At 37.9% G+C, this 56,474-nt stretch carries 68 protein-coding genes (2 of these 68 running past the window's edge); 40 read left to right on the top strand and 28 right to left on the bottom strand.

Going from position 1 to position 56,474, the window contains the following annotated elements:
* A protein-coding gene (locus EHQ16_RS03330; protein WP_135636367.1) for an FAD-binding dehydrogenase crosses the window boundary here: on the bottom strand, positions 1-781 show its beginning. It extends 845 nt beyond the left edge of the window; only the first 781 of its 1,626 coding nucleotides appear in the window; it begins with the start codon at positions 779-781; its stop codon lies off the left edge, out of view.
* A gap of 714 nt (positions 782-1,495) precedes the next feature.
* Between EHQ16_RS03330 and EHQ16_RS03325 the strand changes: the two genes are divergently transcribed.
* Positions 1,496-4,000 carry a methyl-accepting chemotaxis protein gene (locus EHQ16_RS03325; RefSeq protein ID WP_135636369.1) on the top strand — a complete coding sequence of 835 codons (2,505 nt, stop codon included), beginning with the start codon at positions 1,496-1,498 and terminating at the stop codon, positions 3,998-4,000.
* 215 nt (positions 4,001-4,215) lie between these two features.
* Here the strand turns inward: EHQ16_RS03325 and EHQ16_RS03320 are convergent, their stop codons facing one another.
* The 24 genes from EHQ16_RS03320 to EHQ16_RS03205 all read right to left on the bottom strand — a co-directional run bounded on the left by EHQ16_RS03320 (position 4,216) and on the right by EHQ16_RS03205 (position 22,433).
* The gene (locus EHQ16_RS03320) at positions 4,216-5,166 is read right to left on the bottom strand and encodes a hypothetical protein (protein WP_135636371.1); all 951 of its coding nucleotides are present in this window, start codon (positions 5,164-5,166) and stop codon (positions 4,216-4,218) included.
* A 9-nt stretch (positions 5,167-5,175) separates the two neighbouring features.
* Complete coding sequence (locus EHQ16_RS03315) at positions 5,176-5,847, bottom strand: hypothetical protein (RefSeq protein WP_135636373.1); 672 nt, start codon at positions 5,845-5,847, stop codon at positions 5,176-5,178.
* Positions 5,847-6,983: a baseplate J/gp47 family protein gene (locus EHQ16_RS03310; protein WP_135636375.1), complete on the bottom strand. Its 1,137-nt coding sequence runs from the start codon at positions 6,981-6,983 to the stop codon at positions 5,847-5,849. The genes EHQ16_RS03315 and EHQ16_RS03310 overlap by 1 nt, the downstream gene beginning before the upstream one ends.
* Before the next feature lie 17 nt (positions 6,984-7,000).
* Positions 7,001-7,306: a hypothetical protein gene (locus EHQ16_RS03305; RefSeq protein ID WP_135636377.1), complete on the bottom strand. Its 306-nt coding sequence runs from the start codon at positions 7,304-7,306 to the stop codon at positions 7,001-7,003.
* A 109-nt stretch (positions 7,307-7,415) separates the two neighbouring features.
* Positions 7,416-8,693, bottom strand: a complete 1,278-nt coding sequence (locus EHQ16_RS03300; RefSeq protein WP_135636379.1) for a hypothetical protein — start codon at positions 8,691-8,693, stop codon at positions 7,416-7,418.
* Positions 8,690-9,043, bottom strand: coding sequence for an LIC10183 family protein (locus EHQ16_RS03295; RefSeq protein WP_244241906.1), 354 nt, complete (start codon positions 9,041-9,043; stop codon positions 8,690-8,692). The genes EHQ16_RS03300 and EHQ16_RS03295 overlap by 4 nt, the downstream gene beginning before the upstream one ends.
* 82 nt (positions 9,044-9,125) lie before the next feature.
* On the bottom strand, positions 9,126-9,734 hold the full coding sequence (locus EHQ16_RS03290; protein ID WP_135636381.1) for a hypothetical protein: 609 nt from the start codon (positions 9,732-9,734) through the stop codon (positions 9,126-9,128).
* Complete coding sequence (locus EHQ16_RS03285) at positions 9,731-10,693, bottom strand: late control protein (protein WP_135636383.1); 963 nt, start codon at positions 10,691-10,693, stop codon at positions 9,731-9,733. Before EHQ16_RS03285 ends, EHQ16_RS03290 begins: the two co-directional genes overlap by 4 nt.
* Positions 10,693-11,100, bottom strand: a complete 408-nt coding sequence (locus tag EHQ16_RS03280) for a LysM peptidoglycan-binding domain-containing protein (RefSeq protein ID WP_135636385.1) — start codon at positions 11,098-11,100, stop codon at positions 10,693-10,695. Before EHQ16_RS03280 ends, EHQ16_RS03285 begins: the two co-directional genes overlap by 1 nt.
* Positions 11,097-11,546 carry a DUF6046 domain-containing protein gene (locus tag EHQ16_RS03275; protein WP_135636387.1) on the bottom strand — a complete coding sequence of 150 codons (450 nt, stop codon included), beginning with the start codon at positions 11,544-11,546 and terminating at the stop codon, positions 11,097-11,099. Before EHQ16_RS03275 ends, EHQ16_RS03280 begins: the two co-directional genes overlap by 4 nt.
* An 8-nt stretch (positions 11,547-11,554) precedes the next feature.
* The gene (locus EHQ16_RS03270; protein WP_135636389.1) at positions 11,555-14,104 is read right to left on the bottom strand and encodes a phage tail tape measure protein; all 2,550 of its coding nucleotides are present in this window, start codon (positions 14,102-14,104) and stop codon (positions 11,555-11,557) included.
* A gap of 260 nt (positions 14,105-14,364) precedes the next feature.
* Positions 14,365-14,493 (bottom strand): hypothetical protein, encoded by a 129-nt coding sequence (locus EHQ16_RS19625; RefSeq protein ID WP_279632360.1) that lies wholly within the window; start codon positions 14,491-14,493, stop codon positions 14,365-14,367.
* Positions 14,494-14,570: 77 nt separating this feature from the next.
* On the bottom strand, positions 14,571-14,990 hold the full coding sequence (locus EHQ16_RS03260; protein ID WP_135636393.1) for an LIC_10177 family protein: 420 nt from the start codon (positions 14,988-14,990) through the stop codon (positions 14,571-14,573).
* Between the two features lie 18 nt (positions 14,991-15,008).
* Complete coding sequence (locus EHQ16_RS03255) at positions 15,009-15,446, bottom strand: hypothetical protein (RefSeq protein WP_135636395.1); 438 nt, start codon at positions 15,444-15,446, stop codon at positions 15,009-15,011.
* A 16-nt stretch (positions 15,447-15,462) separates the two neighbouring features.
* The gene (locus EHQ16_RS03250; RefSeq protein ID WP_135636397.1) at positions 15,463-16,968 is read right to left on the bottom strand and encodes a DUF2586 family protein; all 1,506 of its coding nucleotides are present in this window, start codon (positions 16,966-16,968) and stop codon (positions 15,463-15,465) included.
* A gap of 1 nt (position 16,969) precedes the next feature.
* Positions 16,970-17,386 carry a hypothetical protein gene (locus tag EHQ16_RS03245; RefSeq protein WP_135636398.1) on the bottom strand — a complete coding sequence of 139 codons (417 nt, stop codon included), beginning with the start codon at positions 17,384-17,386 and terminating at the stop codon, positions 16,970-16,972.
* Positions 17,386-17,991 (bottom strand): LIC10173 family protein, encoded by a 606-nt coding sequence (locus EHQ16_RS03240; protein WP_135636399.1) that lies wholly within the window; start codon positions 17,989-17,991, stop codon positions 17,386-17,388. The genes EHQ16_RS03245 and EHQ16_RS03240 overlap by 1 nt, the downstream gene beginning before the upstream one ends.
* Positions 17,988-18,419 (bottom strand): phage virion morphogenesis protein, encoded by a 432-nt coding sequence (locus EHQ16_RS03235; RefSeq protein ID WP_135636400.1) that lies wholly within the window; start codon positions 18,417-18,419, stop codon positions 17,988-17,990. The genes EHQ16_RS03240 and EHQ16_RS03235 overlap by 4 nt, the downstream gene beginning before the upstream one ends.
* Positions 18,416-18,835, bottom strand: a complete 420-nt coding sequence (locus EHQ16_RS03230) for a hypothetical protein (RefSeq protein ID WP_135636401.1) — start codon at positions 18,833-18,835, stop codon at positions 18,416-18,418. Before EHQ16_RS03230 ends, EHQ16_RS03235 begins: the two co-directional genes overlap by 4 nt.
* Positions 18,836-18,840: 5 nt before the next feature.
* A complete protein-coding gene (locus EHQ16_RS03225) occupies positions 18,841-19,260 on the bottom strand; it encodes a hypothetical protein (RefSeq protein ID WP_135636403.1) in 420 nt (139 codons plus the stop codon).
* 21 nt (positions 19,261-19,281) lie between these two features.
* Positions 19,282-19,623: a hypothetical protein gene (locus tag EHQ16_RS03220; protein ID WP_135636405.1), complete on the bottom strand. Its 342-nt coding sequence runs from the start codon at positions 19,621-19,623 to the stop codon at positions 19,282-19,284.
* A 65-nt stretch (positions 19,624-19,688) separates the two neighbouring features.
* Positions 19,689-20,768 carry a hypothetical protein gene (locus EHQ16_RS03215; protein ID WP_135636407.1) on the bottom strand — a complete coding sequence of 360 codons (1,080 nt, stop codon included), beginning with the start codon at positions 20,766-20,768 and terminating at the stop codon, positions 19,689-19,691.
* A gap of 10 nt (positions 20,769-20,778) precedes the next feature.
* The gene (locus EHQ16_RS03210; RefSeq protein ID WP_135636409.1) at positions 20,779-21,150 is read right to left on the bottom strand and encodes a hypothetical protein; all 372 of its coding nucleotides are present in this window, start codon (positions 21,148-21,150) and stop codon (positions 20,779-20,781) included.
* Positions 21,150-22,433 (bottom strand): hypothetical protein, encoded by a 1,284-nt coding sequence (locus tag EHQ16_RS03205; RefSeq protein WP_135636411.1) that lies wholly within the window; start codon positions 22,431-22,433, stop codon positions 21,150-21,152. Before EHQ16_RS03205 ends, EHQ16_RS03210 begins: the two co-directional genes overlap by 1 nt.
* Positions 22,434-22,883: 450 nt before the next feature.
* On the opposite strand from EHQ16_RS03205, the gene EHQ16_RS03195 reads away from it, so the two are divergent.
* Positions 22,884-23,321, top strand: coding sequence for a hypothetical protein (locus EHQ16_RS03195; RefSeq protein WP_135636415.1), 438 nt, complete (start codon positions 22,884-22,886; stop codon positions 23,319-23,321).
* Here the strand turns inward: EHQ16_RS03195 and EHQ16_RS03190 are convergent.
* From EHQ16_RS03190 to EHQ16_RS03180, 3 genes are all read right to left on the bottom strand, one after another.
* The gene (locus EHQ16_RS03190; RefSeq protein WP_135636417.1) at positions 23,272-23,700 is read right to left on the bottom strand and encodes a Rossmann-fold NAD(P)-binding domain-containing protein; all 429 of its coding nucleotides are present in this window, start codon (positions 23,698-23,700) and stop codon (positions 23,272-23,274) included. The genes EHQ16_RS03195 and EHQ16_RS03190 overlap by 50 nt on opposite strands.
* 278 nt (positions 23,701-23,978) lie before the next feature.
* Positions 23,979-24,242, bottom strand: a complete 264-nt coding sequence (locus EHQ16_RS03185; RefSeq protein ID WP_135636419.1) for a hypothetical protein — start codon at positions 24,240-24,242, stop codon at positions 23,979-23,981.
* Between the two features lie 1,013 nt (positions 24,243-25,255).
* On the bottom strand, positions 25,256-25,681 hold the full coding sequence (locus EHQ16_RS03180; RefSeq protein WP_135636421.1) for a helix-turn-helix domain-containing protein: 426 nt from the start codon (positions 25,679-25,681) through the stop codon (positions 25,256-25,258).
* Positions 25,682-26,071: 390 nt separating this feature from the next.
* On the opposite strand from EHQ16_RS03180, the gene EHQ16_RS03170 reads away from it, so the two are divergent.
* The 38 genes from EHQ16_RS03170 to EHQ16_RS02990 all read left to right on the top strand — a co-directional run.
* On the top strand, positions 26,072-26,302 hold the full coding sequence (locus EHQ16_RS03170) for a helix-turn-helix domain-containing protein (RefSeq protein WP_135636423.1): 231 nt from the start codon (positions 26,072-26,074) through the stop codon (positions 26,300-26,302).
* Complete coding sequence (locus EHQ16_RS03165) at positions 26,299-26,715, top strand: hypothetical protein (RefSeq protein ID WP_135636425.1); 417 nt, start codon at positions 26,299-26,301, stop codon at positions 26,713-26,715. The genes EHQ16_RS03170 and EHQ16_RS03165 overlap by 4 nt, the downstream gene beginning before the upstream one ends.
* A complete protein-coding gene (locus EHQ16_RS03160; protein WP_135638819.1) occupies positions 26,712-26,966 on the top strand; it encodes a hypothetical protein in 255 nt (84 codons plus the stop codon). The genes EHQ16_RS03165 and EHQ16_RS03160 overlap by 4 nt, the downstream gene beginning before the upstream one ends.
* Positions 26,963-27,181: a hypothetical protein gene (locus tag EHQ16_RS03155; protein WP_135636426.1), complete on the top strand. Its 219-nt coding sequence runs from the start codon at positions 26,963-26,965 to the stop codon at positions 27,179-27,181. Before EHQ16_RS03160 ends, EHQ16_RS03155 begins: the two co-directional genes overlap by 4 nt.
* A gap of 1 nt (position 27,182) precedes the next feature.
* The gene (locus EHQ16_RS03150) at positions 27,183-27,713 is read left to right on the top strand and encodes a hypothetical protein (protein WP_135636428.1); all 531 of its coding nucleotides are present in this window, start codon (positions 27,183-27,185) and stop codon (positions 27,711-27,713) included.
* Positions 27,710-27,958, top strand: a complete 249-nt coding sequence (locus tag EHQ16_RS03145) for a hypothetical protein (RefSeq protein WP_135636429.1) — start codon at positions 27,710-27,712, stop codon at positions 27,956-27,958. The genes EHQ16_RS03150 and EHQ16_RS03145 overlap by 4 nt, the downstream gene beginning before the upstream one ends.
* Positions 27,955-28,227: a hypothetical protein gene (locus tag EHQ16_RS03140; RefSeq protein ID WP_167482627.1), complete on the top strand. Its 273-nt coding sequence runs from the start codon at positions 27,955-27,957 to the stop codon at positions 28,225-28,227. Before EHQ16_RS03145 ends, EHQ16_RS03140 begins: the two co-directional genes overlap by 4 nt.
* Before the next feature lie 90 nt (positions 28,228-28,317).
* Positions 28,318-28,575 (top strand): hypothetical protein, encoded by a 258-nt coding sequence (locus EHQ16_RS03135; RefSeq protein WP_135636432.1) that lies wholly within the window; start codon positions 28,318-28,320, stop codon positions 28,573-28,575.
* Positions 28,535-29,536: a hypothetical protein gene (locus EHQ16_RS03130; protein WP_135636434.1), complete on the top strand. Its 1,002-nt coding sequence runs from the start codon at positions 28,535-28,537 to the stop codon at positions 29,534-29,536. Before EHQ16_RS03135 ends, EHQ16_RS03130 begins: the two co-directional genes overlap by 41 nt.
* Complete coding sequence (locus tag EHQ16_RS03125; protein ID WP_135636436.1) at positions 29,533-31,371, top strand: transposase; 1,839 nt, start codon at positions 29,533-29,535, stop codon at positions 31,369-31,371. Before EHQ16_RS03130 ends, EHQ16_RS03125 begins: the two co-directional genes overlap by 4 nt.
* Positions 31,368-32,378, top strand: a complete 1,011-nt coding sequence (locus EHQ16_RS03120) for an ATP-binding protein (protein ID WP_135636438.1) — start codon at positions 31,368-31,370, stop codon at positions 32,376-32,378. The genes EHQ16_RS03125 and EHQ16_RS03120 overlap by 4 nt, the downstream gene beginning before the upstream one ends.
* 29 nt (positions 32,379-32,407) lie before the next feature.
* Positions 32,408-32,548, top strand: a complete 141-nt coding sequence (locus EHQ16_RS19450; RefSeq protein WP_167482626.1) for a hypothetical protein — start codon at positions 32,408-32,410, stop codon at positions 32,546-32,548.
* Positions 32,538-33,140 (top strand): host-nuclease inhibitor Gam family protein, encoded by a 603-nt coding sequence (locus EHQ16_RS03115; protein WP_135636440.1) that lies wholly within the window; start codon positions 32,538-32,540, stop codon positions 33,138-33,140. Before EHQ16_RS19450 ends, EHQ16_RS03115 begins: the two co-directional genes overlap by 11 nt.
* 73 nt (positions 33,141-33,213) lie before the next feature.
* Complete coding sequence (locus tag EHQ16_RS03110; protein WP_135637310.1) at positions 33,214-33,804, top strand: hypothetical protein; 591 nt, start codon at positions 33,214-33,216, stop codon at positions 33,802-33,804.
* Positions 33,794-35,488, top strand: a complete 1,695-nt coding sequence (locus tag EHQ16_RS03105; protein ID WP_135636442.1) for a phage terminase large subunit family protein — start codon at positions 33,794-33,796, stop codon at positions 35,486-35,488. The genes EHQ16_RS03110 and EHQ16_RS03105 overlap by 11 nt, the downstream gene beginning before the upstream one ends.
* Positions 35,488-37,782, top strand: coding sequence for a hypothetical protein (locus tag EHQ16_RS03100; RefSeq protein ID WP_135636444.1), 2,295 nt, complete (start codon positions 35,488-35,490; stop codon positions 37,780-37,782). Before EHQ16_RS03105 ends, EHQ16_RS03100 begins: the two co-directional genes overlap by 1 nt.
* Entirely contained in the window at positions 37,779-38,387 is a 609-nt protein-coding gene (locus tag EHQ16_RS03095; RefSeq protein WP_135636446.1) for a class I SAM-dependent methyltransferase, read from the top strand. Before EHQ16_RS03100 ends, EHQ16_RS03095 begins: the two co-directional genes overlap by 4 nt.
* Complete coding sequence (locus EHQ16_RS03090; RefSeq protein WP_135636448.1) at positions 38,384-38,626, top strand: hypothetical protein; 243 nt, start codon at positions 38,384-38,386, stop codon at positions 38,624-38,626. The genes EHQ16_RS03095 and EHQ16_RS03090 overlap by 4 nt, the downstream gene beginning before the upstream one ends.
* A gap of 1 nt (position 38,627) precedes the next feature.
* Positions 38,628-38,948, top strand: a complete 321-nt coding sequence (locus tag EHQ16_RS03085; RefSeq protein WP_135636449.1) for a MazG-like family protein — start codon at positions 38,628-38,630, stop codon at positions 38,946-38,948.
* Positions 38,949-38,999: 51 nt separating this feature from the next.
* Positions 39,000-39,833: a DNA-methyltransferase gene (locus tag EHQ16_RS03080; protein WP_135636451.1), complete on the top strand. Its 834-nt coding sequence runs from the start codon at positions 39,000-39,002 to the stop codon at positions 39,831-39,833.
* Positions 39,821-40,075, top strand: a complete 255-nt coding sequence (locus EHQ16_RS19550; protein WP_135636453.1) for a hypothetical protein — start codon at positions 39,821-39,823, stop codon at positions 40,073-40,075. The genes EHQ16_RS03080 and EHQ16_RS19550 overlap by 13 nt, the downstream gene beginning before the upstream one ends.
* A gap of 59 nt (positions 40,076-40,134) precedes the next feature.
* Positions 40,135-40,842, top strand: a complete 708-nt coding sequence (locus EHQ16_RS03070; RefSeq protein WP_135636454.1) for a hypothetical protein — start codon at positions 40,135-40,137, stop codon at positions 40,840-40,842.
* On the top strand, positions 40,835-41,473 hold the full coding sequence (locus tag EHQ16_RS03065) for a hypothetical protein (protein WP_135636456.1): 639 nt from the start codon (positions 40,835-40,837) through the stop codon (positions 41,471-41,473). The genes EHQ16_RS03070 and EHQ16_RS03065 overlap by 8 nt, the downstream gene beginning before the upstream one ends.
* Positions 41,470-42,636, top strand: a complete 1,167-nt coding sequence (locus tag EHQ16_RS03060) for a patatin-like phospholipase family protein (RefSeq protein WP_135636458.1) — start codon at positions 41,470-41,472, stop codon at positions 42,634-42,636. The genes EHQ16_RS03065 and EHQ16_RS03060 overlap by 4 nt, the downstream gene beginning before the upstream one ends.
* Positions 42,629-42,901: a hypothetical protein gene (locus EHQ16_RS03055; protein ID WP_244241905.1), complete on the top strand. Its 273-nt coding sequence runs from the start codon at positions 42,629-42,631 to the stop codon at positions 42,899-42,901. The genes EHQ16_RS03060 and EHQ16_RS03055 overlap by 8 nt, the downstream gene beginning before the upstream one ends.
* A gap of 202 nt (positions 42,902-43,103) precedes the next feature.
* Entirely contained in the window at positions 43,104-43,970 is an 867-nt protein-coding gene (locus EHQ16_RS03050; protein WP_135636459.1) for a hypothetical protein, read from the top strand.
* 43 nt (positions 43,971-44,013) lie between these two features.
* On the top strand, positions 44,014-46,452 hold the full coding sequence (locus EHQ16_RS03045) for an LA_1737 family protein (protein ID WP_167482625.1): 2,439 nt from the start codon (positions 44,014-44,016) through the stop codon (positions 46,450-46,452).
* A gap of 3 nt (positions 46,453-46,455) precedes the next feature.
* Complete coding sequence (locus EHQ16_RS03040; protein WP_135636461.1) at positions 46,456-46,998, top strand: NADPH-dependent FMN reductase; 543 nt, start codon at positions 46,456-46,458, stop codon at positions 46,996-46,998.
* 176 nt (positions 46,999-47,174) lie between these two features.
* A complete protein-coding gene (locus EHQ16_RS03035) occupies positions 47,175-48,164 on the top strand; it encodes a DUF1554 domain-containing protein (protein ID WP_135636463.1) in 990 nt (329 codons plus the stop codon).
* Positions 48,165-48,222: 58 nt separating this feature from the next.
* Positions 48,223-49,275 (top strand): DUF1554 domain-containing protein, encoded by a 1,053-nt coding sequence (locus tag EHQ16_RS03030; RefSeq protein ID WP_135636465.1) that lies wholly within the window; start codon positions 48,223-48,225, stop codon positions 49,273-49,275.
* A gap of 77 nt (positions 49,276-49,352) precedes the next feature.
* Positions 49,353-49,949, top strand: a complete 597-nt coding sequence (locus EHQ16_RS03025) for an NAD(P)H-dependent oxidoreductase (protein ID WP_135636467.1) — start codon at positions 49,353-49,355, stop codon at positions 49,947-49,949.
* 8 nt (positions 49,950-49,957) lie between these two features.
* On the top strand, positions 49,958-50,500 hold the full coding sequence (locus EHQ16_RS03020; protein WP_135636469.1) for a PadR family transcriptional regulator: 543 nt from the start codon (positions 49,958-49,960) through the stop codon (positions 50,498-50,500).
* Positions 50,501-50,711: 211 nt separating this feature from the next.
* Complete coding sequence (locus EHQ16_RS03015; RefSeq protein WP_425269929.1) at positions 50,712-52,778, top strand: ABC transporter substrate-binding protein; 2,067 nt, start codon at positions 50,712-50,714, stop codon at positions 52,776-52,778.
* A gap of 98 nt (positions 52,779-52,876) precedes the next feature.
* The gene (locus EHQ16_RS03010; RefSeq protein ID WP_135638816.1) at positions 52,877-53,998 is read left to right on the top strand and encodes a DNA alkylation repair protein; all 1,122 of its coding nucleotides are present in this window, start codon (positions 52,877-52,879) and stop codon (positions 53,996-53,998) included.
* On the top strand, positions 53,991-54,605 hold the full coding sequence (locus EHQ16_RS03005; protein WP_135636475.1) for a hypothetical protein: 615 nt from the start codon (positions 53,991-53,993) through the stop codon (positions 54,603-54,605). The genes EHQ16_RS03010 and EHQ16_RS03005 overlap by 8 nt, the downstream gene beginning before the upstream one ends.
* Positions 54,595-55,131, top strand: a complete 537-nt coding sequence (locus EHQ16_RS03000; protein WP_409035671.1) for a hypothetical protein — start codon at positions 54,595-54,597, stop codon at positions 55,129-55,131. Before EHQ16_RS03005 ends, EHQ16_RS03000 begins: the two co-directional genes overlap by 11 nt.
* Entirely contained in the window at positions 55,128-56,042 is a 915-nt protein-coding gene (locus EHQ16_RS02995) for a CE1 family esterase (protein WP_135636477.1), read from the top strand. Before EHQ16_RS03000 ends, EHQ16_RS02995 begins: the two co-directional genes overlap by 4 nt.
* Positions 56,039-56,474 carry the 5' portion of an SDR family oxidoreductase gene (locus tag EHQ16_RS02990; protein ID WP_135636479.1) on the top strand. Its footprint extends 275 nt past the window's final position, so only the first 436 of its 711 coding nucleotides appear in the window; the start codon lies at positions 56,039-56,041; its stop codon lies off the right edge, out of view. Before EHQ16_RS02995 ends, EHQ16_RS02990 begins: the two co-directional genes overlap by 4 nt.

Genomic DNA, 56,474 nt, shown 5'->3' with positions numbered 1-56,474 from the left:
TATCCAAATGTGTGAGGTTTCCGCCATGTTTCTTTACGGCATCGTGAACTAAACCATCGGCAAAAGGGTGAGATCCATTCAACATTTCTTTTGGTGCTTCACCCCAAGGTTTGTGCCAGTGTTCACGAACCTTATTTAGGCATCCTGTAATCCCACCAGTTGCTACCATCACATGATCTGCATAAAACGTTAGATCTTTCTTTCCCGTTTTTTCTTGTTCGGCGATACAACCTACAATCCTACCGTTTTCTTTGATTAAATCTGTAACTTTGTGTTCGAATAAATAAGTTAGTTTTGCACTGTGGCGATGTTTCTTTAATAATTCTTCAAAACGTTCCACCAAACGGTGGCCAGTTCCCCAAAGAACATGATAACGAGGAACTGAGTTGCCTCTTTTATATTCTCCTCTTTCAACCCAATTGACCACTGGAAAAAAATGTAAATCAAGGCTTCCAAGCCAATGGTACACTTGTCCAAGACTTTCATGGACATATTGTTCCGCCCATTGTTTTGGAAAAACATCCTCCGAACCGAAGTTTGCAAAAGAAAACCAATCATCCAATGCAATTGTGGGAGTATCTTTGATTCCCAAACGTTTTTGTAATGGGGTGCCAACAAGGGCCATACCACCAAATGATAGTTTCGCGAGACCACCTAAATGTTCCTCGGTATCTCTTTCTAAAATTAAAACAGATTTTCCTTGGTTAAGGCATTCATATGCTGCTACCAAACCTGCGATTCCTGCTCCGATTATAATGACATCGTTTCTTTTTACGACCACTACAGATCCTCCTTCTCCTTGTTTTGAATCATTTTAAAAATGATTGTTCGTGTTTATTGAATGAATCTAAAATTTAAAGAACTCAGTGACACATTGAAAACACAATGTACACGGTATTATTTTAAAATAAACAAACGCGACTCAAATTTTTTAAAATTGAGAGAATTCAAATATTAGAATCAATATAACAACTAACATTGTTTATATAAATTTGTAATTATTATAAGAATAGTTCCAGATTGTTTCTTTTTTGAGTTATAATTTAACATTCATTAAATTATTTTTATATTATTGTGTGTTCCGATTGTGGGAATTTTTCAAAAATAAAAATATTTTGCCAATCATTGTTAATTGAATTTATGATAGATTCCCGGAATCACTTCTTTAAGAAATATTTTACTAACGGAAGTTTGCCGACCAACGGCAGGGGAAATAAACTTCTGGTAGTTGGTGGGAAAATTAAATCTCTCGGGTTTGGATTATTGCATTTTTGGTATAAAAATTCAGGAAAAATGAATGAATATAAGAAAAAAGTTTCTTGTTAGTCGGAGGTAGGTTGAAAGAAAAAATCTCTTTTTTTTCTCGGTCATAGAAAAAAGAATTTCCAACGTCCCTGAGATAAGAGTAAATATTCGATTGTTTTAACACATTTTCATATTCGTAAGTTCTCTTTTTATTTCTTTTTAGATTTAATATTTGGTTTGGAGCATCGGTATGAGTTCTCAGGTTAGAATCCCACAAAACACCACTTTATCCATTAAAACAGACCTAATCGGTAATATTGTCTCCGTTAACGATGATTTGGTTCAATTGTGCGAGTTTGAAAGGAGTGAATTGTTGGGTCATTCTATTAAAAAAATACAACATTCAGAAACTCCTGAATCAATCCGTCGAAATATTCATAAAACCCTTGGTGCCAATGAACCTTGGAATGGTTTTTTAAAGAACCAGACAAAATCAGGAAATTATTTTTGGGCAAATACAACCATCACTCCTTATTACGACACCGAAGGGAATACTTTGGGTTATATGTATGTCATCCGAACTGCAGCGGAAAACCAAATCAAAGAAGCTGAGTTGTTTTATTTACATCCAAACAAGTTAGAGTCTAGTTTTAGTTTGAACCCAAAAAAGATAATTTATAAATTTAAAATTAAAACCAAACTATTGTTTGTGTTTGGGCTGATGGCCATTCTTATGTTGGTTTTAGGAGGTAATTTAGTTTTAATCAAAAAAGAGGAATATGAAGGTGCGTTGAATCGGCTAAAAGGAGCAGAATATAATTTAAGTCTTGCGAAGTTGATGCGCCTCACAGCAAAACATCGAGGATTTATGGCTCGTTTTTTGAATGGGGATTCATCAGCCAAAGAAGAAGCTGTAAAAATTGAAAACGAACTAGATATTGTTTTTTTAGCATTTGTAAACTTAAATGAAACAGAAGGAAATCATTTCCAAGTTTATAAAGAATCAAAGGAAATTTATAAAAACTGGAACCAGTTAAAAGAAACCAATTCCGGTTTAACTGCCAAAGAAAGTTATCTAGAACATGTTCGTTTGATTAAGGCGATGTTAAATGTAAATAATACTGTAGGAGAATCATCGGGATTATTTTTAGATCCAGACAAAGATACTTATTTTATGATTGATGTATCTTTAACAAAATTACCTTATTTAGCCGAAAAACTGGGTCAACTTCGAGGGACTGGACTTGCTCATATAGTGAAAGGAGCAAAAGCAGAACCATCAGAAAAAAAATTAATCCAAGAAATTATAGGGGCAGTTTCGAGTCATTTTGAATCTATTTCTGTAAGTATGACCTCTGTCAGTAAATTCAATCCAGATAGTAAAATCATTGTTGAAACTTATAAAAAAGCCGAAGGTGAGTTTCCTTCCTTACATGAGCTGATTCAAAATAGGGTGATCAACGAAAAAATTCCAACGTTGAAACCTATAGAGTATTATGGTGTTACAACCAATTTGATTGATCAGATTTTTAATGTAAATGAACTCATTTCGAAACAACTGTCGGAGAAATTTACGGAAAGAGCTGATTTTGCAAAAAAATATGCAATCACGATTTTCATTATTACTTCGGTTGTGTTAGTTTTTTTTATTGTCCTCCAATATTTAATCATTCAAAGCATAATGTCTGTGATACGAAATAGCACTAATATCATTAGCCAAATTGTAAGAGGATCAGGAGAACTAAAAGAAAATTTGGATTATGGAATTCATGACGAAATAGGTGGATTACTAAAATGGATGGGTGTTTTTATTTTAAATATTACTGAAATTGTTTTTATCCTAAGACAAGTTTCTGGTGAATTGTCTAATAAATCAAAAGATGCGGCAACTTTAGTTAGGAATTATTCTGCAACAACCCAAGACCAAGCCGCTTCCACAGAACAAACTTCGGCAGCTACAGAAGAGTTAGCAGCATCAGTAGAAAATGTTTTTTTAAATATCTCTACACAAGCTGAGCACTTAAAGGAAATTGAAAAAGTTACTTCTGATTTCAAAACCGCAATGGCGGAAGTTGCAAATGCAATGTTTGGAATGACAAATCTTACAGAAGAATTTTATAAACAGGCCAATGATGGAATGTTAACCACAAAAAACACAGCTGATTCCATTCATATAGTCAATCAAAAGGCAGAACTCATTGATGAAGTTGTCAATATCATTAATGAGATATCAGAACGAACCAACTTACTTGCACTCAATGCAGCGATTGAAGCGGCAAGGGCAGGGGATCTTGGTAGAGGATTTGCTGTTGTTGCCCAAGAGATAGGAAAACTAGCAGAACAAACTGCTCATAACACAAGGAACATCCAATCCTTAACAACTGATACCAAAAATGCGATCAAAACAAGTGTTGGACTTATGATGAATACGGAAGATAGTTTCAGAGAGTTACTCGACAATATCTCAAAAATTCAAGAAACCGCGAAACTCGTTAGTTCTGCTCAAGACAAACAAACTGCCGATACCAATCGTATTGTAGAATCGGTTCATAAAATTAATGAAAATTCCCTTCATATTCTAAATGCAGCATCACAAGAAAAAATAGCGGTTGAGGAAATTTCTAAATCGATAGAAACCATTGCTACTGGAACACAAGTGATTGCTGATAATTCATTGGTTCTTTTGGAGACAGCCAAAGACATTGAAGTTACGGGAGAACATTTACAAACCGTTGTGGAAACTTATAAATATTAGAATCAGAGAATCTCAAAATAGGGGATCTATTTTTTTTCTGATCTATTTACTTTCTTTTTGAATGATGAAACAAAAAGTTGATTGTTTCTTCCTGTAACATTCTTTTTTGTATTCATTAAATCACTAAATGAAATGTCTATTGTGTCCGCGAGCATTACCGGGGGTCCCGATGAGCGCTAAAATCGTTACTCAACAACTCCACTGGCACTGTTAAACTATATTACTTGGCTCCTCCATACTCCGCCACTCTTCACAGCAATTCCAGATAGACTGCCTCCAACCGGAGGTATTCCCCCGATTACATGACCATGGATAGAGTAAGTATTCCCAAAGGAAATTCCTGCTGAAATTTTATACAAAACAATAGTTCCATCAACATCAGGTATATGCGTAAAATTTGTACTATCTACCCATTCATCAATGACAAACGCAGACTGGCTAGTTGGATGTGTATGCATTTTAGGGGCGTAGAGATTTGGTAAATTATTTGTAATGAATTGGTTGATAGCGGTAATAGAGGAAGTCAGAGATTCTACCTCTGTTTCTAACTTTGCCATCAAAACGTTTAATGCATTGGTTATAGAAATTCTAGCTCCACCGACAAACGATGCTATAAGATCATCTAAAGATCCAATTTTAATGTTAGGAGCAAGTAATCCATTAAAGATTGAATTAGGACTTAACTTGTCTGCATTCATTCTTCTCCAATTCCGTAGATCAGAAAGAATTGTAACCGTTCCAGAAATATTTCGAATTTCTGCCAAAAGTATATCGTTAGGTTCAGCACTTCCTAGAAAGAGAATTTCGAAAGAATTGTTTCTATAATTTATCGCGTAACCTGTAGAGTCAAAATTTCCGGATGAAGTTTCTTGAAATCTGTGCCGAGCAACAACCACTGAATCAGCCTCTGGTCTAGATATTTGTAAATTATTAATATTTGAAAACTGGATTCTTCGACCTTCACCGTCATAGCCAATTAAAGAAGATATATTAACTGATCCTGGAGTTGTTCCCGGAGTCACAGCTCCACCAACAAAAACATTACCTGAAAAAATATCTGTGAATCGATTGATTAACTCAGAAGCAAATGAAGAATGTTCAAATAAAAAATCCGTTTGATAAATAGGTTTTCCATTCCACGGCCACTCAATTCCACTTAACTTCATATTACCTCCTTAATAAACTAACCAATAACGTTGCAGACCTAAAACGCCGTCTGATAACTTATCGCCCTTATAAATTTCACCATCGCTTAATTCTACCGTTGAAAGATCGTCAAGTTCTTCCCAGACTTCATAGTAATTCCCACCAATAGTAGTCTTATTTAACATATTTATAACATTGCGTCTTGTTATACGATCAATTGCTGGTATGTAATAGCGGACAGAATAGAAAAAATAATCCCGTGACGCACAAATACTGCCAATAAGACCGCCCATTACGAAAAGGGAATCTATAACCTTTTCTGCTTTGATATCAGATATGTTTTTTCCTGTGATAGTGCTAATTAATGATCGTTTAACTGAAATAGAAGCTGCTTGCTGTTTGTAACTATGCTCAAACAAGATTCTTAGTTTATAATCAATGTCATTTTCATTAATTTCTCTGTTTCTTTTTATCTCGTAACGATTTCCCCACCAATCGACTCCTTTGCCAGAAGAAGTTGAAAATCTTATTTGATTGTATAGCCAGTTTAGTCTTGTTAGTCGCTCTTGTAAAGCCATGCAAAATGAAAACAGAACGGAATACCATTTTATCGAGCCATGTCGATCTTTAGATTCTCTAATTGAGCGTCTTTGGTTTCTCCAAACAAAATGGTCAAAATTGAATGTGAAACGATCACTCATTAGTAGACACCCAAAATAACGTCAAAGTTAGGGCCTTTGAACGCGATTTGACCTGAACCAACAATAATATCAATATCATTATCTACGTCACAGAATACAGCGTCAGGAAATTGTAAAAGAAGCGATTTGAATGCATTAACTATAAATGATTGCTCATCCTTTAGTTGAGCAAAGAAAGTGTCTACGATTGCTTGTATAGCTGCATTAGTCGGAATTGATTCCGCAGTGGCGAAATATAACATAAACGATTTGTTGATTGGAATTCCATCGGCATTTTCAGAAACTACGTGAGCTGCTCCTCCTGGATTCATTGCTTCACTATTAAAGTGTTCCGAAATTTGGGTAAGTTGGGCCGAAGAAAGTGTGGAACCATCAGGCCCCATCAGCAATAATTTGATAACGCCTGGAATTCCCAGCGCTTTACTAGATTTAAAAACAACTTTTTCAACAAAAGTAAATTTGAGAGCTTCTAGGATATACCAATCAACAGTCCATTTTTGTGAAGTTGAACCAATTTGAATTTGTCTTAATCGTTCTCGAGCCGTTGGCAGCCGTTCTCTATCGCGACCACCGGAATAAGGAATTGTATCTGGATTATATACAACGTCGATTTCGGGAATATAATCGACATGTTCTGTAATTGAATTAGGTGTTACGTTACCTTCAAGTCCAGATGTAATACATTCACAGATCAATTCAATGGTGTATTTTCCGTTTGAATCAGCAGGAACCAACGCTGGCAATAAACCTTCCTGCAATGTTTGGAAACGCATTTTCCTGTCGGTTGTTGCGACAACGTAACCTGCAGGAATCGGGACTTTATAAACCGGCTGCACTGATGAGCCGATACGAATTCTATGTTTGGCGGTTGTAGCTTCTTTCCATTCATCACCTAAATCTGCTAGTGATAAATGAACATCTTCCTCTTCCATAGTAGAAGGATGTAGAGCATTTTGGAAGGCGATTAAGTTCTTGTCTATGAAAAGGAAAATTGCATTTCCTATGGCCCGTAAGATTGTACCAGTTTTCGATAACGGAGATTTTAAATCGTGACCCTTGAAAAGTTGATTTTCATCATTTTCAACGAACCTAATGACCTCTCTTTGAACATTTTCTTTTGTAGTATGAATTATCATTTATTTTATGCTCACACTTATGAATAACGTGGTGTTCCAACCAAATTCCGTTTGATGCCAGCAGTAATATCTGCTTGGAGTGCGTTCCATTCTGCAATTGTTTTGTATCCAGTATTGCCACTTGGATTCCAATTGATTGATTCAGGTATCCATCGTCGCCCCCACTGATTGCTGCCTGGGTAAGTGACGATGGTAACAAACATCTGATGTGATGCCAGCCAGGCTGCGTTTCCATCATAAATTTCAAATGGAGACAAAGCTCTGATGGTGAAGAAGAGCATACTTCCATCGTATCCCAGTATTTCGTAGTGTGATCCTACCACTGGAACAAAATATTCATATTGCGCTGGAATAACATCTTTACTTTCATATGAAACGTTTTCGTATCCGACTACGCTTTGTGAGGTGAGTAATAGGCTGGCTAACACCGTTCTACCAACCTTTTTTCCAAGAACCAATAAAATCAGTTTCGTCTTTATATACAGTGAGGAGGCTTCTTTTGTTGGCTCCAAGATCAGGAGTTTCTAAAGACGGAATTATGATGTTGGATGGTAATGTTACAGTTCTACCGCCAGTTGCATCTTGCTTTAAACGAATTAAATAAACGTTTCCCTCTGAACCACCAGAGATTTCAGAAAAAGTGACATTCCCTGTTAAGGTTGCTTTAAATGTTCGTTTTGCATTCAAGGATATGGCGGCAACTGAACCAGAAATATTTCCTAAATCATGAATGATATTATTCCATTGATCCTTTTCAGCATCAGATACAAATCTACGTGAAGTCGTTTCATTCACTTCAGCTGCAGGAATATTTCCTGAATTTCTTTTTCCACCCAAAGCTGTATCAACTTCAGATTTTGTGTATGTATCCGATTTATTTGCTTTATCCACATTTAACCGAAACACAGTTCCTGCAGAAGCCGGTTTGTTCGCTATCTCGGAATCAGTGTCGTTCACGATATCAGAAACGTTAACTTTTCCTGTCGCGTATGTTGCGAGATCCACTGCATTTTCTTTAATAAGATTAACAATTTCTTGTAAAGTATCAAGATCCACATCATCAGAAGAAAGAATTTCATTTATGGTATGAATCTGATCTGCCAATTGTTTTACTGAATAAGCCGATGCCGCTTTGTTAGTTGCTGTTGAAGTATGACTGGTTAGAATGTCTAAGACAGTCAATTGTAAAGCATCAATTACACTGCCGAGGCCAATCTGTTCTTTTGTAACAGAGTGCGGATTGCTAATATTGCTCTTATGATCGTTCAGCTGGCCAACAATTTCAGCGTCGTTTAAAATTCTTGCCGTTGCCTCGTTATTGATTACTGCCATCAAATTGTTAGAGAGATGTAAGTCGTCGTTTTCCCTTATTGATGCTTCTTCTGAAATAGCTTGAGTAAATAAGTTTTGGAGAGCCGTTGAAAGGTTTGTGATTAGTGCATTTGTGAAAGTAGCGATCTTTACACTGGACCATGTTGTGTTTGCAGATTGAAGTTCATCTTGAATTAACAATCTAATGTTTTGTAAAATTTCTTCCTCGATAGTTTCATTTTCGTAACCACCTGGGAACATACCAAAAACTTGACAATAGATAAAGATAAGAAGTTTTTCTGCGAGGTTTTCTCTGGCCCAAAACCTTGCTCGATCTTTCAGTCCTTCTACTTCATGAGTCGGAAGATTGTATTTAAGTGCGAAATCTTGGATCCTCATAACGACAGAGCAACCTCTGCATTTGTTTTTGTACGGAAATAAATTCCGATAGGTTTTTGTTTGTCTTTGTTTGTGACTTCAATAGTGCGCGAATCGATTGTTGGGAAATATCCAAGCACTCGTTGGATATCAGACATACGTTCTTGGGAAGAAACTAAATCATCACTTTTAAGGAAAGATCGTTGCCGACTATAGATTTCAGGAAAGTCGAGATCGTCTGCAATCGGCATGTCAAATGCCTCAATTAACATAGAAGATATGATGTCTCGATCATGATCCAGAATTTTTAATTCCTTCGTTTTCTCTTCAAACGCGAGATCCTTCGTTACTGAGTCTGTTGCAAAGTCCACGATATTACTCTTTTTCTTCTCTTAAGGATCGCAAGGTCTTTGTTGTAAAATCGATGTCCACTGTCTCTTATGTCCTAACTTTTTATCCACCTACCGAATATTTCAGATTTGTTTTATCTAATTCTGCAGGAACAGCCGGTAATGGAATAGATTCTATCGCAGCGACCAAGCTCCCTTTCAAGGAGCTTCCCCCATCCGACGGAGTGATAAGAGCAACTTTTATGGCAGTGTAAAGCGATTGTAAACTTGCATCCAACTGTGTTAAATACGTTTTAAGTAAGATTGTATTCGGTGCTGTTATTGTACCTGATCCGATGGTGACCCCGGTAGGTTCAATTTTTACTTCCAGGGGTGTAAGGTTTATTTTAAGTCCTGATTCAGATAATTCGTATTTAAGGATGGATCCAATTTGACCTTTGATTTTTTCTATTTGATTGAATCCAATAGCTATCGATCTATCCGATCGATTCTCCAATGAGATGACCAAACATTTACTTCCTGTCTTGGGAACGAATGGAGGAAAAAACTGAATATCGTCTTTAGATGCATTGTTGATGATTGCGGTAAGTAATCCAGAATCACCTGTCGAGGGATTTGGCTCCTTCTTAATATTTCTAACCGTAGCGATTGAGGGCCAATGAAAAGAAAAGTTTGCAAGGAATATGGTTACTAGATCATCAGCAATGCTCATTCTGCACCTTTAAAATCAACAACGGAAAGATGAATATTTTGACGGTATTTTGAATCTCTAGCGAGCCAGGTCTTTACTACCTTTTCTACAAAAACATTTTTCGTACGTTTGGAATCATCTGGATCTTCGAAACGAATAATTTCAGAATGTTTTACCGAAGGAGCTCCGAAGGCTTCAAACTTTCCAACCAATCCCTTCCCAGCGATTTCTTTATAAATTGATTTAGCGAGCTCAAGGGCTTCCTTTTGTGAAAGACGATCAACATCAACAAAATGAGAATCACCTTTTCCAAACCTACCTTCCAACGTTCTTCCTGTTTCCGGTTGGTAGCTTCGAACAACAATGGTAATGTCTTTTCCTTCGCGAGTAGAAACTTCATCTTTGATGATATTATGTGTTAACCGAAATCGTTTTGGTATACTTGGACTTATAACCTTCGTTGGATCCTGAGCATAAAGAATTCCTCCTCGAAAGAAAACATCAATTCCGCGTTTGCGGAGTTGCATTGCAGCCCATGCTCCGCTCCGTCCATTAGTATCCATCGTAACTTTTAATCCTGCAATTCCAGGATCCACTTTGATCGCTACACCCGCTGGTGCTATCTGTTGAAGGTAGTTTTCTATACTTACGTTATAGAAATTTTTACTCAACTTCTTCTGTTGCATCGCAAACATTCCATCTCTGCAGACAATTTCCAACGGTTGTTTCGGAGAAACATCAACTACTTCACCTTCGAATTCAAGTATTTCTCCTTTCGTAGGCAGTTTACCATCATACCAAGCATACCATTTCACTTCCTGGCCTTTTTTGATCAGCTGTGAATTGTAGCCTTTGCCTTTTGGGAGTTTGATACGAAGTTCAGCACAAGGCTCTTTTCTTCCTTCGGTAAGTTCCGCTTCCAAGATTTTATGAAGTGTGATGAGACCGACTTCCAATCGTTGTTTCATAATGAAGGCCATTAGTTTAACCTCATTTGTGCAGCCTGGAAAACACGTTTATCCACGAGAGCTGGAATAACTATCTCACCTCCTAGTGAATATTTAAGAATTTGAGAATTGTTTATATTTCGAATTAAGTATGCAAAGTGTTCGGTTTTGTAGTATTGATCAGACAAACTTGTATAAGTGTCGATGTCCGTTACCGTATGCACTTGGTTAGAAACTGGCAATTCCCGTCTGACGAAAAGTTTCATTCCTTCCTTAAGATCGTCGCACCATTTGAATCCTAACTTGGAATTGTAGAAAGCATTGTCATCGCGGAGGACTGGCCAAAGAGTCCAATCTCCCCAGTAGTAAGCTGCGATTCTCTGTAATGTTTCGCCAAAGGTCACAACATGAATTCGTTCATTACTTTTACCAGAAATCATAGAGGATTCTCCAAATCGAAAAATGGGTCATCACTAAGGGCTTCGAGTCTCACTGGCAATTCGTGCGCTCGGTCTTCATCAGGGAGATCGATTTTGGTGAGCAGGATGAATTTAATATTCAATGCATTTAGTTTGGGATGGATAACCGTAACCGAATCAAGTTGATCCCATACGGCTAAAATTTCCTTCAGTTCTTTGAGAGCCATAGCCTGTAAACCAACCGGGGAAACATATTCAAACTCGATAGTTAGATGCCAATCGTCATAACCGACAACTTCTTTGACCGTACCAATCGCACCTTGAACTTGAGTTGCAGAATGATTTTTTGGCCTATAACCTGTTACCTTAGTACCGCGAGGGCAAGTATAAGTTCCGATTATTAATGGATCTAAATCGCCAGCAGTAAAACCTAAAAATGGACCACCAGGTACTGGATCTAAAAGCATCGTCTATCCTATCTATAAAATGCCGCGAGGCGGCTTAGTTCTTGTTCGAGACTTTGACCTGCAAGTTGACCTGCCTCTCGGAAACCGTCCTTGCCTGAATTGAATATTGCTTTCCCGACAATATTTTCGATTGTGATTTTGAAACTGTTTCCGTTGATCGGCTTACTGTTATTAAGTGGATTGGAAACATTAATACTCGGAGTTTCCAAGGCTTTCGAGTATTCTGCAGGATTGAAATCCATTTTCATACCACCATTTTGGTGGAGTAGTTTTGTTGCCTGATTCAAACCAGCAGCTTTTAAAACATTATCTGAAGAGATAGAAGAAGTGGCCGCCACTGGTATAGCTGCGCTTGGTTGTTTTGCCATTCCCAGGTAACCAGATTTATTTAATTCATCAATCTTCGATTGAACTTCTCCGATTTTAGTTGAGTATTCTTGAAACGCCAAAGAGCCAGATTTTAATCCTTTCTTTTGATTTTCCAAAAGTTCCTTGGTTTCGCCAAGCGTTTGGATTTGAGATTTAAATGCAGAAATCTGGCCAAGCTCCGCTTCATCATTTGCTCGTTTGCTTTTTAAAGCAGAAATTGATTCCTCAAGCCCTTTGTAAGTTTGAGATCCGCTCATTCCTGCTTTCAGCATGTTTTGACGTTGTTTTTCTAATGCTTTAATTTTAGAATCAGCCTGACCAATACCATATTCTAAATCAATTTCTCTTTTCCCCGTTTGATCTGCAAAAAATTTCTTCGTCCAAACATACGCTTTTTGAACTGCGCCAGTGATGGCTTCCCAATTTTCTACAATATGACCTAATGCGGCAATAGTCCATCCGATTGGCCCACTGAGAGCCAGCAAAACACTAATTAGTTGTTTATGCTCTTGCCATGCGGAACTTACCTCTGAAGAAATTTCATCCCAGTAGCTGATGACCAATACGACCACAGCGATCAATGCAACTAATGCAAGTATAACGGCTCCAACTGGATTTGCCGATAAAGCCGCATTGAAAGCCCATTGTGCAGCCGTCGCAAGAGAAGTCTTCCCGGACAACACCGCATAAACCATACCTGTTACAGTGATACTAGTTCGTTCAACACCGAGTAACGCGATGTTAGTAGTTCGAGCAATGGCTGCAGCTCGGACAGCTGCGATTTGACCAAGTAAGGCAACCTTATTCATTACCCACGCTCCAGCGTTATAAAAAACGGCTCCTGTTTCTAATAAGATAGTTCCAGTGTATCTAGTATTTGCAATGGCAGCGGCTGCTTTGACCGCAGTATACGCTTTCATAAAGGAGACGTAAGAAATCACAGCTCCCAAGAGTGCAAAAAATGGAGGTATTGCGACAAGAAGCCAGCCAGCAATAAACCGAAACTTTTCGCTTTCATTCACGAACTCTATCAAGTGGCCAGTTCCATCGGCAATCATCTCTAGAAAACCTGAAACGGGACCATCCGTTACGCTTGCGAATGTATCACCTAACGCTTTTATAGAGCTTGTCACTCTATGCCATTGCGCTCCCGTATTAGCCGTTACTGTTTCCGAAGCCGTTTCAAATGCAGAAAAATCCATCTTATCTACGGTACCACCAAGATAATCAATATCTTGCTGAAGTTTTCCAACATGAGGCATTAAGTTCAGAATTGTTTTTACACCTTCTTCTCCGAATGCTTTGATCAAAGTAGGAAGATCATTAGTGGCATCGATGTCACCAAACTTATTGTTGATCTCTTGTAAGACCATTGGCATTGATTTGAGTTTACCGGTCGCATCAGTCGCACTTAATCCAATGGATTTCATACCGGGACCAATTTTAGAAAGGAAAGCTCGGTAGGCTGTTCCGGCTTCTCCTGGATTCATAACGTTTTGCAATCTTCCTAAAACCGCAGATTGTTCCGTGAATGTAACGTTTAGCGAAGCTGCTGCTGAACCTAGACTATTCATTGCCTGATTCATCGCAGCTCCATCTGTTCTATACAAACGTGATGCTTCGGTGATTGTATTTCCAACCATTCTTCCAAAATCAGCGTCGGACATACCTGAATACATAGTCTTGTATTGGTTGTATGTCATACCAAATAACTTTGATAAGTCTGCGAAGGATCCCTTGGTTGCAATTGCTGTTTTTTTTACTGATTCAGCAAATTTGGGGAGTGAGTCTGATTCTAATCCTTCGACTGCAGATTTTAAATCATACATCCCTGAGAGAATTTCTGTTTTATCGATTCCAGTTTCAACAGATAGGTGAGAACCAGCTGCAGAAAGAGACTGTACTTCTTCTATGGAAAAACCAAGTGTCTGGAGTTCTTTTTCTAGTTTGGATGTTTCCATCCTAGCCGACACCATATTTGTGGAAAAGCCCAGAGTCGCAGCTGCACCCCAAGCCATGATTTTTCCCCATTTTTGGGAGGTTGCGAAACTGCGATCTATAGATGTAACTTGGTCTTCTGTTAGTTTAAGGGAATTGCGAAGTTCATCCCAGTGGTCTTTTAGCTTTTGAACCCCACTGGACATCCCATCCTTAAGACTGAGAACGACCCCTAATTCGAATGTTTCCATTGCTCATACACCAATGGAAACACAGTAATCATAAAGTTTGCGAAACTTAACACGTATGCAAGAGTTCGATACGATTTATCATCGATCTTCCTTGCGAAGTAAACACCAAAAAAAGGAACTATGAGAGCGAGACATGTTAGATTAATATTTCTATTGTCCCGTGCTATATTGACATGCAATGCATGGTTTAGCCGCTCCATTCGCTCCTTTTGTTCTTTGTTGTTCATATATGTTAGACTACCTGTGTTTCCAAAAAAAGGTCAAGAGGAAAATGACTTCGCAAGTCCCCTGTTAACGCCAGCTGCGATGATATCAATCAACCGTTCCTGAATCCAATTCACGTCTTCATTCAGGTTGATTAATCCTTCAATGTCTAAAACATCTGGCATAGGTTTTTCCGGAAAGAAAAACCCATTCAGAAGTTGTAGCTGTAAATAAGCTGTTTTAAGTTCCTCTTTCCTATCCTTTAGAGCTTTTTTGCGGTCACCTCTTGGTTAACCTTTGCTAATTGCAGTAGCTTCTTTGCAAATGAACTTGCAAGTCCTGCACTTCCTAAGTTAATCCAACTTTGGAAAACATTAGAATTTGGATAAACCGAACAGTCCGAAATGAACTGCAGATCAGCTTCTATTCCTGTTAGTTTGTCTGATCGCTTTTGGATTTTCTCCAAAATTTCTTTTGAAGGAATTCTTACTAGGATTGATTTTTCGTCTGCTTCCAGGAGATGAAGACCACCCATTGGCTCAAGGAAACGTTTCACTGTGGAAATCGGTTCCTTATACTCCTCAAGGAAATGTTCTGTTACAGGGATGTATTCCTTCGGAAATAAATCCATCGCAGCTTTAAAATCTGAAAGCGAAACTGTATGTTCTGCACTTGTTTCCATAATTAATTTACCTCCTAACTATGTGAATGTGATGATTGGGTAACTTGTTACTGCAAGATCCAATTCTACTTCTGAAGTATCATCGGATTCCTTAAAAGACAATGGTACTTTTGTAATTGTAACTGCAGGAATCGTGAGTTTGAATGTTCCATCCTCACTTTCTGCAGAAGCCGTAACTGGAAAAGGTGGAAGTTTTAACAAATCCCCACCCATTGCAATTGCCGCTTGAAACATGTATTTCAACTCACCAAGCTGAACTTTCATTTTTGCAGATCGTTTGTAACTTTTTACTGACCAGGAAACTGGCTCTCCGCCTTTTCCAAGTTTAAAGGCAACTTCCTTTTCATAATCTAATGAGAATTCTGAGAACTTGATCAGCTCTCTTCCCATTACATTCGCTGTAAAATTTTCGAAACTCAAACTCTGTGGTAAAACATCACCAGGTTTAACGCTCATTTACTGACTCTCCTTATTATGCCGCTTCCCCGAATTGGGTCGTCCATTGAATCGCATCGATTCGATCCTTGATGAACATTTTGATTGTTGCTGGTAAAACCTTTTGGTTCCCAACTTTCTTGATCTTTCCTAAAACAATTTCGTGTCCAGAAATCTCTGATTTTCCTGCGATTTCCATCGCTTCGGAAACGGCTTTATCACAGTAGGCTTTTACTGCATCCAATCCGCCAGAACCGGAGTTTGTCTCAGTGTCCATTTTTAGAAATGGAAGAGAAGTTTTGTAAATGATACGTTCGATTTTATTCTTACGTCTCATTTCGGGAATGAACTGAAAGTCCGAGTCTGACGGAGCCATAAGATTATCACTCGCGATAAAAACACCTCTCTCATCTGGATACATTACAAGCATCGTTAAACCAATTTTATCTAATGGTTTTAAATAAGTGTTGTATGCTCCGTTCCAATAACGAATTCCAATAAAAGTCCGTGATTTGTTCTTCTTCACCCAAGCCGCACTTTCATTGACACGACTTGCTGCGATCCGAGCACAAAGGTAGGTAGCTGCATTTCGATAGACCTCGTTAGCCTCTGAAATTTCTTTAGCTGCATTCCAGCCACCAGCAGATTCAATTCCCCCTGAAATGTAACGGCCTTCAGCACCAACCACACAAACGTTTTCACTTTTGAAAGAATCCCATTCATCTTGCATTCGTTGGAAGTATGCCGGAATTGTTTCAGCTGCTAGTTCCGTTTGTTTTCCTTCAATCTCAACGACTGCAAACAATCGGAATAATTTTTCGTTACGCATTTCAGTAAGTAACTGTCCTATAGAAACTGCAACAGCTCGTGTAACTCCCTTTAAAACGTGAACAAAATAGAAAGGTTGGTCAGCCTGATCTAATTGTTTCAATGCTCGAAAACATTCTAAAACACTTACCATCGATGCAGAAGGTGCTTTGATGATAAATGTCCAAGTATCTCCAACTTTGAAAGTATCTGCAGGTGTTGTGGCATTCGTAAATGTAGCCGAAACTCCAACAGCAAGCGCAATCACTCCGCTGATAGGTAAAACGACAGGAGGAGAAAAGTTAACTCCTCCGTCTTCAGACTTACGAACTTCAGCTGCTCCGAGAGCTCCCGCCTTTGTGATCCGTAAAACAACTTTCCGAGAACCAGTTGGAGTTCCACTGGTTGTCGGTGCTGTGGCCGTCCCTGTATTGATTTCAGAAGGGATGGGAGGTTCAACGGTTCCCACGGTATCACTGGCAGGTCTTCCAGCAAGGACAGGTACAGGAACTTCTCCAGCCGCCTCATCGAATTCTTCGAAGTGCTGTTGGAGAGAATCTACGAGTGGCCCTTGTCCAAAATAATCTTTTGCTTCTTGAGTTGAGAAAATAAGTTTGAACTTGTTCGGTTCTCCCATTTCTGCTTCACCAATTTTTGCATGGATCTGATCTTCGAATCCTTCTGAATTGTTAAGACCACCGCTTTGGTGTGTTGTATTTACTGAACTGATTCCCATTTTACTCGCCTCCTTTTGCGCCGACAAAAAATACACATTTCATTTTGATATCGGATACAGGACACCTTACACGTAAAAGAGTAAGATTCTCTAATCCTGCTAACTTCAATTCTCTGGTTTTTACCCAAACTTCCGAATCGTTTAGCTCGAATTCGAAAGGAGCTGGTTCATCCTTTCTTACATTGGCCGAGGAGCTAGTTTCTGCCCATACTCCGTGGATATGAAGTAATTGAACGTTTGTTAGTTCTGTAATCGGGATTTCCTTTGGTCCCGCCAGTTGTGTTAGTTCAATTGCGAACCGTTCCAAGACTTCTTCGCAATCGTGTTGCGATACAATATCCACCAAGCTTTTTTTGATTACGGCACCATCTGGTATCCGTATTTGATCGACGGTCGTTTTAATTTGGTAACGATCCATTATTTCCTCTCAATCCGAACAGGTTCTTGAATCTCTAGAGTGACTCCTGCTAATGTCTCTTCTTCTTCAATTGTATAAAGACCATCCCTAAAAATAATTTCAAAGGGAAGTTTGTAATAGCCGTTTGGCGATTCTGGATCATCGACTACATTGGTCATTCCTGATCTAATTTCAAAAGGAATACCTTCTGCAGTCTTTGCATTGCGATGACTCGAAACATACAGCAAACACTGATCGAGTATCCCTCGATCAGTTACAGAACTAATTACATCCAAAGCTGGATCACTGAACCAGAAGTCTATAGTGTATTTGATCTCTTGTTCTACATTGCGAACTGCGTTTTTAAAAAACTTTCCTTCATCTCGATGAATCGTTGCTAATCGGTGTTTTCGATTTTTCCAATTTCGATTTGTCGACCCGTTGAATTTTATGATGGCACATGGTATTGATTCCTGCAGCTCATCAAGTTTGGGAACATATTCAAAAACTTTATCTTCTGGAATGATAGGGGTCGGTGTTTGATCAAGTTCTGACTCCAGGTTTTCGGGCACTGTAACACAGCTGGCAATCATTGCTTTGATATAAGTGATATGATGTACTTTCATTTGAAGATCTCCGAGATTGCCTCTCCATAGTTCTCACGAATAGGTTCGATAGAATCTTTCATAGCAGGGCGAACATGAGCTCGCTCTTTCGTTCCTCCTGTTTCAAAACCAAATTCCAACCTGCGAGCTTGAGGTGCGTTGGTTCCTACTTCATAGGTGGTACTGTCATGTTTACGAGTTTCATAACTTGCTGAATATTCACCATGAGCGATTAGAATCAATGGGGAAAGACGTAGTTTCTTTTTTCGTTCCTTTGTCGCTTCACTTAGCTCTGGCCAGTTAGTTCTATATTTTTGTGATCGAATTCCTTTGATTATGTTGGCTTGAAGAATCGCCGCATTCTTAGCTTGGGTCTTTTCTAAAACCTTCGAACCTTTTTTAGCGGCTCTCAATAGCATAGGGCCAAATGAATCTGTAACGGACATCATACGGAGTTTCCTCCTGCTTTTGGCTTATATACTTCCACTCGCCTAACAGAAAAACCATCAAGCTCTTGGGCTGGATGGATGGTAGAAATTAGCCAATGTTCATTATCATTCTTTAAATTATCTGGTAAAGCCACTGCAGAACGTAGAATGCGGCAATCTTGAGTGATCACAATGTCCCCAAGGTCTTCTGTTAGAATTTGGCAAATGGCGGAATATGTTTGGCGTTCACCGGCAGATTTGTCTTCATCGGAATTGGTCCAAATCCAATTACATTCCATACTACCGATTGGTTTCCAAGATACTTCCTTTTTAGAGTTTAATCCTTGTTTTCCAGGAAGAACTTCCTTGGAAAGAAGCGTGACGGCAGCATTCGTCGTATCTCGGAATCCTCGCTCAAGCATTGACCGGATGCTCATATATCTTAAGCCACTCCTTCAAAAGGAGTAGGAAGTTTTCCGAAAAGAATTTGATATGCTTTGTTTCTCAGTCCTTCTGCAATTTCCCCGCGTTCTTCGGCACCCAAACGAGAGCGTTTAACCTTAGTACCTTCGGATCCACCGGAGGATACTTCTTCAGGATTAAAACTTTCATCGAAACCGAATTCTTCAGCAATCTCTGCTTTGATCAATAAAAGCTCGGCAGATAGAAGTTTGGAATCATAAGGCTCTTGCGAGGGAACAGGATATCCCCAGTAGTCGATTTTAGTTCGTGCGAACAAAGCACAGGTTTCCAAAAATGATTCGTAAGGAGTGGGCAAATTTCCCTCTGCCTTATCACTCAGATCAAGGTCTTTTGGTCTAATGCGAATCATTTTTTTTATTTCCTGCACTTTGTTTAACATACAAATTTTCTCGGATTAAAACTAAGTGACTAAAATAGAAAAATCGCCGTTAGGCGGATTATAAAAGACAATGGAAACCAAATACGGTTTGTTATACATGAGGTTTCTTTTTGTTGTTCGATTGGGTTTGCCTTTGGGAAAATCCAAAATTTTAAAGTCACTATAGTTTGTCGGAAAGTTGAAATCGAAACTCGCTTCGTCGAAATCTTGCGCTACGATTTCAGGTTGAGAAATCGCAGAGGATTCAATTTCAAAGGAAACGACCAAGGTTCCCGATTGTTTTGGTTTGTTCTGATAAGCAAAAATGCTTGTTGCTACAAACATTAAAATTGCTACCAGGATAGCTGTGATGTTTAACTTCATTTTTCCTCCTGTGATTAATGAAATTCTGATCCGGCATATATGCCGGATTTTATTTAGGTTTTGTGTTACGCCTTCTTGTTCTTTTGAGCGCAACTGTTTGAGAAAAGTTTCGCGAACTCAAAGTCGTATGAAATCACACTACCTTGGATTTGCTCTCGGATGAATTTGTCACTTTCTACTAACTGACCAGCTGCATCTTCGATTAGTTCGAGAGTTAAGTTCTTATTCCAAACAATAACAGAATCAGCATCCATCTCTTGGTGAGTTTTCCAATCGATTCCAAAGAAACCTGCAACTTCACCATCCTTTAAGAAACCTTCCAAAACATTTACAGATTGGAATTGTTTGAAATTCGTTTCATCCGTAAGAATTTTTTCCAAGAATGCTGGATGAACTACTGCGTGAGTAAACTCAGCTCCTTTCGTCGGATTCAAAAGTAGACTTACTAGATCAGAATATTTCCAAGTGGAAGTTGCAGTCTCAGTCGGAAGGATTGCAGTATTTGCATTTCCGTCACCTTGCTTAATCACTTGCAACGCTCTGTGAGTGATTTGTTTAGATAAGTTCCAACCAAAGACCTGAAAGATGTGCTGTGCTTTTAAAACTTGAAGCCGCTTTAACGCATCATAAGTGAAGTCAATTTCAATCCCAACTTTGCGAGTAGAGATTGCGTTTTCCTTTGTGGCGATTACGGCTCGCGGGAATTGGGATCCTTCCTTTGATTTTGCCTTGGCCTTAAGGTCGGATGCGTTGATATCAAGGGCCACTGATTTTGCAGAACCTTGGGAAACTCTTGTTTTGACACTATGAGTATCGTCGAGTTTAACATCCAATTTCCCAGAGTTCATTCCAAGGTAGATATTTTGGTTGATAAACTCAGGGAAGAGAACTTTTGACATCGGGGATGCCTTGATGAAATCCTCTACAGCGAAATTTGCCTTCCCGATTGGAATGTCATTGGCCATCAATTGGCGCTCAAAGGCAGTTAGATCTTTTCCAATTGGATTTGCTGGATCATAACCTGCTTTAACTTCTTTTTGTTCGAGGAATTCATTCATTGACATTCCTTCGGATTTTGCATCTGCGTAAATACCAGCATCTAACTCTAGCTTAACGAGACCTTCTTTTGTTATTGTGTCTGCCATGTCTTCCTCCTTACAGAATAAATGTGAACTTGCTTGCGCTTGTATCGACGTTAACCACTCGGACAGATAGTCCGGTTGCAGCGACTTTTAGTTTTCCGGCAGCATCACTTTGAACTGTTATCAACCCAAGTGTTGGTGCCGTACCTGAATACTCAAATTCGAGCATTCCAGCCACTTTCACGGCTGCAATACCAGGTTCAACGGACGAGAGTTGACCAAGGGGAATCTCGTTATTGGCAGCCAATGCCACAGTTTTGTTTGCTGAAACTTTTACTGCTTTCCCAACATCAGCTTGAGTGAATCCACTTTGTTTAAGTGTTATTAGCGTTGGAGGAATGACTCCAACAAGACCTGGGTCAAAAGGATCATCAGATAGTCCCATTACTTTCCTCCAATTTTATAGTTACCGGCGTTCTTTTTGGTTTCTACAGCCGTTTTATCATTTTCGGAAAACTCACTCGATGCACGAGTTAGTTGGTCCGAACCACAGGATCCACATTTCAGTGGATGTTTCTCTTCAAGTTTCGCACCGTATTGAGCACAAAACGCTTTCACCTGTTCCATGTTTGCAGACTGAATCATTTTTTCGATGATAGGATCTGGTTTATTCGAAGTAAACAACCGATAGGCGGTAAGAGCTTTTTCCACGTAAGTTTGCAATAATTTCTTTGGCTCTTCGAGAAGAGTTACCACTTCCGAAATTTTCGAATCAAATTCAAAAGTCGCAGGAAAAGTTTCTAAACCGAATATCTTAGAAAATTTTGCAGTCGTTGACTCCGCTTGATCTTGTGAAAGTTCAGCGGTTTTGAGTTTCCCGTTTAGGGATTCGATGGTTTGCCCCGCTTGTGAAAGCACAGCCTCTAGTTTTTCTGACGGTAGATCAATAAACTCACCCTCCCCAACGGACAGACCGAGTTTTTTCATATCTACCCCCAAAGTTGACAAAATAGCGCGTTTGATTTGCGGCATTTCTTCATTCTCCTTAGGGTTTTGTTCTTCAAAATGAGTGCTAGTAACAGAATGGAATTTTTTAGCAGTAGGATCAGCACCAGCTGCAACGAGAGAAGTTTCCGGGATTTTTAAGATTTTAGTTGCGATCAAACGAACAATCTGACCGTCCACTTCTTCACCTAATCGCCAATAGAAGCCATCCAAATCAACGTGTGACCGTTTAAATTGAAAGATGATCCCAACAGAATTGGAATCAATCAATGGGGGATCTGTTTGTAAACGCGTTACAATTTCAGGAGCAATGTTTTTAAAAATACGAAACACTGCATCAACCCCATTAACTCCTGTTCGATTTGAAAAGACTGGATCTCTTGTTGCTCCAACAGAATTTCTCACATTCGTTATATGGTCTGTATAGATTTTTGTTTTGAAAAGGTTCGTTGCTTTTTCAAGAACTCCTTCCTCACTAAAATCAACCCACCAACCTGGAATGAGAACCATCGACAACATACGAAACATAAACTCTGCATATTCACTTGTCTCCGCGACTGGAGAAAACTTTGCTGAACTTTCGCTTGGTTTATTGTCGATCTGCGCAAGAAGATTGGAACGAAACTCTACACGGGCATTACCTGAATTGTGTATCAGTAAACCGTTATCAAGTTTCGCCCAACCTTCCTCGTTAAATTTTAATGTTTTTGTCTGTGCACTCACAATAGTTAAATTCTATGTGAATGAACCTTTTATAAAATAAAAGAACGAAATAATAACAGTGGCCTCAAGTGTCCCTTATGTCCTAACTTTTTTATTTTACTTTAATTTTGATTCGTGGAAGCGACCACAACATGAGCAGACCTGTTTTTCTTTTGGCTTTAATCTCTTTTTGTTTAAATACTCCTGTGCTTCTGAAATCAGAATTCGTGTAGATCTCTCAGAAAGCGCATATGCAGGGATATTTCCACGATCTATCTCGCGATAGATATGTTTGGTGCTCATTTCGCAAAGACGCGCAAAGTGAGGAATTGTATAGAATAGTTTGGAAGTCTCCTTCGATAATTTGATTTTTTGTTTTGATTTGTCCATGATCACCTAACGGCCTATCACAAAAAAAACAATTGTCAAACTGATTTTAGAGACATAGAATACTTTTGAGGACAATTTAATATGAGAGAGGTAAAGAAACTATCCGCAGAACATCTAAAAAAGATTTGGGCCACTGCAAATGAAATACATTTAACAAAGGACCAGTTAAAACAAATTGTTTTTGAATCTGTAAAAGAAGAATCTATTTCCAACTTAACTCCAGGCAAAGCGGTGCTTATCGTTGCAAGACTGAATGAATTAAGAAAGGAGTATTATTCGAAACAGAAGAAAAGTAAGTTGGAGTTGTTACGATATAAACTCCAAAAGAGGTCTTATTCTCAAGTAATGAAAGCAATTGAAATTTGCAATGAGATTAAGAAAGCAGGAAAGCAATTTGATTTAGATCAGTTTGCACAAAGGCAATACAACAAACCATTTGATCTTTTAACACGAGCACAAGCGGCAAAACTCATTCAAGTGCTTTTGGTAATTCGGTCCCGTTTGCTCTCGCATTCTTGATATACTCGATTTCTTCGTAGTATGGTGGACGATCGAGTCCACAAATATCTTTATACTCGCGAAGAAACCAACTAAGCTCACCTGGGTTATTTATATTTTTTACATCAGAAACAAAAATCTTTGCGTAATGCATGGTCCTCCCTCGATGATCTTCTACATAAATCCTTTTATATTTCTCAGGCTTCGCTTCTTCTCCTTGCATTAAAGCTTTATCAACCTTTTCTGAACTCGGAATTGTTCCCAAATGTGGACAAACATCAACTAACCGATCTTTGTAATCTGAAAAATAATTGGTATATACCCAAGCCAAGCTATTATTCCATAAATCATAAACAAGAACGATCGGATTTAGAAACGCTATAAAAACAAATGCGAACATAATAAAATCCTTTTATTGCAACCTAACGAAAATTTAGTTCTAAAAAAAATATAGGTAAAGTAAAAATTCTTTGGCTCTTTAGACAAAAACCTTGCCAAATGTCCGTGGTGGGAAATATACTAAACAGATAGTTAGGTATAAAAATGTTTGATGTCAAGGAAGACGAATGTGAGATTTGGTTGAGTGAAATAGGAGCCAGCCTAGATAGGCTGGTTCACAGTTTAATGACAGAGGATATTTTTTACGAAAAAATCAGAGAGGAAACTGCCAGAGAAATTCTATTCATGTTCAGTTTGAGGAAATAAAAACCTCCAAAGAGATTGAAGATATTTTCCTTTAGGGTAGGGCTTAAAACTCCAACTATCAAATCCAAAAATAGGTTCCACCGCAAAAACCACAGGTAACCAGCTCCAAAATCCCCACAAAATAGGGACATCTGCATTTTGATAAAGCCTCATTGGTAATCCCATATAGATTACGTAGATAGAGTCTTTTTTAAGTTCTTCATCCGTAACTTCTTCAGCTAGTTTTAGCGAGTCCATACTATCCATATTTTACAAAATCGGTTTATAGTTTTGAAACGGCCAGGTTTTTTTAAGAATTTTAGAGAATGGGGATTTTAAAAAAAAACAAGTAGCCAAATCAGTCTCGTCTCAAACGCCCACTAATCTGACTACTTATTCAATCATACTCCCTATGTGGAAGGAGGACGATATTTGCTTTTTGGAATCTTAAGCTGAAAAGCTTCGAGCCCATATTGATGTGCAAATATCCGTCTCTTTAACCCACGATGGTAGTATGACTTAACGAAGATCACAACAAAGTCCTCTTCATTATTCTTCATACTATTACCCTCCTTCCATTTGCCCCTAAATAAGGCAAATGGAGCTTAAGGTATCGTTACCCTGAGACGATAATGTTATTGACGAGAAGATTATGTTCGTCTAAATAGTCAGTACGCACCAACTATAAAAAAAAGAACCTAACCCTGGGCGCCATAAAACGATCTGCCTCAGGCCTGACCAAAACCGGGGGGAGAATCCTTGAATCCTCTCCTCGGAATTTTTCGGCTAAATCTTCCAGCCATTCATTTTACGAACAAAAACGACAAGCATTCTCATCCATAAACCGCTAGAAGCATAGGCTACTATGCTGGCAACGATTAAATTTGTCAATGAGAAATCCCCTGAAACTAAAGGAAATAAGGGACAGGGAACCCGGTTCAAAAAAGTTAGGTCAAAATGACCAAATTTAAACTATGTCTCTTTAGCTTCGGTTCCCCTTTCACTCCGCCAGTCCGCCTTAAGATCTTGCTAAAAAACTGAACTTATTTTCACTCTCTTTCAAAAACTCCGTTTTTCCTAATAAATTTAAGAATTTTGGCCACCTGTTTTGCATTATATAAAAATTTCACCCGACTAAAAACTTAATAGAAATAAGTCGAATACTTGTTAGATGATAAACCGAGTTATGTCACGAGGTTTTTGAGACATAACTATTATTTTCCCCAAACAGTTTTTCTTTGTTTTTTTTTCAGAAAAAATCAAAGAAAAACCTACTTTCTTTCTAGGAACTTTTTCACAAGGTTTCTTACTATTTCCAGGCTTGTGCGATCAGATTTTGCTAGTTCTAGAGCACCCTCAATCACTTCCTTTAGTGCTGGATCTGCTTCTGTCTGAAAATGCTGCAAACGAAGCTTTTCTAATGTTTGAATTGAATTTTGAATTTCCTTTGGTTCCGGTAATCTCGGAATCCCATCACCAGTGATTATCCAGGTGGGGTTCAGCTGGAATTTATGCCTCAATTTTGAAAGAAATTCCAAATCCATTTCGCGGGAGTCGTTGATATAATTACTCACTGCCCCCTGTGAACGTCCCGTAGCTTCGGAAATATCTGCCTGGGTTGCATGTAAAACTTCCTTAATATACCAACGCAATCGTTGTCCAGGCGTATTCATTTTCCCTAATTTTTCTCCACTCAATCACCCCGCAATTCCTAATAAATGCGGGGTGAAAAAAATACTATTACAAATGTGAATTTTTTCTTGACCATTCACGTATGTGATAGTATGTAATTATTATTACATACGTGAATTTATCGACAAGGTTGGTTGTCGGCTCAAGTTCAAAAGGAATAAAATTATGAATGGAAGACTTAGCTCAATTCTAACGGAAATTGGGAATAGCAATTTAGGGAGTAGCCTGGATCCGTCGGATCCAGAGGGTACATTGAGATCACTCCCAGAATACCTTGCAGAGGTGTTAGGTGAATATAATTCAAATGCAAGTAGCAAGGAGTTGCGTAGTGGGTTACTTTATGCAGCTGCAGTGATAATTGAATTTATTTCTGTTATTGATGGAGCTAAATAGCAATGGCAACATCAAAGAGAAGTTATTTTATTCCAAAAGATCTTCGCGAAGAGGCAAAGAGGGAAATCTCTTATCGACATGGATCTATATCTAAGTGGTCAGAAGAAAATAAGCTAAGTTATAATTACTTAGTACAAGTGTTAAATGGTCTCGCCCCTTGTGCTGGCGACTATGCGGTATCCCTTGCTAAAGAGGGGCTTATACCAGCTGATAAGGCAAGTGTTTCCAAATGAAAATTATTGAATCGGCGCGTGGCCCTAAACTTCCTTTAAAGTTGCAAGTTTTGGCAAAGCCAGGTAGACGGATAAGTGATCTTGCTCGGAAATTTGGTCTCAATCGTCAGCATGTTAATAGTGTTATTGTTGGAAAATACAACTCAGCTCGTGTAGATTCCATTTTAAAAAACGAATGGGGAATCTCAGTAGAAGAAGCTCGGTCCATTTACAAAGAACATAAAGAGCGAATTGCATTAGGAAATCCTGTTACTGCACGTGAGGCGTTTGAATGGAAAACAAGAGTAAGTTTTCGCCAAGCAACTCAATCCGGAAAAACTACGAAAACCTGGGAAGAGTATCTCGCTGTGATGGATCAGGTCTCTTGGCCAACATTTCAGTATTCGTTTACGCAACGAGGAGTTGCCGCATGAACAACGAAAAAGAACCAAACGATATTGTGGATGCAGTTTTGTTTTATCGTAAAATCCGGAAGAGCATTCCTTTTCTTATGAGAGGATGTATTGTTGGGATATCCATTGCATGGGCGGTATTTGGTTTATACCTCGGAGATTTTTCTTCACATAGCTGGAGTCAGCCACAGAGGGGATATTTCCTTTTTACATTCGTAGGCGTAACATTATTTTATTTTTTGATCACCGCAGCCACGGAGGACTCCTTATGAACCCCTCTGCCTTGGATACAATGACAAAGAACGCACGGATATATTTTGTATCCAACGAAGACCGCAGTGATTATACGAATGGTTTTGTTGAGGGATATAAATCTCTAAAGCAAACAAAAAATACTGAGCCAGCTGACTTGGGTTTTGATCACGGAACCAAGCGTAGGCAATTAGAAGAACGAAAGGCGAAGGAACGCCATAATAAAGGGAAGTAAAATGGTGCGCGTAGCTAGTTTAGTTTCTGCTTCTTATGAAATTTCATTATCTAGCCCAGGGCCTTCATGTGCTCCACCGTATAACTTCAAAGATGCGGTTGAATATAAAAATGAAGCTGATAAAAAAGAAGTGCGCGAGAGTCGTAGGCTCGCACCTAGTGGCGGAGTTCGCGAATCTGTTGCTAGGCACCAACCAGAGGAGCGTGAGCAAAAGCAACCAAACTTTGTGCCGAAGCACCGGTTTATTCTCTCTCGGCAAGGAGAATTAATGCGAACGCTCCCTGGTAACTTGCGAACCCAGCTAACTCTAAAACGAATTCAATCGGTTAGAGTTAATGATCTACCACCGTACCAACCGTACTTAAAAAACCAAACGGATCACTTTGCAAAATTTGCAAACTTGGTCTCGCGCATCGGTTCACTTGGATATGTGATGAAAGATGGCTCGAACAGAGAGATTGCACAGCATCTGATTTATCTCGCAGCGCATGCCCTTTCCTGGGCCGAAAACTATGTGGAGGACCTTCCATGACCATTGCTGAAAGAATCTCATTTCTGCGTGGAGCTCTCTGGTCGAAATACGCTGAGCAAGCGATTAAGGAAATTGGTAGAGGTAAACAAAACCGTAGCAAGGTGCATCGTAGGATTGCAGAGCTTGCGATCAATCGCGCTTCCATTGAACAGGCATTTATTGAAGACATGAATGAAGTTGCAGATTTTGCAGAATGGCAAAACGAGAAACTCGTTGAGGAACGATTAGGTGAACAAAAGAGATGAGCAACAAATCAAAACCTTTTCAGCCTCGACATCAGATCAAGAAGCTGCGCGCTCTTATACTTTGCGGTCTTTCCGAAACTCGTTTCAATTCATTTTGGGATTCGCTTCTCGATTTAGAGAAGGAACGATTCACAAGCAAGGAGATTGCTTCTCTTGCACAGTTAAAAGTAAAAGAACTTCTTCCATTAAGCAAGGCAAGGATGGAGGAATATGTGAAAAATCAGAATCTGGAAACAAATCAAAAAAAATTTTTGGAGGTGTTCCGATGAGAACACATTTTTACATGCAGCCACCACTGCTTCACTACAAAAAACAAAACATCGTCGATAGATTCATATCTTTCGTATTAGGAGAATGATATGAGCGAACTCTTAGATGAATTCAATGCATCATACGGAATTGTCTCTCAACTTGTAGGTACTTCTGCAGCTCGCGCAGGGAAACATCCTATGGAAGTTGCACTTGGAGAACTTTCACTGATGTATATGTTTCTTCGAAAACTAGGAATAAACACCGAATTCGATGAATATAAAAATGAAGCTATTATTGAAGCAAAAGTTAAAGGGAAGGAATATTATGAGCAAAAACGCAAAGAACAACAAAACCTCCAAGGTTAAAAAAAATGAATCGGCCCCTAACAAGGGAAAGAATGCAGAAGACAAGAAATCCAAGTCGAAGGCCGGATCTTTAGAAGAAGCCAAAGAAACTCAAACCACTTCGGTCGAAGAATCTTCAAATTCTCTTGCTAGCCAAGACGTTTCAGCTTTGAGCACTGACAGACATACGCGACTCAACCAGTTAATGCGTACAATCCGAGTTTCTTCGGAAATGCTGAAAGCGGCCCAGGAAAATATCATGATTGCACTTCATGAGATTAATCGGGACCAACTCTTCCTGTTAGCTGACTGCGAAACCATGCAAGGTTTTGTTGAAGAACATACGGAGTTTCATTGGTGGAAGGTTTCCAAATATCTTACCGTTGCGGAAAAGCTGCTCACCTCTGAGGTAAACAAGAAAGTACTTTCCGGAAGAACAGAAACATCACTTGTAAAACTCGTCGAAGGCATGAAGGAAGACAATGCCTTGTTTCAGGAAGGTGAAGTCCATTTTCCTGACGGAAGAATTCTCGGCCTATCCGATTACGAAAAAGAACTCCAGTCCAAACAAAACAAGGAAACGGTTAAGCTTCTCAAAGAAAAAAATACCCAAATTTCAAACTTAGAAAAGAAGGTTGATGATAACCAAAGGGTAAACGAGTCCTTCGATTCACGAATCAAAGAGCTTCAAGAAATGTTAAATGACCAGACACATGAGACTGGCATTCCTCCTGAAGTTCGTCGAGCTTTCCGTGAAAGAGAATCGTTATCTGCAATTTTGACAAATGCTGTTAACGGAATTCAGGAATTTGCGGATGTTCTAAAGGTTGCCCACGAATCAGAGTTAAACGAACTAGAACATAGTTCTGAAAATGGGAAGATCGTAAACATCTTCCTTGTGACAATACAAGGAATTTACCATTCCGTATATGATTCTTGGCAGGATTGCCTTCCTGTTACTACGGGAAAGGAATTAGAGTGAAGCAGCTAGATATTGGAATCGTGATGCCTCTATTTCGGGACTGGAAACTCGCAAGAGAGGCCGGTACACGTTCCGAAGTCGGACAGATTGTCCGAAGGGCTGTCGATTCACTGGGCCTAGCTAGACCACAAATTTACAACATTTTCAACCGTCTCCTTGAAGGAGAGTCTATCTTTTCGGTGGCAAAAGTTGAACGGAAGAAAACTGGATCGAGGCTTGGTGTTGCAGAAATTGCATTAAGAGAACTTGAAATCTATGAGATCACAAAACTCATGTTTGCAGGTGAAGTGCAACATGAGCAAGCAAAGACTGGTACCGGCAAAGATCGAGACCTTCGCACCGTTGGCTTTGCCTTAAATCGAAAATATGGGAAGTCGATGGAGTTTGCTATTGAACAAGCCGAGCGATTGGGAACTATCCGAAAGGGGATTTGGGATCGTTTCAAACTAGGAAGAGCATTAAACGAACGTGGTATCACCCGAAAACAAATGAGTAAGCCGTTGGCTTCTGTTACTTGGATGGCTACTTATTCAAACCAGTTTTGGATGTTTGATGCATCACCACTTAACGCAGTTTATTTGGAACCTGGGAAAGAATCGAGAATATCCATCCGGCCCGATATTGAATCCGGTTTAACGAGGATCTATGAAGGCTCCAAAGAAGCTACTCTTCGTAAGGTTCATATTTATGTGGCTGTAGATGTGTATTCAAAGGCTTTTTACGCATACGCATACGCACCAATCGCTAAGGGAAAGGAATCAACTCACGGTGGAGAAAATTCGACTGATTGGCATGACTTTCTTTCTCGCGCATTTTTGGAAAAGGATGATGGGTATATTCCAATACAGGGAACACCAGAGAGAGTCTATACGGATAAACATACCGCTTTTGAATCTCTTTCTGGATTTTTTTCAAGATTGGATATTATCCAAGAGTCTCACTTCCCTGGTCACTCTAAAGCGAAAGGGCCAATTGAAAGCCGTATTTCAGCGATTAAACGATGTTGCGAAACTATGGCCGTTAGAGGAATGATTCGAAATTTAGATGAATTTAATCTTCTTTTATATAGGTATCAAGTTTCTAGAAATTCGAAATTAAAATCGTATGAGAAATGGCTAAAGTCTGCGAATGAAAAGCCGATCAAAGCAGTTACGAAACAGAATCTGACAGATGCTTCAATCAAAGAAGAAATCAGAAAGATTAACGCATACGGCTGTATCGAAATCGAAGCAACACAGTATTTACTTCGATATCCAAATGGACAGGTTGTATCAGATCGAACCAGAGAGGCTGTCAAGGTGTACAGAAACTCAAGAGGTGGATTTGAAGTTCTAACTTGTGATGGTATTCGCCTTACAGCAGATCCAGCAGGGCCTATTGGAAGGGAGCCTGGTAGTTTCAAGAACGTTGGCGATCGTGATGGACTTACCGAAACAAGCCGAATAAAAAACCGAAAAAAGGTTTTGTCTTCAGCGAAAGCTGCGGAAAAAACTTTGGTTCTTTCGGATGCACTTCCTGATTTGCCAGAAGTTCCTTACGGCAAACTGCACGTATCAAAAGAACATCGGCAGACGCACACTCCAATGGCTCCAGAAAAATTTGAGAGTACCGACGATGCATTTGAATGGATGCTAAATGAGCTCGGACATACAGAAGAATCACTGGAAGAACTTTCCATGAAGCTTGCAGATGAACGAGATGAGAATCTTTCGATCGGTGCGATCGTATTACAGTTGTTACGATCATCTAAAAGAAAGATTGGATATATCCCTGCACAAGAAGTTTACGACACAATCGAAATTATAAGGGACACATTCCCTGAGGTTAGCAAATGACAGATGTTATAAAATATCGGCCTACTTTCGTTAATACGAAAAATACGGATACAATCGTAAGGCTCGCGAAAGAAGCGGTAAAAACGAACTCCTGGTTGGTTGTGGAAGGAGAAGTTGGCGATGGGAAAACATTTATGTTTAACCAAATCAAAGCTCTCCTCGAAGCGAAAAAAAATAAACACATCATCGTGAATGCAGGACCCGTTTGGGAGAGCTCAATCTCTGGGATTTCCATACCATTTATCGCGCGACACATGATTCGAGCGATACGTCCAGCTGAGAATATCCCTGGTAATCAAAACGAAAGATATTTCCGACTAAGGGACTTGTTGCTTTGGGTGGAAGAACAAAACCGTAAGGTGGTACTGGTCATTGATGAGGCTCAGGCATTACGTTGGAGTGGTTTTCGTGACTTAAAAAAACTTTGGGAATTGGCATCACCTAATCAAAGTCACCTCTTTTCTATCATTATGTTTATGAAACCCGAAACAAGGTTATCAGGTATTCTCGATAGCCCAGAGATTGGTCATCGAGTATTTTCCTTTCGTAGTAAACCGCTGACAAGAGTAGAACTTTTATCCATCGCCGAACAAGGATTTAATATCAAGTTCCCTCCAGGTAAGAGCGGGGAAAAAACGAAAGAATTGTTTTATTCAAATCTTTCGTCAAAGAATCCTCTTTCAGTAGAAAATCTTATCAAAGCCATTTCCTTTTCATATCCTGAATTCCAAAAAGACGGAGTCGTTCGAGAGAGTTATTTAAGAAACGTAATCTCTGACGGAATTCGCACTATGATGGAACGATTGCGGATTTCGAAAAGAGAACTTCGAAGAAGAATTCAAGATGATTATGGAAAGGAATTTGATAACAAAAAAATCGAAGAGTCCTTGTTCCATCCAGGGAAAAACCCAAAAGACGAATCAATCGCAAAATCATCGTTAGGTCGAATCTATAGAGAACGTACTGGGAAAAAATCTCCAATACTTTCATCAGCTGAAGTCGAGTGATCATTTTTTAGTATAAGGAGACAATCAATATGCCAGCTAAGAAAAAACAGGCAAAGAAGAAAAGAGCAGCGAAGAAGAAACGGCGAACCGTTCCCCCTGCGCAAATGGTAAAATCAACATCAAGAGGAGTCGTCGTCGATGCGAGTCAAGGAGTTGGTAATGCTCAGTAAACGTCGACAAAACCTTCTTTCATTGATGCCTGATAATCATTATGAGGATCAGGAAGAACTGGAAAAAGGAATTGAATTACTCGGTAGAGTTTCTCGTTCCCGAAAGGATTTGATTGCTTTGGCAGATAACAAGATTGCTGCGATCCGAGAAGCCTTAAAAGAGGAACTGGTTCCTTACGACCAAAAAATTGCACACATTGCATCTGGTGTGAAATTCTATGTAGGTAAACATAGGGATGAACTTTTCCCAAACTTTCCCACGAGAAAAACTGCAAAGCTCGTATCCGGTAGTCTAAAGATCCGTCGAGTTCCTCCATCAATTAAAACACGAGCGACTTCGGAATTTTTGGAATCGATCGTTAAGAAGGGAGGACTGTTTACAAAATTCACGGAACTCGTTTCTTCACTTTCTAGAAACTTTTTGCGCGTCAAACTAGAATTGAACAAGGATGCGATTCTAGCGGATCCACTTGGTTCCAAAAATGCAATTGGTATCGAGTTGTCTGAAGAATCAGAAAGACTCTACATCATTCCTGCTGAAGTTGACGCAGAACATGATGTCAGTGCAGGAGAGCAATCCTCTGCAGCTTAAAAAAGAAAAGACACAAGGGACAAGTATAACGATAATTTGTTGGATACTTGTCGCAATCTGTAATACGTCTCTTGTGTCGTATTCTAAAGCAACTCAAAGGCGTGCAATCAACATGCACGTTATCAATGGCGATAATGCAGAACAAATTGCTGCGATTTTAAAAGCAGAACATCCAAAAATTACCTCAAATACAATTCGGACTTGGTTAGAAAAACAAGATGAAGCAACAGGAACGTCTCCACAGGAAGATCGTCTTTTAATAGAAAGTCAGGCTAGAAATTCTGCACTTAAAGATGCTGAGATTAGTTTGACCTCAATAAAAATTGATACAGTAAAAGCATTCCGCTCACTAAAAAGGCAAGTATTTGATGAAGAAGGAAATCTAAAGGTTCAGTTTAAATCTGGCGAAGGTGCCTGGAATACTTTCCGTGGCTTAATGAATGATATGGAGAAGATGCTCGAAAAAGAAAGGGAGCGTCTCGAACCAGAAGAAATTGCAAAAGGTATCAACCGAGCGATACGCAAAACTGCCAAACTATCAAAATTCCTGGATTCTAATCCAGATGTCTTTAGACAATTTTTTCAAAACTTAAAACTTGAAATCACGATCTCCAAAAATTTGGATATTGCCTTCATCGAGGAGAACTCGGAACGTGAGGGCTGAGAAAAGAAGAAGACAGACTGCTTCCGCATCGGAAAGATTTTTTGATGAGCTCGATAGTATCGTTACTCAATCTACAAGTCTTTCAGGTGTTGCCGGTACAACTCTCGAAGAATTTCTTTGTCAAAACATTCTCGTAAAGGGGCCTTTCGGCCAACTGGTTCCATTTTCTTTTGAAGGATATGCTTTCTGGAAATGGATTACCAGAGTATCTCAAAACCATCCATATCTAGTTTTTCTAAAAGCAGCACAGGTTATTTTCAGTACTTGGATGCTAGGTCGTCTAACATGGAAAGGTGCAGGAACAAGTCTCAAAGCAGGTTTATATTTTCCTGACGATACATCAATGAAAGACTTTCATGATGATCGAGTTGTTCCATTTTTACAAAATTGTAAAGTTCTCCATCAGTATTTAAAAGAAAATCAAACTGATAACAATCGTACCAAAAAGCTTGGGGATTTTACTTTAGCTCTTCGTGGAACATGGACCAAACGTGGAGTCAAAACAATCGACTTAGATGCTGTTGGATTAGATGAAGTTGACGAACATGATGAAGAAAATATCGAATTCGTACCAGACAGGTTACTCGCATCAAAACTCGGTTGGATGATGTTCGGATCACAGCCAAGTTTACCAAACTTCGGCATTCACGCTGAATTTTTAAATTCTTCTCAGGGATTTTGGCTAATTAGATGTGGATGTGGCGAATGGAACAATCTAATTGAACGCTGGTTATCCGATCACGATTCTATTTGGGGATTTAAAGATAAGGATTCAAAAATCCAGCCGGTACCTGGATCAGTATTTTATGCATGTGCAGGCTGTGGAAAACCATTAGATAACCAAAAAGGTGAGTACGTAAATAAAATCCAAAAGCATGATCATCACGGATATCAGCTTTCTCAATTGTGGACACCGAACGACCCTTCCCAATTGTATAAACGTCAGTTAAATGCGAATACTTCTGCAAAAAGAAAAGCTTTTTGCATTTCAGTGATCGGTTGGCCATACTCATCCGATGAAGAGCAGCCTCTTCAAAGAGAAGATATCGAACGCTGGCAATCTGATTTTGTGCTGCAGGATGGCTGCCAATATTTCACGTTTCATGGCTTGGACCAAGGTGATACTATTCATGGAGTATTTGGTGAGCCGACAACTGATGGACGTATCAAGATCATTGGCCTTTATAAAGGCCACGTTATAAATGAAATCGATTACTATAACTCCATTCAACGTTTCAACGTATATTCTGGAGTAATAGATGCGATGCCAAATAGAAACTTCTCGATGAAGACAGCATTGAAGTTCCCAGACAACATTAGAATTCAATTTTTCTCTAAAAAGTTTGCAGAAAGAGAAGAAATCCTTCCTGGTTCTGAATCAGTTGGGGTCATACAAGTTAACCGTGATGTCTCATTACAGGAAACTGTCGATGCAATTAAAGCCGGTCTATTCCTCTTCCCTAATCCAAAGAAGTTACCTCCTGCCGATCTAGCTCTTTACGAGGAATTTAAATTTCACCTAACAATGTTAATTCGTGAGCGCGGTGAGGACGAAAATGGAAAAGCACTATGGGGATTTAAGAAAAAGGTACCAAATCACTTTGGAATGGCGTTGAATTCATTACGTTTGGCATTTGAGACACAATCGGAAAGTGGTGGTAGTTATGGTGGAGGAATCGGTTGATGGGTCTTTGGAATAGAATAAGGAATAGATTTTTTGACAACGGAGTCTTTCTCCCTTTTACATGGGCAAATGATAGAAAGAAACTAAAAGAAAATAAAGCCGAGATAGAAGCGTTTTTAACTGAAGCAGTGACGGAGGACAACCCATCTGACGATGTGAGGTTGATTAAAAAATTAGCACGTATCTCCCCGGAGTTATCGCAAGCAGTTAAACGTGCACTCACTCTAGGAAACACCGGCTTGGAATGGGAAATCGATGCAGACGAACGGCATAAGTCCGCAATGCTCACTGAAATAGACTTATTCTTCGATAGCCTTCCTGGCATAACAAATCGCCTCCTTCGTCAAACAATTGTTTGCGGTGCAATTTCCGCCGAGTGGATACCTTCAGTAAATATTGATTCGGTTGAATCAATACGCACAGTACCTGTATCAAAAATAATTTTTAAAAGAGACGTCTCTTTGGAAACAGGGACTGTGAAGTTCTTGCCTTACGAACAGACCAAGCACGGTTACAAAAAACTAAACGAAATACAATACATGTATCATGCTATTGAAACTGATGAAGATTCTCCTTATGGGATTCCTCCATTTTTCTCTGCGGTTCCTCATGTTGGCAGCCAATTCAAAGCCCAATCAAATATGGAAAAACTTTTGGATAAGTGGGGGTTACTTGGATTCATTGTTGCGAGTTTTCCGAAGCCTCGACAGTTACCTGGAACAGATGCCGCTGCTTACGAACACCAATTAAGTGAACATTTAGCAAAGGCTCGTGCTGCCTTTGAAAAGAATTCCTCATCTGGTTTCATGGCAACATACGACGGAGTTAAGACTGAACATTATGCCCTAACTGATGGAGCTCGCACCGGCGGCTATGATTCTATAACAAGAGGAATAGAAGAAAAGGTTTCTTCTGGAATAGATACTGATTTGTTTCTTTTGGGCAGATCCTATTCGGTTACTGAATCATATGCAAAAATCTCAGGTAAGCTGTTCCTGTTGAAGCTTAAGAATATTGCCTATCCAACAAAGCTTTTTTTGGAACAGGCTATTCGTTTTCACCTAACAGCAAAAGGTTATTCATTTCGATCCGTCTCTGCGAAATGGGGTAAATCTATCACTTTAGATCCGAAAGGAGAAGCAGAAGCAACAAAGATTTCAAACGAAGCAACGAAGATCCACTATGATCTTATCAGAGCACAGGTTGCAGATGGATTGATTGCTCCAGATGTGGGAGCCAAACTCCTCGGTTTTGACAAATGGGAAGAGCCATCCAAATTAGAAAAACAGTCTGCCGATGGGCTCTCTTTCTCTGAAAAAAAAAAGTCCGGTAAAGGCTCGATGATTTATCTAGAAGAACATACCTCCAATTGCATATGCGGAGACCTAAATCAATTTGTGATGCTCGGTGCATGGTCCAGTGAAGAAAAAAAAATCTATCAGGCAATTGAAGATTCTTTCGCTGAGAATTTCTATTCAACGTATGAGGATAAAGTAACCGGAGTTCTCGAAAGGATCCGTAAAACGGATATTACTAAAGAGGATGCGATAGAAAAGATCCTTGATCTGATCGAACAGGAACTTGGAGATCTGCCGGATGCGTTGGAACGTGAGTGGAGAAAGGCAATCTCTGATGCATGGGATGCTGGCCAGGAATTTCATAAAGGAAATGATGGGAAAGACATTAAAGCTCCAAAGGTAAATGCAAACAAACATGTTTTAGATTTTTTCAATAGTGCTTACAAATTTGATGTAGGTAAACAATTCAAAAAAGAAAACGACATCAATGATATCCGGTCTGCAGTAGAAGAAGGATTGGAGAGTGGTTCCGTTGATTCGGTGATAAAGAAACTCCAGGACAAATTATTAGGAAGAACGCAAACATCTTCGAAAGACGAAAGAGAGGCTCTTCGCAACAAACTAGACAACATAGTTCGCGGACAGATCTACAGGGCGAGAACATTCTCTCGGATTAAACGATACCACCAAACAGGAATAGCGCGAATTGAGTATGTAGCGGTGATGGATGAACGAACCTCCTCACTTTGTAAATCACTAAACGGAAAAACCGTAGAAGTGAAAACGTTGGTTACATATATCGATGAATTTATTGAAGATGATCCGACTCGCGACGATTTTTGGAAAGATAGACAGAATCCTTCTGAAAAGGTAGCAGAAGGATTCAAGGATCTTTCTGGCGATGAGATCATGAATAAGTTGAAAAACAAAGTTTCACCTTTTCACCTAAGATGCCGAACCACGACCGCCGCTTATTTCGAAAGGAGAAGTTCATGACAACAACTCTCATTCCCAATGAAATCAATGTAAATGACAGAGTAAGGTTTTATTCTGAAGCTTTTCCTAAATACGCACCGCTCCATATTTTCAATGGAAGTATTTATGGTGAATGGAGGCTCGGACAAAACTTTAAAAATACATCGGATTATTGGGGAGCATATCCCGAACAATACTTACCGAGAGCTACCTCGCTGTTTCCAGAGAAAAAAGAAGTCTTACACCTGTTCTCTGGTAAGACTCCTCCAGGCGACTACCTTAGAATGGATAAGAATCCCGCTAACGGATCCGAAATCGTTGGTGATGCAGAAAAACTTTCCTCTTATGCGAAAATCTATAAACCCGGGGGATTTGATATCATTTACGCCGATTGTCCTTACACCAAAGAAGATGCAGATCATTACGGTTATTGTATGATCTCACGACCTAAAGTCCTGCGAGAATGTTGGCAAAGCCTCATCCCTGGTGGGCACGTTGTTTGGTTGGACCAAGTGGTACCGCAATGGTCAAATGATGATTGGTTTCTTGAAGGAATTATTTATATGTTTATTTCGAGCAATAGAAGAGTAAGAGCTGTTAGTATTTTTAAGAAGGTGGTTGTATGAGTTTATTTTTTACAGGATTTCTGCAGGTTTTATTTGTTTGTGCAAACACTTATATGATCAGCAAACAAAAGTATATGTGGGTAGTTGTTTTCGGATTTCTTATTTCATTCATTTGGAGTTGGAATGTCAGAAAAATTGCCTTCGGAAGCATTCTTGACCGCATCCGGTATTCCGCTGGAGCTGCAACTGGTGGAGCTCTAGGTTTATATATATCAGTTCTTATCTTAGGGGAAAAATGACATGAGCCATAGTGAGAATGTATTAAAAGAAGTTTTGAACGAACGAAAAAACCAGGAATTGAAATGGGGTGAGCAAAATCATTCTTTTGCAGAATGGTTAATGATTTTGGGAGAAGAAGTTGGAGAAGCCAATCGAGCAGCCTTACAGTCTCATTTTAATTATCCATTACCTGGTGAAGGAATAGATCTTGATGATCTTCACAGCTCAATCGAAAGACGGAAATCAAGATGGAATTCTGAATATCGTAAAGAGTTAATTCAGGTCGCAGCAGTAGCAGTTGCAATGATTGAGTCATTCGATCGTTCACAAAGAAACGGATAGAAAGATTATTACATTCCGTGGAAAAGTTAGGACAGAAGAGACAGTAAACAAATGTTAAGCATTTTAAAGATTGCCCTCTATTTAATAAAGGCTATATTTTTGTATAGTATTATGCTTTCTAAACTATACAACGGAGACTGTCTTAAAATCCTTCCTACAATTGAGAAGAACTCGATTGATGTTATTCTATGTGATCTTCCTTACGGAACTACAGACTGCAAGTGGGACAAAATCATTCCAATGGAGTCATTATGGTCTGAATACCATCGGATCACAAAACCCAATAGTCCGATTCTCTTATTTTCATCTCAACCATTTACAACGTATTTAATAAATAGTAATCCGAAACAGTTTCGTTACGAAATCATATGGTATAAAACCAAAGCTTCAGGCTTTCTTAACGCTCGCAAAATGCCGAACAAAAGCCATGAAAACATTGTGGTTTTTTATAAAAACTTACCTTATTACAATCCAGTAAAATATGAAATAGATCCACGTTATCAACGCAAAGGGAAGCAAGTTGGATCAAATAGAACCACTCTTTTTAACATAAGAGGTGAAAGAAGCGAGAACTATCAATACTTAGATGACGGATCCAGGTTTCCAGATTCTGTTTTGTGTTTCCCTTCTGAGTCACGTCCTGGCCAACACCCAACCGAGAAGCCAAATTCACTTCTCCGATTTCTATTAAAGTCTTATGCGAAACCAGGCTTTACCATTCTTGATAATTGTATGGGAAAGGGAAATACTGGAATTGCTTGCGCCGAACTTGGATTAGACTTTATTGGCATCGAACAGGATAAAACATATTTCAAGGATGCGGAAACTAGAATTAAACTTGCTCGCCAAAGAATAAAGCTGGGGTTATCATTATGGACGGATTAGAGAAACAATCTGTGATATGTTGTCCAAATTGTAAAAATTCATTTTCCGATCAATCCTTACCGTATGAATTGCAACTAACAATTGCAGAGGATTTGTGGATGAATCATTGTGAAGAGATGTTTCGGAAAGGTGGTCGGCCAAGAAAACTGGAAAACCTTCCTTCTTATATCCATACGCCAAGGATTAAGGCTTATTATGAAAAACTTGAGAAAAGAATTGAAGCGAGAAAAGAAAGGACATAGTGGACATTCGGAAAAATCAAACTGTCTGTCAAATGAACTGATCTGAAATATAATAGATAATGGAATTCGTTCAATACCTTTCAGTTTGGGAGAGAATCTCAATCATCGCTCTTTGCTTCCTAACTATTTGGGCAGCATTGATTGCATTTTATCGTTTAATAAAACGAGCTGCAAACTGGCTCCAAAATCGCAATATCAAATTAGGAAAATCAGAGTTTCTTAAAATTGAAAAAACAACTCATACTTCATTTGTAAGTTCAACTGAAAAGGATTTCACTCTCCATCCAGTTTTCTCTAAAATCGAAAAATTCCTACGGATTGATTTAAAGTCAATTTCACTCGATAACAGTTTTCGCGATTTAGTTGTTAAAGACATGGCTTCGGTAACCTGGATTGGACATTCAGAGATGTTGCTAAAAATTATCCAAGAAACAAAGTCCTGCACTAATTTCCTCCAGTTTAAAAAAGTTATTTTCAGAATCCTTACAGATCGAGTTGAAGAACTCAACAAAGATTTACTGGCCGAAGGGATTCCGCCTCTAGTGATAGAGAGGTATTGCCAAGTTATCAACCTCTTCAATGTGCAGTTGCTTGCGAATATTGAAGAAATCGACAAAAACCTAGATCGGGACAGCGCAGTTGATTCTGTATTCCGCTATGTATCAGCAATACTAACAACCGTTCATCATCAATTCATATTTTTATTCGGTTCCATCAATGGAAAACTAAAAGGATTAACTTATAAGGGGGTAACTTGCAATGAATAAGGAAACAAATTTGACCAATACGAAAATTAGACCTGATAGAGAGTCATTAACTCCAATTTCTCCGCTTCCTTGGTACGATCCGCAAACAGACAATGCAACGATTCAAATTTTAAATAGAATCATGAACAAATGGAATACCTGCATGGGTACCACTTATCTTGCTGTTGTTAAATGGATGGGCCTTGCATTGGGCATAGACACTTATGCAGCTTGGACAGAAAAGGATTACTATAAAAAACTAGGGGAATTTGTAAAAAAAGATTTAGATATTACAACTTCATCTTTCCACAATAAACTTTTCAATTCGCTCTTTCCTGGAAAAGCGTATGCAGTTCAGGTTCCTTATTCTTTGGAAGCTTTAAAGGATCATATCAAAAAAACTCAGTGTCCTGCAGCAATCTCTATCGATGTGCGACAAGTATTTAATCCAAAAGCAAAGGATGTGATGGGGCATATCATTTGGCCTGTGGCTCAATGCAAGAATGGCTTAACCGCTCACGATCCTAGAGGGAAATGGGATTCGAACTACAAAGATTTTCAGGGCGCAAATTGTTTTTTCTCAAATGAACTTTTGGAGCAAATCGCTCGAAAAGAAGTAATGAATCTTTTTTTTATCGGAGAAGTGAAATGAAAAAACTTCGCCTAAAAAATCCTGCAGATCGCCAACTTTCGGTTCTTAGTTTTGCTGGCGGAGGATACCTTGCTGTCACTAGCTTAAAAATCTTGATTGAAATCGAAAAAGTATTCCGATCGATCTTGTTTGATCGATTTGGTATATTTGAATTTGAAGAAACAAAAGGTGAGAATTTTCCGTTCCATCGATTGTTTGACCTTCTCTCCGGTACATCAACTGGATCTATTGTGGCAATGGCATTAAGATCGGGTCTCACACCAACACAAATTTTGGATTTATATTTAGAGCATGGACAAAAAATATTTCCAGGATCAATTTCACGATTCTGGAATAGGTTTATTGTTCGTGGAATTTTTTCGGGCCAGGGCTTGTCTGCTCCAAGCTTATCAAGTGAACCATTATTAACATTACTAAAGGCAACTCTTGGCGAAACTACAATTGGAGAGATAAACAAAAATGGCCGAGTGATGGTTATTGGAATCGATTGTGAGACAGATAACACACTACATTATAAATCTTGGAGAGAAGAATTCCAAAATCTATCCGCCTATTTGGTAGTCGCTGGCTCATGCTCTGCAGACACCTATTTTTCTCCGACAGTAATCGAACAAAAAGATAAGACTTATTATGTTTCTGATGGTGGAACATCCGGGGCCAATGATCCAATTCTCGATGCTATTGTAGAAACTTTCAAGTTTCAAGAAAAAGAGATTTCAACTGGAAATCTGGAAAGACTGCTTTCCTCTTTATCTGGCCGAAGGCTCTCTATTTTAGAAACGATCCGAACTCTTTTTGGTGACAGCGTTTTGGCTGCTTCTATCGGGACAGGAGAACGAGCAACTCCGCGAGATGGAAAAAATATGTTGGATTGGGGAGCCGCACAATTAGTAACAAACGGAGTATTACCAGGATCTCTTTTGAAACGACCGGAAAGACATGCGAGAAAATTAGCATCTTATCTTGTAGACCAAAATAATTTTTATAGCTTCAACACTCCGTTTATGACTGCTAAAGAAACAATGGATGATGCTTCCGATTCTCAAGTAAAATCAATGTTATACGATGTTGACTATTGGATTGAACAACCTGCAACAAAATCATACATAACCAATTTTGCAAATAGGTTAGTTGATTTATTAGAAGAAGTAAACCATGTCTGAAAAGATCGATCCTAAAACTTGGGATGAATTTATCGACACAGGTCTTTTCTTATTCCTAAATTCCTTTCTGCATATTTTTGGCTGGGCCATTGTTGTGGAATACGAAGGTGGTGTTAAAAATCGGTCTGTGAGGAACGCATATCCAGCTCGTACGAAATACCGAGGCTTTTCTGAAAATAAAGTCGAAGAAGCATATAAAAGAACAGCTGAATATTTAAATCAAAATTCCAGTAAACTTCTCGATGAAATAAAAGACGGAGGCTGAAAAGCTGCCATTATTTAAGTTTTCCAAGCATTGATTCCTAAGGAAAACTTAGGATACTTCTTCTATCATCAGCTAACAACAAATAAACCATTATTCGTTTTATAGATTTACCGTCCCTTTTCCTCAATAAATCCTAAGTAATCTGAATTTCAGTAACGATTTTAGCGCTCATCGGGACCCCCGGTAATGCTCGCGGACACTATTGTCTAATCACCTTATCTTTGTTTTGCTTCTTTCTTTTTTTTCCTGTTCGACACAGAAAGTTTATATCCCAAAAGAAAACCTAAACAACTCTTTGTTACCTGCTGAGTTTGTCAAAAAACTAGAATTTTCAGAATTCCTTTTGCCAATTGTCTCCGAGCCAATAAAAAGGCCTAGTTCGCAAGGTGAAATTTATTACGGAATTCTTCGTGATAAAGAAAGTAACCGAATAGTAAGAAGTATTGCTATCCTTGTGGATTCCAAAGATATGAACTTACGTCCGTCAGAGTATTTGTATTATCCAGTGTATTACGCTATCAATGTTACCGACTATCTTTCGATTAGACAAACGCTCAGAACAGAATATGATATTCGGAGGGCAAACGATAATTCGCCAGTTTATATGCCGGTTTATGCAACTTCAGCCGTTGTAAGTTTTGCTGCTTTGGGAATAGTATACATTGCTTCCACGGGGACAGCCATTATCTTGGGGATGGGAAAAGGAACTTACGAATTTACCGAAGATGTATTGGAAGGAATCATAGTTTCCAAGGAAGAAATTGTATTAGGTTTTAATGATTATCAATATGATAAGGAAGGTAGGTTGATCAAGGTATCTACTTACCTTCCTTATCGCTCAATTTCCAAATCAGTCATTCCTTTTTATGATCGGGATGGAAAAAAACAAATTGGTCAAATGTATCCTTCGAGTAAGCCGATTCTGTTGTCTGAAATAAATTATAAATATGTTAATAATAAATCTGATTTAAAAACTCCGAAATCAGCAGAGATCATTGAACATATCCCCAAAAAAACAAAAAAGTTAATCAATTTACCAATGAAGGAAGGATCTAAAACCACCAAGTAATTTCTTGCATAAAAACAAGAGTCCATAGCACACTTCTAAAGCTATGGACATTTTTAGACGAACTCTGACCACTCTCTATCAATCCATTTTTGTTTTCATTTTTTTTGCTCTTCCTTGTGGATTGTCTGCAAAAACTTGGTATGACTTAGAATCGGAAAAGGAAACAAAAATTTACGGAAGTGAAAGGAGTGCTAAATTTACTGCCAGTAATATTTTCTACGACGTCGAAAATTGGACAAACCATCATTCGATTCGTGCATTAGGCTTTTATCGATATTACGATTACCCAAAAGCAAAAACAAAATCTATATTTCCTTTTTATTACCATATTCAAAGTAAGTCCGACAATCGTGAATACAAACGAATACTCAACCTCAACAAAACGATAGAAAAGGAAGCCGTGGATCAATCCTTTTATCCATTCGTTTTTTGGGGAAAAGACACAAATAGTTCTTATTTAACCACAGTCCCTTTTTTCTTTTCTAATAAAAATGATGTACGAAGTCGTTTAGGATTTCCTATTTTGCCATTGTTATACTATCATAACCGAGAAACTGCTGGAGAAAATAAAAACCATTATACTAGACTCCTTACTTTATTACATCTTGAAGTAAATGAAAGAAAAGGGCTGCATGAATTTTCAATTTTCCCTTTAGTTTATTATTCTAAAGAGAACTATTTATTCCTTCCTTTGGTATTGTTTTATCAAAACAATAGATCTAACTTTAATGAATATTGGTTTGGGCCAATTTATTATTCTGATGATAAGGCAAAGAATGAAAGGTTGATCGTTGGTTTTCCATTTCTCGGGCACTATCGAGCTCCAGGAAAGGAGTTTGATTTAATTTTTCCTTTATATATCAATTATTCTGATTCAGAAGAAGACTATCATATTAATTTGTTATGGTATACAAAAACAAATTCGGTAAACGTTGATTTGGCGACAAACGATGGAAATGTTTATATAGATTTTGATTTCGGAGTTTTATATAATTTGGTTGGTTACTCACAAAGAACTAAAGTTTTGGACTCAAAGTTAGTTACTGAAAAAATAAAACCTCCAGAAATAAAAGACCCTCAAGTAATTAAAAAAAGAGAATTCAAACGAGAGAGTAGCGATAGTTTTATTGGTTATAATTTATTATTTGGAGTTTTTTCCTACGAAAGAGCCGACTCCAAAAGGCATATTCGTTTATTACCACTTGCATGGTTTACATGGGATGAGAGTTCAGATGATAATGTTGTTCTTTTACCACCATTTTTCCCTATTTGGTTTAGTTACCAATCGGATGATTTAGAATATAAAGTTTTATTTCCTTTGTATGGAAAACAAAAAGATAAAGAATCCGAATTTCGTGCGTATTTGCTCAATTTATACTTAACTGAAGATGTAAAAGAAAACAATCGGAAAGAACGATCTTATTTTTGGCCACTAATCAATGTTTATGAATCCGATATTGATTCGGGGCATAGAGTTTTACCATTTTACGTTCAGCGAAACTACACTAGAGAACAATACCAACATGGCGATACATTTACGTTATTTTCTTCGTATCGTAAAACGACAGCACCTTCGTATTCAGATACAAAGTTTTTGTTTTGGCCTTTTTGGATTTCCTATGAGGATAAAAATTCGCCCTATCATGAAAAAGAAAAAACTGTTTGGATCACTCCATTTTTCTATCGAAACATGAGAGAAAGTGGAACAAGAACTAACTTTTTGTGGTTTATGGATTGGGAATGGCAAAAAGAAAGTGCACTGGTAAAAAATTTAAAATTAAAATCAGCAGAAAATTCGGAACCAAAAGAATCCTTGTCTCATCTTTTAATTTTTCCTTTTTATAAAACACATTCTAGTTTTTCTGTGATTCCATTTTCCTTTAATCATTGGTACAGCGGTGGTTTTACAACTTTCACACTTTTGAATTATCTAAAATGGGAAAAAACAGGACACTATTATAATTTTTTATATTTGATTGAATCAGAAAATACGGAATCAAGTTATCAGTTTAGAAGTTTGGGTGATTTGCTTTGGGGTTTTCGACGTGAACCATCTCGAATTAACCGTATGACTTTTCTGTGGTTAGGATACGATGACAGATCTTATAAAACCATATATAATTTTTTCCCGATTATAAGAATTGCAGATGCTGATAAAGAGAAATCGAGGTTGTATGGTCCTTTTCTTTATTATCTTTTTGATTCAGAAGAGGAAAAAACTGAATTATTAATTGTTGGTCTTGGTTATTATCACAATAAAACTAAATCTGATAGCCAATATTCGACATATATATTGTTAGGTGCTTTATACCAAGAAAAAACGGAAATTGAAAGAGGATATGTCAAAAGAGGAAGTCTTTGGGGTTGGCTTTGGGAATACCAAACGGAAGACAATGGGTATGAAAAATTTTCGATCTTAAAATTATTTTCTTATACAAAAGAGACAGATGGAACCAAGAAAATTATGGGAATTAGTATTTAAAAAATGGAAAATAGGAAACCTTTGATTCTTGCGCTATCTGGTGGGATTAGTCCGACTTCTTATAACAGAAAAATTTTACAAACCATAAAAGATCATTTTTCAAATGACTGTGAAATCAATATTTATGAGGGAATTGTTTATTTTCCTTTTTTTCTCTCAGGAATTTCTGATGAAGATACGCCTGTGATTATAAAAGATTTTTTGAAAGAAATTCAAAGTGCTGATGGAATCCTTATCTGTTCACCAGAATATGTATTTAGCATTCCTGGAGTCTTAAAAAATGCATTGGAATGGGCTGTCTCTTCAGTTGTGTTCACTGATAAACCGGTAGCATTAATCACTGCTGCATCTGTTGGAGAAAAAGCCCATGAATCTTTACTTTTGGTTTTGAAAACAATTGGCGCTAAATTATCAGAAGAAACGAACCTTTTGATTTCTGGTGTGAAAGGGAAGGTAACTTTGGATGGACAAATTACAGACGAAATTACAAAACAATCCATCCAAAATCTGATGGATGTGTTTTTGAATTCACTAAAAGCCAAGTAGAGTTTTTCTCTAAAAACAAAACCGAATGTAACGAATTTTCCTATAAGTCGACAGGCTTATTTCTGTTAGTCTAAGGGAATACGATAACGAAGTTAATAAATTATAAATTTTCTATTATTGATTTGCGAGTAATCTAGTTACAACCAATTTGGCATAGATACTTAGATTATCCTTTTATGTTTCGTTATTTATTCGTTCCATTATTAGTTTTAGTTTTTTACTGTAAAGATCAAACACTAAACAATGCCTGCGACATTAACTCTGATTCTTATCTAGAATCAACAGTCCTTTTTAATTTGTTAGGTGAAGGTAGGAATAATTGTTCCACAGGAACTATTGAGTTTTTCCCCACCGTCATTGCGCTTAGTTCTAAAAAGGGAGTGATTACGGAGGGTATAATAAGTCCTCTTTCATTTTCTGTAAGTCTTAAGGAAAAACCTGAGGCACAAGTTGAGATTGAACTAGTTGTCTCAAATCCTTCTTATGCTACCGTAAGTCCAACAACGCTCAGTTTTGATTCAACCAACTGGTCTAATCCTAAGAATATTGCGTTAACAAGCATTAATGATTCTTTACTCAATGGCAATCGAGAATTTCGTGTCATTCTAACTCCAAAATCGGAAGATTCAAAGTTAGATTTGAATCCTGCGGAAATACAAATGCAAATTTTGGACAACGAAAAAAGAATGTTTTTATCTGCTGGTTCCTATCGAGGCGGTGATTTTGGGGGAGTTACAGGTGCAGATACCATTTGTTCTACTGATAGGTTATGCCCATCCGGTTCTCAATGTAAGGCAATGATATTAAATGGAACCACTCGGATTGCATCTTTAACGGCGAATGTTGGTGATGGCCAATTGGATTGGGTTTTGAAACCAAACGCACATTATTACCTAACGGATGGAACCACGCTGATTTCCTATACCAACAATACTTCTTTATTTCAGATTCCGTTCTCCAATTCTATTGATTCGGTTAACTATGGAGCTTGGTTTGGTGGTAATGCGGATTGGGTTTTTAATACCAACACTAGTTGTTTTACATGGTCGGCCATCGTAAATACAGAGTCAGGATTTATATTAAGGACTCAGGAAGTAAATAATTTGTTTTTTGGAGCAACCTATGGTTGTGGCAATCCACTGAAATTGTTATGTGTTGAGTATTGAACGTAGATAGGAATTTGGCTTATTTTTATAATTCAATTGATACAAAAGTTTGGTTTACATGTTTCTTTTTTTTAGTTTAACAAGGTTATTTGAGTCTAGATTTTTTTATTTTATTTTTGTCATTCCGTTATCTTATATTTTTCTTTTTTCCTGTAATGGAAATTCTGCTAATAATGTTTGTGATTCTAAATCAAAATCCTATGCTGAAACATCAGTTTTATTAGGTATGATGGGTGAAAAAAAACATCCTTGTTATCCTGGTTTTCAGATTTTAACGAATCCCGGCCTCAATGTAAGTGCAAAAAGTGGAATTATTTCTGAAGCCGGTGGTAATGCTCTCCAAGGAAGTGTTCTTTCCTTTGCTTTGTCTTTGGGAATGGAGCCGAAAGAACCGGTCTCAGTTCAAGTTATTGTTAGTAATCCAAGTTATGCGACTGTGATTCCTACTTCTTTGGTTTGGACAAAATCAGATTGGAATATAATAAAGAATATTTCTGTGAGTGCAGTCAATGATACAATTATCAATGGAAATCGAAATTTTTCCATTCGACTTGTTCCCACTTCTGACGATTCCTCTATGCGACTGCAAGACCAAATCATTTCTATGGAAATTTTAGACAACGATAAAGTCATTTATACAACAACGAGTAGTTATACGGGAGCTTTAGGTGGATTTACTGGTGCTGATGCTATTTGCCAAGCCGATGTCAAATGCCCTGTCGGTAAAGTTTGTAAAGCAATGTTAGTTGACAATTCATCTGATTCTCGCGTGGCATCCAATACTCCAAACCTTGGTGATGGTCAAATTTCCTGGGTTTTAAAGCCATTTGCCACTTATGCACGAAATGACAACACTTCAACTGTAATTGGCACAACGAACGCAAATTCACTTTTTACTTTTCCTATCGTGGCAATTCGCCCGACTTCAACAACGGCTTGGACTGGTTTAGCTGCTGATTGGACTAGTGCCGTCAGTCTCCATTGTGGTGAATGGGTTTTAGCTTCTGGCAACGGAAATGCTGGTGATACTTTTGCTACGTCTTCCAATGCGATTGGAATGAATTCATTTACTTGTAACAGTAATTTACCATTTTATTGTGTTGAACAATAAAAATTATTACTTTTCTGTTGGTTGAATATATCTAATAGATATAGCTAGAAAATATATCTGACAGATATGGTAAATTTATGAAAACAAACCAGAGGAATATCCTCGTTGTCCTTGGCCATCCTAACCCTAATTCACTTTGTGCACATTTAGCGGAAACTTATGTGAATGCAGCAAAAGATTCAGGCCACAATGTGAGTTTTTTGAAATTGGCTGACTTAAAATTCGATTATAATTTATATATGGGCCATAAAAAAGATTCTATACCGACTCTCGAACCAGATTTGGTTCAAAGCCAAAAGTTAATTTCAGAAGCAGACCATCTAGTGTTTGTTTTTCCAAGTTGGTGGGCGAGTATGCCGGCAGTTTTAAAGGCGTGGATTGATCGTGTTTTTTTACCAGGGTTTACTTTTAAGTATAGAAAAAACTCACCTTTCCCCGAAAAACTTTTGTTAGGTAAAACAGCTCGTATCATCGTAACAATGGATGCACCAAGTTGGTATTATAAATGGTTCAATAAATCTCCTGGTGTCCAATTATTAAAATTTGGAACTTTAGAATTTTGTGGAGTGGCTCCAGTAAAAGTTACTATTTTCGGTGAAGTGAGAACTCGCAAACCCAAACATTTTCTTAAATGGACAAATTTTGTGGAATCACTAGCAATGCGTGGGGAATGATATTTCAGATGAAACGAGAAAGTAAAACACAATATGCACTATTAGGGATTCTTTCTCAGTGTGAAATGAATGGATATGAAATTCGAAAGTACATTGAATCCACGATTAGTTTTTTTTGGAGCGAAAGTTTCGGTCAAATTTATCCCACTCTTTCTAAATTAGCTGAAGAAGGATTAATTCGTGAATGGGAAAAAACAGATGTTAGTGGAAAGAAAAAGAAAGTTTATAAAATTACTCGATCAGGATTAGATACATTTCGCCGTTGGATGGATGAATCTCCCATTCAATCAAACAAAAGAAATGAATTGTTATTTAAGGTATTTTTTGGAAGGTATATGAGTCCGAAATTGTTAACCCAACAATTGGAAGAAGAAATTCGCAAACAAAAAGAAGATCTAAAAACACTCAAAAGTTTCCAAAAAGAGTTAGAGACTGATTGGGACAAACACCCAGACCAAGAATATTGGTTTTTGACACTAGAATATGCAGAAAAACAGGCAAAATTAAATTTAGATTGGATTGATAAAGTGAAAAACAAAATCAATAAATGAGTTTTTATTTTTTCCAAACAGGAGGATAAAAATTGTGTCGTTTCTTCTTTGGATATTTGTAATAAAATCCAGGAAATTTGATTTAATTCATTGATTTGGAAAATACAATTTATATAAAAAACAAACTATGGGAAGGAGCTCTGTCTCTAAAAGATTTTACTATGTCTTCTTAGTTTATCTTGTACTCCCATTCCATTTTCCAATGTTTGGGATGGAAAAAGTTACCCTCCATCTCAAATGGTTTCACCAATTCCAATTCGCAGGATATTATGCGGCTCTCGAAAAAGGTTATTATCAAGATGCAGGTCTTGATGTCGAACTTTTGGAAAGTACGGTCGGTATTAAAGGGATTCATGAAAAAGTAATTCGTTCCACAGGCCAATATGGAGTTGGTAGTAATGAACTGATTCAAGAACGATACAAGGGAAAACCTGTGGTTGTGTTGGCTGTAATTTTCCAACACTCTCCATCGGTGTTATTTTTTAAAAAAACTTCCAATATTCAAAGTATTCATGACCTTGCAGGGAAACGAGTGATGTTAACTCCAAGGATGGATGAAATTGTTGCTTATCTAAAAAAAGAAGGTATCGAACTAAAAGATTTACAGTTATTAGAACATAGATTTAAACCCGATGATTTAATTTCAGGTAAGGTGGATGCATACTCTGGATATGCGACCACGCAGGCCTATGATTTTAAAAAAGCAGGGTTTCCTTTTGTAGAATATTCACCGCGAGTTGCCGGTATCGATTTTTATGGTGACAACTTTTTTACGAGTGAAGCGGAAGTTCAGGAACATCCTGAAAGAGTCAAAGCCTTTCGAGAGGCAAGTCTTCGTGGTTGGTTATATGCAATGAACCACCAAGAAGAAATTGTTGATTTGATTTATAATAAATATTCACAAAGAAATCCAAAAGAAAGATTACTTTTTGAAGCAAAACAAATGACCCCTCTCATCCAACCTGTTCTTGTTGAAATAGGTTATATGAATCCTGGAAGATGGAAACATATCAATGAAGTTTATTCTGAACTTGGTATGCTTCCAAAAAACATCAATTTAAAAGGATTCATTTACGATCCCAATCCCAAAACAAATTATGATTGGGTTTATTATACTTTTGGCGCTGTCATTCTTTCTCTTATTATTTTGGGTCTGGTACAGTGGAGAAGACTCAATAAACAATATTCTGAAAATTTAAAGAAACAAGTTGAGGTTCGAACAGAAGAACTAAAACAATCCAACGAATACTTGCAAGTTTTAAATCAAAGTTTACTGAATACTTTAAAAGAATTAACGGAAGCACAAGATAGACTTCTTGCATCGGAAAAATTAGCAGTTCTCGGGCAACTGGCTGCTGGAATGGCTCATGAATTGAATACACCATTAGGTGCCATTGTTTCTTCGAACTTTTCGCTTTCTGATTTTTTAAATCAGAAATTAAACCATGTAATCGATATCATTGTAGGATTTAGTAAAGAAGATTCAAATCGGTTTCATTCTGTATTAGAAGAAAGTCTAAAAAATCAAACTTTTATAGAAGGGAAAGCGGAAAGACAAATCAAAAAAGAACTCGCTTCGAAGTATTCATCGATAACAAAAATGGATTTGTATGGAGAACATATGCAACTCGTTGTTGAGACGGGTGCTTTCCGTTTGGGTGATGGACTGATACAAATATTAGAAAGTGAAAATTCCTTACAAATTTTAGAAGCGGTCTCAAGTATTACGTCTGCCTATCGTTCGAATCAAATTATTTCTGTGGCATCAGAAAAAGCAACCCATGTGATTAGAGCCTTAAAAAGTTATTTAGTTTCAGATAAAGACATTTTGAACGGAAATACAGTTGTTGATCTTGTTTTTGAAATAGAAACTATACTTTCTCTTTATCATTATAATTTAACGAAAGTAACTATTGTTAAATCCTACTTAACAGATAAAAAGTGTAAAGGGAACCGCGATAAACTAAATCAAGTTTGGATTAATTTGTTAAACAATGCACTTCAGGCTATGTCTTACAACGGGACTATAGAAATCAAAATCCAATTAGTAGAAAATCTAATTAAAGTATCGATCATTGATTCTGGTACTGGAGTTTCTGAGTCCATCAAAGGGAAAATTTTTGATCCTTTTTTCACCACCAAACCTGATGGGGAAGGTATGGGATTGGGTCTTGATATCTGTAAAAAAATCATTTCCCAAATGGCTGGAAAAATTGAGTTAGAAGACGTCCCGTTAGGGGCATGTTTTTCCGTTTGGTTGCCGGTTGCCGACACCTAATCCAAACTATCTGCGAATAATCGTGTTACGTAATTTCGTTCAAATTGGTTTTTCGATTCCATTGAAAGTAGGTAAATGTAATTTCGTTCTAAGTTTGTATGGAACCTTTGAAAGAAATGTATTCCCGGGATTGGGTTCTGGGACTCGGAAATCACATAAATCGGGTGGATTCCAATATCAAACCTTTGGAATTCCAAAAACAAGTGTTTTCTTCCCCTTGGAAAGAAATGGAATTAAAACAAAGGATCGATCGGCTCTCGGATGTCTTGGTTCAGAATTGGCAAGGACCAATCGCCGATATTTATCCGAATATCATCTCTCTCATTCATTCACTGCGCGAAGAAGGGGTTTCTGATTTTAATTTTCCTTATATTTTTTTGAACGATATTGTCACCAAAACAGGGTTAGATGATTTTGATTCATCTATGAAAGCATTGGAGAAAATAACGGTATTCTCAAGTGCTGAGTTTGCAATTCGATTTTTTTATAAACACCATTTCCAAAAAACTTTAAAACAAATGCAAACCTGGTCAAAACATAAGGAACCATTTGTGCGAAGATTGGCAAGTGAAGGCAGTCGGCCAATGTTACCCTGGGGGATTGGGATTCCTGAGATCAAACAAAATCCAGAAATTCATTTATCTATATTAAAAACACTTTGGGATGATGAAAATGAAATTGTTCGTAGAAGTGTTGCAAATCACTTAAATGATATTTCTAAATTAAATCCAGATTTGGTATTGGAATTTTGTGAAACTAGATTTGGGAAGTCAAAAGAGTTAGATAAAAATTTAAAACATGCCTTACGAACACTTCTAAAAAAAGGAAACAAAAAATCTTTGAGTTTTTTTTCGTATAACACGAAATGGAAACCTGCAAAAATCAATTTAACTTTAAATAAGAAAGAAATCAAAGTTGGAGATTCTCTTGAATTTGAAGTTTCCATAAATCAAACTCCAAAAGATACAACCAAAATAAGAATAGAATATAAAATTGGTTTTTTGTTAGCAAATGGTAAACATGGATATAAGGTGTTCCAGTTAGGTGAAAGAAATTTATTGCCAAAAGAAAAAATTAAAATTACAAAACGACATTCTTTTGCTCCGATCACCACTCGAGTATATTATCCGGGAATACATACGATTTCTATATTGTTAAATGGTAATGAATATAAATTGCAAAAATTTGAATTAAAAGGGTTAAAAAGTAAAAATGTATAAAGTTTTTCTGCATTGTATCGGGATTTTTTGTTTTCTTTTGACTCTTTCTTCTTGCGCAGTTTTTTATTCAACGGAAAGGCCTAAAGTTGATTTTTCAAAGTATGTTAAGGATCAGTCGCTTAGTTATGAGTTGATTGGTTGGGATAGTGAAGTGGATCGTCGCAGAGTTTCCTATATTTTGGCTGCTTTACAAAATTCGGGAAAGTTCACATCACTCAGATACCAAAATCAAACAAATACGGATCTTCATGTTCAAATTATATTAGAATCAAGTCCAAGATTTGTCCTCTTTTTGGGCGAATCAATAGAACCCGTTTCTTATTTACCAGAGAGAAATCCAGAAAGGTTGGCACTTTATTTAGTGAACCGTTTTTTAGCATTTAGTACTTTTTTTGTGATTCCAGATATTGATCGGGATGATGATTATTTGGTCTTTCGAGTGAGCAAAAAAGGAAAACTGGAAAAAGAATATCGGTATCCGATAGAGTCCTATCGCGTGTTTGGTTGGGTATCTTTGCTTTTGATGTGGGGTGACGATCGAAAAGAATGGAAACCTATACTCACTGAAAAAGTATCTAAATTTTTAGGGGACTCTTATGATGAATGATGATTCTAAAGTTTATACTTTTTTGCATCTAGCGATCGTTATGTTTTGTTTTAGTTGTGCGGCTTTTCCTGATCCGATAACATCAAAAGAACGTAAATTGTCATCAATTGGAAAAGAAAAAGTAAAGCTTGTATTTACTGGGTTTTATCGTTATGAACAGGAAAAAAAAGCAATTATGGAAACCCTTCTGAAAAGAGGTCTTAAAATAGATCCTAATTCTGATTCTGAGTTGGAATTAATCCTTCAAAAGAAAGAACCAACGTATAAATACATATGGATCCATCGTTTGAATTTACTTGCCACCTTTTTGTCGGGAGGATTTTTCCCTTCTCATATTCGAACAGAACAAACCATTACATTTCGTTATTCCAAACTTGGTGATGTTGAAAGAGAATCAATTTATGAAATCGGGATGGATCAGTGGCGGGGGATTCCAGTTATCATCCTAATGGTTTTCCAATGGCCTAATCAAGTATATAAAGAACAATTGATTGAAGCTACAGAATTGGAGATAAAAGAAATATGAGAGTTCTATGTTTATTGTTATTCTCTAGTTTTCTTTTATCTTGTATGGGATTGAATCGAAGACTAACTTCTAATGAAAAATCGGATTCCATTGAAATCCAAGGCCACAAAAGAACTTATATTGTCCATTATCCTAAAAAATGGGATGGATCACCAATACCAATGTTAGTTGCTCTTCATGGTCGGTTCGGATCTGGTTCCTCGATGATTTTACAAACAAAATTAGATTTATTATCAGATTCAAAAGGTTTTATTGTCGTTTTTCCAGATGGTTACAAAAGAAGTTGGGCCGATGGAAGGGGAAATACCCCTGCTGATGAAAATCAAATCAACGACGTAACTTTCATCGAACTTTTAGTAAAACGATTGATCGCCGAAGGTTCCGTTAATGCTAGGAAAGTTTTTCTCGTAGGCCATTCCAATGGTGGTTTTATGGCACAAAGATTGGCAGTAGAAAAACCTGAATTATGGAAAGGGGTTTTGAGTGTGGCAGCACAAATTTCTGTATTCACTCTTAAAAGAAAACAAACCTTAAAAACAAATACAGTTTCCGTTGGAATTATGGCAGGAACTGAAGATCCTCTTGTTCCATTTAGTGGAGGTTATGTGAGAGACGGTGGTGAGATTCTTTCCGTAGATGACTCTATACTAAGATGGAAAGAGTGGAACTCTTGTGCAGAAACCGTAACTAAAAAAACGGAGAGTTATAAAGAAGACTCTGTCGATTTAAAGATAGATTTTCTTCGATATGAATCCTGTGCTGATAATACTAAAGTTGGTTTGATTCAATTGAATGGGCTAGGTCACAGTTGGCCTGGAGAAAAACCTATGATTCCTTTTATCGACCAAGGAAAAACAACAAAAGTTTTAGATGGATCCAAACTTGTTTGGGACTTTATGGAAAGCTTGTGACCGAACCAAAAATTGCTTTAGTAACCGGGGCTTCTCGCGGGATAGGGCTTTCCATTTCGCAAATGTTAGTCGGCATCGGCTATACAGTTTATGGGTTATCTAGAAATCCACAAAACTGCAAATTTACTCATGAATTATTCCATTTAATGGCCTGTGATCTTTCAAATTCTAAGGAGATTGACCAATTCATCATCAGTTTTCCAGAAATAAAAAACATCAGTTTACTCATTCATAATGCGGGTCTTGCTTATTTTGCACCGGTAGAGGAACTGTCTTCTGAAAAAATCCGAGAGATGGTCAGTCTTCATATCACAGCACCAATGTTACTTACCAGCGCCTTCACAAGATCATTAAAACAAAACAACGGTCGGATTGTATTTATAGGTTCAGTGTCAGGAAAAGAAATTTCACCTTGGGGGAATGTTTATGCTT

This window comes from Leptospira kanakyensis, assembly GCF_004769235.1.
Lineage (GTDB): Bacteria > Spirochaetota > Leptospiria > Leptospirales > Leptospiraceae > Leptospira_A > Leptospira_A kanakyensis.
Note: the sequence above shows the minus strand (reverse complement) of the source record. Positions and strands in the feature narration are given on the sequence as shown.

Coding starts and splice junctions, on each gene's coding strand:
- EHQ16_RS19450 (WP_167482626.1), top strand. CDS start 32,408: ATGCCAGCTAAGAAAAAACAGGCAAAGAAGAAAAGAGCAGCGAAGAAG.
- EHQ16_RS03230 (WP_135636401.1), bottom strand. CDS start 18,835: ATGAGCATCCGGTCAATGCTTGAGCGAGGATTCCGAGATACGACGAAT.
- EHQ16_RS03290 (WP_135636381.1), bottom strand. CDS start 9,734: ATGAGCATTGCTGATGATCTAGTAACCATATTCCTTGCAAACTTTTCT.
- EHQ16_RS03030 (WP_135636465.1), top strand. CDS start 48,223: ATGTTTCTTTTTTTTAGTTTAACAAGGTTATTTGAGTCTAGATTTTTT.
- EHQ16_RS03250 (WP_135636397.1), bottom strand. CDS start 16,968: ATGGGAATCAGTTCAGTAAATACAACACACCAAAGCGGTGGTCTTAAC.
- EHQ16_RS03040 (WP_135636461.1), top strand. CDS start 46,456: ATGGAAAATAGGAAACCTTTGATTCTTGCGCTATCTGGTGGGATTAGT.
- EHQ16_RS03015 (WP_425269929.1), top strand. CDS start 50,712: ATGGAAAAAGTTACCCTCCATCTCAAATGGTTTCACCAATTCCAATTC.
- EHQ16_RS03325 (WP_135636369.1), top strand. CDS start 1,496: ATGAGTTCTCAGGTTAGAATCCCACAAAACACCACTTTATCCATTAAA.
- EHQ16_RS03210 (WP_135636409.1), bottom strand. CDS start 21,150: ATGGGACTATCTGATGATCCTTTTGACCCAGGTCTTGTTGGAGTCATT.
- EHQ16_RS03045 (WP_167482625.1), top strand. CDS start 44,014: ATGGACATTTTTAGACGAACTCTGACCACTCTCTATCAATCCATTTTT.
- EHQ16_RS03280 (WP_135636385.1), bottom strand. CDS start 11,100: ATGATTTCTGGTAAAAGTAATGAACGAATTCATGTTGTGACCTTTGGC.
- EHQ16_RS03000 (WP_409035671.1), top strand. CDS start 54,595: ATGATGAATGATGATTCTAAAGTTTATACTTTTTTGCATCTAGCGATC.
- EHQ16_RS03005 (WP_135636475.1), top strand. CDS start 53,991: ATGTATAAAGTTTTTCTGCATTGTATCGGGATTTTTTGTTTTCTTTTG.
- EHQ16_RS02995 (WP_135636477.1), top strand. CDS start 55,128: ATGAGAGTTCTATGTTTATTGTTATTCTCTAGTTTTCTTTTATCTTGT.
- EHQ16_RS03310 (WP_135636375.1), bottom strand. CDS start 6,983: ATGATAATTCATACTACAAAAGAAAATGTTCAAAGAGAGGTCATTAGG.
- EHQ16_RS03065 (WP_135636456.1), top strand. CDS start 40,835: ATGAATAAGGAAACAAATTTGACCAATACGAAAATTAGACCTGATAGA.
- EHQ16_RS03115 (WP_135636440.1), top strand. CDS start 32,538: ATGCTCAGTAAACGTCGACAAAACCTTCTTTCATTGATGCCTGATAAT.
- EHQ16_RS03130 (WP_135636434.1), top strand. CDS start 28,535: ATGAGCAAAAACGCAAAGAACAACAAAACCTCCAAGGTTAAAAAAAAT.
- EHQ16_RS03135 (WP_135636432.1), top strand. CDS start 28,318: ATGAGCGAACTCTTAGATGAATTCAATGCATCATACGGAATTGTCTCT.
- EHQ16_RS03085 (WP_135636449.1), top strand. CDS start 38,628: ATGAGCCATAGTGAGAATGTATTAAAAGAAGTTTTGAACGAACGAAAA.
- EHQ16_RS03025 (WP_135636467.1), top strand. CDS start 49,353: ATGAAAACAAACCAGAGGAATATCCTCGTTGTCCTTGGCCATCCTAAC.
- EHQ16_RS03080 (WP_135636451.1), top strand. CDS start 39,000: ATGTTAAGCATTTTAAAGATTGCCCTCTATTTAATAAAGGCTATATTT.
- EHQ16_RS03060 (WP_135636458.1), top strand. CDS start 41,470: ATGAAAAAACTTCGCCTAAAAAATCCTGCAGATCGCCAACTTTCGGTT.
- EHQ16_RS03195 (WP_135636415.1), top strand. CDS start 22,884: ATGAGAGAGGTAAAGAAACTATCCGCAGAACATCTAAAAAAGATTTGG.
- EHQ16_RS03170 (WP_135636423.1), top strand. CDS start 26,072: ATGGCAACATCAAAGAGAAGTTATTTTATTCCAAAAGATCTTCGCGAA.
- EHQ16_RS19550 (WP_135636453.1), top strand. CDS start 39,821: ATGGACGGATTAGAGAAACAATCTGTGATATGTTGTCCAAATTGTAAA.
- EHQ16_RS03070 (WP_135636454.1), top strand. CDS start 40,135: ATGGAATTCGTTCAATACCTTTCAGTTTGGGAGAGAATCTCAATCATC.
- EHQ16_RS03035 (WP_135636463.1), top strand. CDS start 47,175: ATGTTTCGTTATTTATTCGTTCCATTATTAGTTTTAGTTTTTTACTGT.
- EHQ16_RS03100 (WP_135636444.1), top strand. CDS start 35,488: ATGGGTCTTTGGAATAGAATAAGGAATAGATTTTTTGACAACGGAGTC.
- EHQ16_RS03270 (WP_135636389.1), bottom strand. CDS start 14,104: ATGGAAACATTCGAATTAGGGGTCGTTCTCAGTCTTAAGGATGGGATG.
- EHQ16_RS03160 (WP_135638819.1), top strand. CDS start 26,712: ATGAACAACGAAAAAGAACCAAACGATATTGTGGATGCAGTTTTGTTT.
- EHQ16_RS03055 (WP_244241905.1), top strand. CDS start 42,629: ATGTCTGAAAAGATCGATCCTAAAACTTGGGATGAATTTATCGACACA.
- EHQ16_RS03260 (WP_135636393.1), bottom strand. CDS start 14,990: ATGGAAACAAGTGCAGAACATACAGTTTCGCTTTCAGATTTTAAAGCT.
- EHQ16_RS03220 (WP_135636405.1), bottom strand. CDS start 19,623: ATGAAGTTAAACATCACAGCTATCCTGGTAGCAATTTTAATGTTTGTA.
- EHQ16_RS03095 (WP_135636446.1), top strand. CDS start 37,779: ATGACAACAACTCTCATTCCCAATGAAATCAATGTAAATGACAGAGTA.
- EHQ16_RS03120 (WP_135636438.1), top strand. CDS start 31,368: ATGACAGATGTTATAAAATATCGGCCTACTTTCGTTAATACGAAAAAT.
- EHQ16_RS03300 (WP_135636379.1), bottom strand. CDS start 8,693: ATGAGGATCCAAGATTTCGCACTTAAATACAATCTTCCGACTCATGAA.
- EHQ16_RS03020 (WP_135636469.1), top strand. CDS start 49,958: ATGAAACGAGAAAGTAAAACACAATATGCACTATTAGGGATTCTTTCT.
- EHQ16_RS03190 (WP_135636417.1), bottom strand. CDS start 23,700: ATGTTCGCATTTGTTTTTATAGCGTTTCTAAATCCGATCGTTCTTGTT.
- EHQ16_RS03285 (WP_135636383.1), bottom strand. CDS start 10,693: ATGGCCTTCATTATGAAACAACGATTGGAAGTCGGTCTCATCACACTT.
- EHQ16_RS03150 (WP_135636428.1), top strand. CDS start 27,183: ATGGTGCGCGTAGCTAGTTTAGTTTCTGCTTCTTATGAAATTTCATTA.
- EHQ16_RS03140 (WP_167482627.1), top strand. CDS start 27,955: ATGAGCAACAAATCAAAACCTTTTCAGCCTCGACATCAGATCAAGAAG.
- EHQ16_RS03255 (WP_135636395.1), bottom strand. CDS start 15,446: ATGAGCGTTAAACCTGGTGATGTTTTACCACAGAGTTTGAGTTTCGAA.
- EHQ16_RS03185 (WP_135636419.1), bottom strand. CDS start 24,242: ATGGACTCGCTAAAACTAGCTGAAGAAGTTACGGATGAAGAACTTAAA.
- EHQ16_RS03155 (WP_135636426.1), top strand. CDS start 26,963: ATGAACCCCTCTGCCTTGGATACAATGACAAAGAACGCACGGATATAT.
- EHQ16_RS03090 (WP_135636448.1), top strand. CDS start 38,384: ATGAGTTTATTTTTTACAGGATTTCTGCAGGTTTTATTTGTTTGTGCA.
- EHQ16_RS03010 (WP_135638816.1), top strand. CDS start 52,877: ATGGAACCTTTGAAAGAAATGTATTCCCGGGATTGGGTTCTGGGACTC.
- EHQ16_RS03225 (WP_135636403.1), bottom strand. CDS start 19,260: ATGTTAAACAAAGTGCAGGAAATAAAAAAAATGATTCGCATTAGACCA.
- EHQ16_RS03240 (WP_135636399.1), bottom strand. CDS start 17,991: ATGAAAGTACATCATATCACTTATATCAAAGCAATGATTGCCAGCTGT.
- EHQ16_RS03245 (WP_135636398.1), bottom strand. CDS start 17,386: ATGGATCGTTACCAAATTAAAACGACCGTCGATCAAATACGGATACCA.
- EHQ16_RS19625 (WP_279632360.1), bottom strand. CDS start 14,493: ATGCCAGATGTTTTAGACATTGAAGGATTAATCAACCTGAATGAAGAC.
- EHQ16_RS03145 (WP_135636429.1), top strand. CDS start 27,710: ATGACCATTGCTGAAAGAATCTCATTTCTGCGTGGAGCTCTCTGGTCG.
- EHQ16_RS03320 (WP_135636371.1), bottom strand. CDS start 5,166: ATGAAGTTAAGTGGAATTGAGTGGCCGTGGAATGGAAAACCTATTTAT.
- EHQ16_RS03215 (WP_135636407.1), bottom strand. CDS start 20,768: ATGGCAGACACAATAACAAAAGAAGGTCTCGTTAAGCTAGAGTTAGAT.
- EHQ16_RS03165 (WP_135636425.1), top strand. CDS start 26,299: ATGAAAATTATTGAATCGGCGCGTGGCCCTAAACTTCCTTTAAAGTTG.
- EHQ16_RS03275 (WP_135636387.1), bottom strand. CDS start 11,546: ATGCTTTTAGATCCAGTACCTGGTGGTCCATTTTTAGGTTTTACTGCT.
- EHQ16_RS03235 (WP_135636400.1), bottom strand. CDS start 18,419: ATGATGTCCGTTACAGATTCATTTGGCCCTATGCTATTGAGAGCCGCT.
- EHQ16_RS03315 (WP_135636373.1), bottom strand. CDS start 5,847: ATGAGTGATCGTTTCACATTCAATTTTGACCATTTTGTTTGGAGAAAC.